The organism is Kitasatospora herbaricolor (assembly GCF_030813695.1).
Lineage (GTDB): Bacteria > Actinomycetota > Actinomycetes > Streptomycetales > Streptomycetaceae > Kitasatospora > Kitasatospora herbaricolor.
This window is the reverse complement of the sequence record NZ_JAUSVA010000002.1, coordinates 6,454,432-6,511,402: the sequence shown is the minus strand read 5'-3', so window position 1 is coordinate 6,511,402 and position 56,971 is coordinate 6,454,432. Positions and strand designations below refer to the sequence as shown.

The window sequence follows — 56,971 nt, the reverse complement described above, 5'->3', positions numbered from 1 at the left end:
GCGGGGTTGGCGGCCTTGGTCTGCGCCGGGTCCAGCAGGCGGTAGCCGCGGGCGGCGGCGTCCGGCAGGGTCGTGGCGTGCTCGGCGACGGCCAGTTCGGCCTCGGTCCGGATCGCGGTGAGCGAGCCGTTGGCCCGGAAGCCCAGGGCGGGCACCTGCTCGCCGATCCGCTCCCACAGTTGGCGGGCGCGCAGTGCGGTGGCGAGTTCCTCGCCGCCGGCGCGTCCGCTGACCCAGACCAGCCCGAAGTTGCGGACGGACGCGCCGCGCGCCTCGGCCTCGCGCTCCAGGTGGACGACCTCGTGGCCGCGCTCGACGGCCTGCCAGGCGTGCATGCTGCCCAGGACGCCTGCTCCTACAACGATGATTCTCATGCGGCCAGGCTGTCGCCTGGAGGTGGCCGCGAGGGGTCCGGATCGCGGCGCGCAGGTGAATGGCCCAGAAAGTTGTACAGACAACACGACCTTGATCACCGGATTCACCGGAGCTGGACGGCTCCCCCGGACGGCTCCCCCGGACGGGCCGGCCCGGGATCGGCGGACCCGCTCACCCGCACCCGCTCACCCGCACCCGCCCGGGCTCAGCGCAGGACCGTCGCCCGCAGGTAGTTGCGCCGCCCGAAGTGCGGCTCGTCCACCGCCGTCAGCTCCTCCACCTGGAGCCGGTAGAGCGCCGCGGCCCCCGCCCCGGTGAGGAACTGCTCGCGGACGTCCGGATCCTGGGCGAACGAGGGGTAACGGCCCTGGTACGCGGCGAGGGCCGCCTCCGCCTGCCGTCCCCACGCCTCGCAGGCGCTGCCGGTCAGCTGGACGCCGCGCAGCTGCTCGCCGAAGACCGGCGGCGGCAGGAAGACGGTGGCGGCGGCTCTGGCCTCCTCCGCGAGATGCAGGCTGTGCCGGGTGGAGCGCTCGCTGACGAAGTAGAGGACGAGGTCCTCGTCGTAGGCGAAGAAGGCCAGGTTGGCGTGCGGCCCGCGCTCGGGGCCGGCGGTGGCCAGGGTGAGCACCATGCTCTCGGCCAGGATGCCTTCGACGCCCTTGCGGAACTCCTCGGCGGGCCACTCGCCCTGCGTGATGTCGAGCCGGTACGGCATGGCGCATCCCTCCGCTGGAACGACAGAGCCGGGCGTGGACCCCGCTGTTCGGGGGCCCTCGCCCGGCTCACATGCTCTCCCCGCCGGCCCGGCCGCACAAGAGTGGCGGACGACCGTCGGGATCAGTCCGCCGGCATCCGCGCCGGGGTCTCGCGGGGCGCACCCGAACCGCTCGGACCGGCACCCAGCAGCGCGCCGAGCGGCCCCGCGCGCCCCCGGTCCACCAGCGGGGCGGCGCGGCCGGCGGCCAGCGCGAGCGGCACCCCCACGGCGGTGCCGACCAGCGCGCCGACCAGCACGTCGTGCGGGTAGTGCACGCCGACCCAGACCCGGGAGAGGCCCATCAGGGCGGCCGCGATCCAGCCGGTCCAGGCCAGGGCGGTCAGCCCGAGCCCGCGGAAGGCGAACCAGAGCGCCGCGGCGGCCGCGAAGGCGATCACCGTGTGATTGCTGGGGAAGGACCAGTCGCCGGCGCCCGGGCAGGTCTCCAGCGAAACGGTGCCGGCGATCTGGGCGCAGGGGCGGACCTCCTCCACCAGGCTCTTGAAAACGGAGTTGACGAGGTACGCCACGATCACGACGAACGGCGAGGCCAGTACCCGGGCCAGCACCACGGAGTCGGCGCCGCGGGCCCGCCACCAGGCGTACAGCATGAGCAGCGCGAACAGGCCGAGCCCGACCGCCGACCAGACCTTGACCAGCTCGTCCAGCCAGTGCGGGGCCCGGTCGGCCCAGCCGACGACCCGGCTGTAGAGGCCGCCGTCGATGCCGCTGCCGTCGTAGGCGAGCAGCGCGCGCGGCCCGGCCGGGAGCCCCGGGGGCGGGGTGGCGGTCACTCGCCACCCCCGCCACGGCGCCCCTTACGGGCGCGGAACAGTTCGAGAACAATGGGAATCACGGAGACAACTACTACCAGACCGATGATGGGTAGCAGATAACGGTCGATATCCGGCACGGAGGATCCGAGGGCGTAGCCGGCCATCGTCACCCCGACGGCCCACACCGTGCCGCCCACCACCTGCCAGAGGGTGAAGGTGCGCAGCGGCACGTCGAGGACGCCGCAGAGCGGGTTGAGCACGGTGCGCACGACCGGGATGAAACGGGCCAGCACGATCGCCTTGCCGTAGCCGTAGCGGGCGAGCAGTTCCTCGGCGCGCAGGACGCCGTGATGGAGGCTCCTGCTGCTCGACCGGCGCAGCAGGGCGTGCCCGCCCTGGCGGCCGATCAGGTAGCCGACCTGGGCCCCCACGAGTGCGCCGAGCACGGCGGCCGGGAGCACCTGGTAGAGCTGGAGCCGGGGGCCGTCGGTGGCGCCGGGGACGCAGAGCAGGCCGGCGGTGAAGAGCAGCGAGTCGCCGGGCAGGAAGAAGCCGACCAGCAGGCCGGTCTCGGCGAACAGGATGACGGCGATGCCCAGGGCGCCGAAGGCGGCCAGCAGGGAGGAGGCGTCCAGCAGGTTCACCGCGAGCGCTTCGTGCCCGCCGTGCCCCGGGCCGGGGAGGGCCGGGGCGGCGAGGCCCCGGGCGTGCTCCTGCAGGGCCTGCGCCTGGGCGGCGGACCAGGTGTACACCGACGACCGGAACACGGCGGGCGGACCTCCCGTACGTTGGGGGCGGCCCTGCGGGTCGCGCTCGGACCGTCTACAGTGACGTAGACGGTCTACGAGACTGTAGACGACAGCTGGAGGAAACGTCGACATGAGTGAAGCGCCGTCGGCCCGTCGTTCCTCCGGGGAGCTGGAGGCCCAGGTGCTGGTCGCCCTCTGGGCCGCGGAGCACCCGCTGACCCCGCAGGACGTCCAGGCCGCCCTCGGCACCGGGCTCGCCCGGACCACCGTCGCCACGATCCTCGCCCGGCTGCACGAGAAGGGCACGGTCGAGCGGACCAGGGCGGGCCGGGCGTACGCCTACGTCCCGACCGTCCAGGACCCGGCCGGCCTGGCCGCCCGCCGGATGCGCACCGAGCTGGAGCGCGGGTCCGACCGCTCCACCGTACTGGCGCGCTTCGTCTCCGACCTCTCGGACGAGGACGAGCGGATGCTGCGCGACCTCCTCGGGGACCGCGCCGGCGGCCCGTCCGGCTCCCCGGGATCCCCCGGCGCACCGGGCTCCCGCGTCCCGGTCGAAACGCCGGACGGCCCGGACGGCTCCGCCGGAGCCCCCGGCACGACCGGCGGGAGCGGGGCGAACAGGGCGACCGGCACGGACCGCTCCGCGGCGGAAGACGTGCCGCGATGACCGTCGCCGTCTGGGTGCCGCTGCTGCTCCCCTTCCTCGCGGCGCCGGCCGCCCGGCTGCTCGCCCGGGCGCTGCCGCCGCCGGCCGCCGCCCGGATCCTGACCGGCACCGCGGCCCTGCTCGCCGCGGCCACCCTCTGCTCGCTCGGCCTGCTGGCCGCCACCGGCCTGCTCCGGCTGCCGCCGGTCGCCGCCCTCGGCCACCTCTCCCCGCGCTGGATCGCCGCCGGAGCCCCCGGCGGCGCGCCGGTCGCGGGCCTCGCCGGCCTGGCCCTCGCCACCGCGGCGGCCCTCGCCCTGCGGATCGCCCGGCGCCACCGCCGGGACCTGGCCCGCGCCCGCGCCGCCCTCGGCGACCCGGCCCGCCCCGCGAGGAGCCTGTCCCCCGGCGCCCTCGCCGCCCTCCTCGGCACCTCCGTGGCCGGCCCCGCCGCGCGGCTCAGGGCCCGGTCCCGGCCCGCCGCCCCCGCCGAGCACCCGCTCGCCGTCCTCGCGGACGACCGCGCCGACGCCTTCGCGCTGCCCGGGCGCCCGGGGCGGGTGGTGGTCACCGGCGGGATGCTGCGCGCCCTGTCCGCCCCCGAACGCGCCGCGCTGCTCGCCCACGAGCGCGCCCACCTGACCGGGCGCCACCACCTCTTCCTGGCCGCCGCCGAGTACGCGGCCGTGGTCCACCCCGCCCTGCGGACGCTGCGCGCGCCCATCGGCTACCAGCTGGAACGCTGGGCCGACGAGGCCGCCGCCGCAGCCGTCGGCGACCGGACGGTGACCGCCCGCGCGGTCGGCCGCGCGGCCCTGGCCGCCGGGCACGCCCCCCGGCCGGACCGGCCCGGCCTCGCCCCGGCCGCCCACGCCGGCCCGGTGCCCCGCCGGGTGGCCGCGCTGCTGGACCCTCACCCGCGGCCCCGGACCGGACGCCGCGCGGCCGCGTTCGTGCTCGCCACCTGCCTGTCCGTCACCCTCACCGCGGCGCTGGACGCCACCACCGACCTGCACCGGGCGGTCGAGGCCGCCCGGAGCGCCGGCGCGGCCGGGCGCTGACGGCCGCTCACCGTGCCGGGCCGGACCCCCGAGGCCTGCTGGACAGGGTCCGGGCGGCCGCCCAGAATGACCGCAAGAGGTGAAGGTCTGCGCGAACGTGCAGGTCATACCGGTCGGTAGGTCACATTTGCGCACGGGACCCCCGCCGACCGTGCTCCCGCCGTACGCTTTCGGCAACGCGTCAACGACGAGGTAGCGACGGTTCGCGGCTAGGGGGAGCGGTGCGGCAGACCCGGCGGCACACTCGACGACCGGCCGGCGCGGCCCCGGCCCCCGCCCCCGGCGGGCCCGAACTCGCCGCCGTCCACGACGCCGCCACCGGCGGTGGCGAACTCCCCGCCGACGGCCGCCCCGAGACCGGCCCCCGGCCCGAGATCGGCGACTCCTGGGCCCGGCTGCGCCGGCTCGGCCTCGACCCCGACCGGGGCGCCGCCACCGTCCATCTCGGCCCCGCCGAGGTGGAGCACCGGCGTCGTGCCAGCGGGCTGGACGAGGTGATCGGCATCCTGCGGGACTCGCTGCTGGACTCCACCGGGGACTGCCCGCTGATCCTCGCCATCGCCGACGCCGAGGGCCACGTCCTGTGGCACGAGGGCGAGCGGCAGCTGCGCCGCAGCGCCGACCGGATCGGCTTCCTGATCGGCGCCCGCTGGGTCGAGGAGAACGTCGGCACCAACGGCATCGGTACCGCTTTGCGCGCCGGCCGGCCGATGCAGGTGCACTCCGCCGAGCACTACCTGCGCAGCCACCACGCCTGGACCTGCTTCGCGGCCCCGGTGCACGAGCCCCGGACCGGCCGGCTGGCCGGCGTGATCAACATCAGCGCCCCGGCCCAGCACGCCCGGCCGTACCTGCTGCAGCTGACCATGACCGCCGCCCGGCTGGCCGAGGCCGAGCTGCGGGCCCGCCGGCTGGAGGCCCTGCACCAGCTGCGGACGGTGGCCACCCCGCTGCTCGCCAAGGTGAACGGCCCGGCGCTGGTGGTGGACGACGACGGCTGGACGGCGGCCGCGGCCGGCCTGCCCCCGACCGACCGGCTGCGGCTGCCGGCCGAGGGGTGGGGTTCGGCCGCCGTGCACTGGCTTCCCTCGCTCGGGGAGTGCGCCGTCGAACCGCTCGCCGACGGCTGGTTGGTCCGGCCCGTGCACTCGCTGGGCCGCACCGCCCTGGACGAGCGGTCCGGGGCCACCGAGCAGACCGAGGGCGCCAGGCTGCGGCTGGACCTGCGCCGCCCGGACCGCCCCGAGCTGTCGGTGGAGGGCGCGGCGGGCACCTGGTCGCACGGCCTCAGCCCGCGCCACGCGGAGTTGCTGCTGCTGCTCGCCACCCACCGGGACGGCCGCAGCGCGGCCCAGCTGGCCGAGGCCCTGTTCGGCGATCCGGCCCGTACGGTGACCGTCCGGGCCGAGCTCTCCCGGCTGCGGCGCTACCTGGGCGGCCTGCTGGTCCACCGGCCGTACCGCTTCGCACCCACCGTGACCGTCGGCGTGATCGGCCCGGACGATCCGTACGACCTGCTGCCCGGCTCCACGGCGCCCGCCGTCCGCCGGCTGCGCGCCCGGCTCGCCGCCGGGACGGTACGGCTGCCGGCCCCGCCGGACGCGGTGCGCACCCCGGCCGCCGGGCGGCCGCCGGACGTAACGGTTCACCCGGACGGCGGGCACGCGCCCGTGCTCACACGCCCCCGAGTTTCCTGAATCCGAGTTTCCTGAATCCGAGTTTCCTGAACCCGGACTGCCTGAATCCGGACTGCCTGAACCCGCGCCTCCTGAACCCGGGCAGGCCGTGCGGCCCGGTCAGCCGACCCTGGGCGCCCGGGTGCCGACGGCACGCCGGCCGGCCCGGCGGCGGTCAGTCGGTGGGGAAGCCCCCGGCGAGCAGCGCGGCCAGCTGGGCGTCGGTCGGCCCGCAGGAGGCCTCGGCCGCCTCCGACACCTGCGCGTACGTCCGGTCCAGCCAGTCCTGGACCTTGGACTTGGCGACCTCCAGCAGCGCGCTGCCGTGCGGCGACTCCAGCGCCACGTGCAGCGTCGCCCCGTGGCAGGGGCAGTACGCGGGCCAGAGCTTGACGTCGCCCTGCCCGCTCAGGGTGGTGAGACCGTCCCGCAGCAGCTCCCGCGAGAAGACCCAGTCCGCCTCGTCGGGCCGGCCGAGGTGGAAGGTCAGCAGCACCTCGTACGGGCGCTGCGGGTCGAACCGGAACCGGGTGCTGACTTCTCCGACAGCTTCGTCGCCGAGCGCGATGCGCATGGTCAGCACCTCCTCCACCGCCGCCGGAGCGGCGGTGGAGCCTTCCTCATCGCCGCCCGTGGGGGTAGCGGCGAGAGAGGCATCGGAGGGTGCGGGCAGAGGGTCGCGCGGCATGACTATCTCTCCGGTACGGCTTGGAATTGCACCAGCGTGCGCCATCCGGCCGGGGACGGCAAGGGTTGCAAGGAGGTTGCAACAATCGCGCCGGGCACCGGGCAGATCGTCCGACGGTCCGTCAACTGTTCTGCGTGCGAGGACGGTCCGTCCGACGGCCGGCTTCGCGCGCGGTCCGGCGACGATCCCCTCCGCCGCTGGTACTCTCGTGCCTCCGGCCCGCGCGGGCACGGCCGCGAGCCCGTTGCTTCCTCACGGGTCCGGCCCCGGGGCCCGTCGCGGATCGCGGCGGGCGGCACACGGAGGGAAGGGAGTCCGGTGGCTCTCCGTAAGGACCCCGAGGCGGCACCTCGCCCGGACGAGCGGCCTGCGCCGCAGGGCCGGCACAGCCGTCCCAAGCCCTTCGGCGGCCGCCTGCGCCTGCCCACCCTGCGTTTCTCCGGCGCCGCGATGGCGATGTCCACCGTGGTCGGGCTCAGCATCGCCACCACCTGGCTGCTGAACGAGCAGCAGGCCGTGGGGCGGCGGGCCGGCTTCGCCACGGTCGGGGCCACCCCGCCGCCGGCTCCCGGTACCGACGGCGACTCCCGGGCCCACTCCGACGCCGGGCACTCCCCGGCCGCCGGCGCCGAACCCTCCGTCCGGGCGATCGGGCCCGGCACGGGCACGCCCGGCTCGCGAAACGCCGAACGGACCACCCCGCCGCCGCTCGCCGGCCAGGCGCCCACGCCGGCGCCCACCGCCACGGCCGCGCCCTCCGCCACGGCGGCCGCCCCCTCCGCGCCCGCACCGGTACCACCGCCGAGCGCCGGCCCCACCCCGGAGGGCCTGCGGCCGCCGGGCGGCCTGACGGAAGCGGAGTGCCTGCTGCAGTCGACCGCGAGCCCCGGCCCGGTCGGCCCGCAGTTCGGGCCCCCCGGCATCGGGGCGCGCCCGTTCGGGCCGCCGCTGGTCCAGTCCCCGCCCGCGGTACCGCCGGCCATGACGCAGTCCGCCGTGACGGGGCCGGCCGCCCCGCTGTCCGTGCCCGGGCAGTCCGTGTCGCAGCAGTCCGTGCCGCAGCAGTTCGTGCCCCGGCCCGGGGCTGCCGTGCCGGCACCCGCACGCCCCGCGGGGCCGGGTACGCCCTCGGCGACCGCACCCGCCCAGGGCGCGGCCCGGCCGCACGCGGCGCACCCGTACGCGCCCGGCCAGAACCCGGCCGACCCCTTCCCCGCCGACCGCTTCCCGGTCGGCCCGCACGCCGCCGGCCAGTACTCGACCGCGCAGCACGCGACCGGCCAGAACCCGACCGCTCAGGACCCGACCGCTCAGAACCCCGCCGACGCCCAGGCTCCCGACCTCGCGCTCACCGGCGCGGCCAGCGTCCGCTCGCTCGGCCAGGACGGCACCCGCCACCTGCTCGGCCTCACCGTGACCGAGCCGCTGACCGCGCTCCAGGCCGAGTTCCGGCTCAGCCCGGCCGAGGTCGTGCACGGCACCACGGCGTGGACCAACCTGGCGGGTGCCGTGATGACCACCTCCCAGGAGCACGGCGCCCGGGTCTACCGCTTCGCCTCCCCCGTCGGGGTGGACGTCCCGCCCGGGCAGTACACCTTCGGGGTGCGGGGCGTGCTGCCCGCCGCCGGACCTGGCAGGGCGAAGGCCGAGACCTGGACGGCCTCCGCCTTCGGCATCCTGGACCCGCGCGCGGTGGCCGCCATCGGCGCCTTCGAGGCCGTGCCCGCCGGTCCGGTCGCTCCGGGTGCGCCCTCGGCGCCCGCCGCCCGCCCGTCCCTCGTCCCCGGGCGCTGACTCCGCCTCAACCACCGTTCCGAGGCGGCCGGGCGGCAGTCCCGGGCTCCGTCCCGCCACGTCGCCGGCCCGCCCTGAGCGGTACCGGCGACGGCGTGCCGTCCGGTCCGACGATCCGACAGAACCCGGCCCGTCGGCCGGTCACTTTGCCACACGCGTTCGTTACTGTGGATCCCGTCGGCGCGTCGGCCGCGCCGGCCTCCCAAACGCATCCCAGGAGGATCCCGTGACCACGGTCCTGACCCAAGGCGGCAACGCGCCGCTGACCGCCGCGCGGGTGACCGTCGAGGTGACCGCACCCAAGGCGCTGGACGTCTCGGGTCTGCTGCTGACCGACGCCGGGAAGGTCCGCTCGGACGCGGACTTCGTCTTCTTCAACGCCCCGAACGGCCCGGGTGTCTCGCACAGACCGGCGAGCGGCGGCGCGGCGGACGCGATCACCATCGACACCCGTGCCGTCCCGGCCGGCATCACCAAGATCGTGGTGACGGCCAGCCCCGACGAGGCGGGCACGACCTTCGCCGGCATCGAGCCGACCGCGACCGTGCGGGACGCCGACACCGGCGCCGTGCTGGTCACCTTCACCCCGCCGCGGCTCGACCGCGAGACCGCGCTGGTCGTGGTCGAGGTCTACCAGCGCGGCGGCGCCTGGAAGGTCCGCGCCGTCGGCCAGGGCTACGCCAACGGCCTGGCGGGCATCGCCACCGACTTCGGCGTCTCGGTCGAGGAGGAGCCGGCCCCGGCGGCCCGGGCCGCGCAGACCCCGCCGCCGCCCGCGCAGGCGCCGGCCACGCAGGCCCCGCCGATGCCGAACACGCCCCCAGCCGCGCCCCCGGCGCCGGCCACCGCGCCCTCCTTCACCAAGGTCACGCTGGACAAGGGCCGGGTGAACCTGGTCAAGGGCGGGTCGGTCTCGCTGGAGAAGAACGGCAAGCCGTTCCTGTCCTCGGTCCGGATGGGCCTGGGCTGGGAGCCCGCCCGGGGCGGGCGCAACGTCGACCTGGACGCCTCCTGCATCGCCTTCGACGCCCAGCGGAACAAGATCGAGACCGCCTGGTTCATGAAGCTGTCGATCTTCAACGGCGCGATCGCGCACTCCGGCGACAACCTCACCGGCGAGGGGACCGGCGACGACGAGTCGATCACCGTCCACCTGGACGGGCTGCCGCCCGAGGCGGTCGGCCTGGTCTTCGTGGTCAACTCCTTCTCCGGCCAGAAGTTCACCGACGTGAAGAACGCCTACTGCCGGCTGCTGGACGCCGGCAGCGGCCAGGAGCTGGTGCGGTTCGACCTGACCAGCTCGGAGCCGCACACGGGCGTGGTGATGTGCAAGCTGGTCCGCCAGTTCTCCGGCGAGTGGGTGATGACGGCGATCGGCGAGTACGTGGACGCCAAGACCGCCCGCGCCATGGTCAAGCCCGCCTCCGCGATGCTCTGAACCACCAGGTGCCCGGTGCCCCGCCCGGCGCGGCGGGGCACCGGGCACCGTCGCGTCCGGGCCGCCCTCCACGGGCACTTGACCGGGCGGTTCGAGGTTGGGCCGTCCGGCCGACTAGAATCACCCCTTGAGCCTGCGGACCAGAGGCCCGGCTCAGCAGGTGCGGAGAGGCGTCCACCCGGCCTGATGCCGTCCCCGCACCCGAGGAAAAGTCACGTGAGCAACGAGCAGTCCGTCCCGGTCGTCCAGATCGTCAACGAGGCCGGGCGCCGGCGCACCTTCGCCGTCATCAGCCACCCCGACGCCGGCAAGTCCACCACCACCGAGGCCCTCGCCCTGCACGCGCGGGCGATCACCTCGGCCGGTGCGGTGCACGGCCAGGGCGCCCGCAAGGGCGTGACCAGCGACTGGATGGAGCTGGAGCGCGAGCGCGGCATCTCGGTCACCTCGGCCGCCCTGCAGTTCGGCTACCGCGGCCACGTGATGAACCTGGTCGACACCCCCGGCCACGCCGACTTCTCCGAGGACACCTACCGGGTGCTGGCGGCCGTCGACTGCGCGATCATGCTGGTCGACGCGGCCAAGGGCCTGGAGGAGCAGACCCGCAAGCTGTTCGCGGTCTGCCGCCACCGCGGCGTCCCGGTGATCACCTTCATCAACAAGTGGGACCGCCGAGGCCGCGAGGCGCTCACCCTGCTGGAGGACATCGAGACCCACCTGGGCATCACCCCGGTGCCGGTGGTCTGGCCGGTCGGCGGCGCCGGGGACCTGCGCGGGCTGGTCCAGGCCTCGGACACCGAGCAGATGCTCCGCTACACCAAGGTGCCCGGCGGCACCCACGCCGCCCTGGAGGAGGTGCTGACCGCCGAGCAGGCCACCGAGCGCGAGGGCGAGGCCTGGGAGACCGCGCTGGAGGAGCTGGAGCTGGCTCTCTCCTCCGGCCCCGGGTACGACCAGGAGGCCTTCGAGGCCGGCAAGATCAGCCCGGTCTTCTTCGGCTCGGCGCTGAGCAACATCGGCGTGAAGCTGCTGCTGGACGCCGTCGTCGACCTCGCCCCCTCCCCCGCCGCCCGGCCGCTGGCCAAGGGCGGCAGCCGCGAGGTCACCGAGGAGTTCTCGGGCCTGGTGTTCAAGATCCAGGCCAACATGGACCCGGCGCACCGCGACCGGATGGCCTTCGTCCGGGTCTGCTCCGGCGTCTTCGAGCGCGGCATGAACGTCACCCGCGCGGCCAGCGGCCGCTCCTTCGCCACCAAGTACGCGCAGACCGTCTTCGGCGCCGAGCGCACCGTGGTCGACACCGCCTACCCGGGCGACGTGGTGGGCCTGATCAACGCCAGCGCCCTGCGGGTCGGCGACACCCTGTACACCGGCAAGAAGGCGGAGTTCCCGGCCCTGCCCGCCTTCGCCCCGGAGTACTTCGCGGTGGCCCGGCCGAAGGACATCAGCCGCTCCAAGCAGTTCCGCAAGGGTGTCTCCCAGCTGGACGAGGAGGGCGTGGTCCAGGTGCTGGTCTCGGACCGCCGCGGTGACCAGGCCCCGGTGATGGCGGCCGTCGGCCCGATGCAGTTCGACGTGGTGCTGCACCGGATGGAGCACGAGTTCTCCTCCCCGATCACCCTCGACCGGCTCTCCTACAAGCTGGCCCGGGTCACCGACCCCGAGGGCGCCGCGGAGCTGGCCAAGGCCCGGCTGACCGACGCCGAGGTGCTCGTCCGCCGCTCGGACAACGCCCTGCTGGCCCTGTTCGCCGACAAGTGGCACCTGAGCGCCTTCCAGCGCGCCAAGCCCGACATCCTGCTCCAGCCGCTGATCGCCACCGCCGACTAGGCTCCGCGCCCGGCACGCCGCGCACGCCCTGACCGCCCCCGTCCGGCCCCGGACGGGGGCGGTCGCGTGCGGTGACCCGGAGCGCCCCGGCGGCCGCTCCGCGAGCTGCCGCCGTCCGGCCCGGACCGACGGCTTCACTGCGCCGCGACCGCGGCCAGCCGCTCCCGCCAGCCGCTCCCGCCAGCCGACCCGCCCGCCCCGGCCGACGCGGCCGCGGCCCGCTGCCGACAGGGCGCGCAGCGGCGTTCCGCGCCGAGCGGGCGGAAGGCCCGCTCACAGTCGGCGGCTTCGAGCAGGGGCAGCGGCCGTACGGCGGTCGGCATCTTGACGGCGAGGCGGCAACGGGCCAGGGCGGCAGGGCACTCGACCTGTACCGGCAGGCCGGCGGACCGGGCGATCAGGTCAGCGAACGCCGGGGACGTAGGACCGCACCCAGGCCGCCCAGTCGGACTGGAACTGCTTCAGCGGCAGCCCGGTGGCCGTGGTGATCTGCTGCTCGTACGCCTTCGGGTCGGCGTAGTGGGCCGCCACGAAGGCGAACGCCTTGTCCTCGCCGTACTTCTGGGCCAGGTACTGGACGGCGAGGGCGCTCAGCGAGTAGTTCGCGGACCGGTCCTTCGCCACGTCCGCGTAGAAGCCCAGGCTCTCCGGGAGCGTGCCACCGAAGCGGTACCCCTGGAGGGTGGCCTTCGCGTCCGCCTTGAGGAGGTCCTCCTTGCCGCGGAAGGCCAGGTATTCGGCGAAGCCCTCGACGACCCACATCCGGGTGTCCTGGAGGCCCTGGACCAGGACGGTCTCGGTGCTGAGCAGTTCGACGGTGGCGTGGCCCATCTCGTGCCGGCCGATCTCGGCGACGCCGTTCTTCCAGTCGGGGCCGGTGAAGCGGCTCAGCGAGGTGTCCATGACGATCCGGGAGCCGCCGGACTCCTTGTCCTTGGAGGTCGAGAGCGGATCGTGCACCGGGATCGGCATGTTGACGCCGGCCTCCAGGCTGTCGTTCTCCCGCCCGTCGCCCCGGTACAGCCGGTTGTAGACCTCGCGCTGCTTCTCCAGCACGATGAAGTAGCCCCGCGCGGTCTCCCGGCCGGCGGCGGGCCGCGGGCCGGACTTCTTCCACGCGTCCAGGTCGTCCTTGGCCGCCTGCGCCAGGATGTCGGCGTCGCGCTGGAGTTCGGCGGTCTGGCTCTTGTCCGAGACCACCACCAGGTGCTCGCGGGTCTCGACCGCCAGGTCCTCGTAGACGTCCCACGGGCCGGGGTAGAAGTTGTTGTCGGAGGTCTTTCCCGTCAGGCCCTTCGTGCCGCCGACCTCGGTGACCACCGGCGCGCCGACGCCCGGCTCGACCCGCCAGTTGTACGTCTCGCCGACCGGCTTGCTGTCGACGCCCTTGATCTGGTGCACGAAGGTGACCCACATGTCACCGTTCAGCGGAGCGGCGAACTGCGGCTCCCAACGGGCCTGCTCCCAAGGGATCTTGACGAGGTTGCGGAAGACCTTGCGCTGCTTCGCCTTCAAGTCGTCACTCTTGAACGGCTTGACGAACGCCTCTTCGTCCTTCGCCGCCAGTGCCGAGGTCATCCCCGCGGCGAGCTTCTCGTACGGGTTGTTCTCCCCGCTGAGGTCCACCGGGCCCGGGCGGGTGGAGATGTGGTAGACCACGAACCCCGCCCCGAGCGCGATCAGCCCGAGGACCGTCCCCAGCACGATCAGGACCGCCTTCGGCCCACGCCTGCGCGGCCGTTCCGGCGGCGGCTGGCCGTACGGCTGCGGCGGCTGCGGTACGCCGTACGGCTGCGGTGGCTGGCCGAACGGCGGCTGCGGGGCGCCCGGTCGGCCGTACGGCTGCTGCTGCGGCTGCGGCTGCGGATAGCCGTAGGACTGCTGGGGCGGACCGTACGGCGGCGACTGGGCCTGGCCCGGCTGAGGCGGATACGACATGGGACTCCCCCGTGAGAAAACGAACACGCATTCTTAGCACGGGGTCAACAACGAACCACCAACGGAAAACCGGCAGGCTGCGGGCGGCGTCGGCAGCCGTCCTCCGACTCCTCCGATCGAGTGCGTCGGATCGCCCACGGCCGGTCGGCCGCACTGCCCGGCGTGGCGTGACTCGCACCCGGAGGAGGGGCATCACGAGTGCTACGGCCAATCGGCGCTGCTACGCCCGCGCCGGGATCCCCCTGTCCCTGCTGGTCGACCGCGACACGTCGCAGGTCGGCGTCTTCGGAAAACCGCAACGGGACGAGTGCACCGAAGTGCATCTCGTCCCGTTCGGGCCATCGCCGGCCCTGCCCGCCCCGTTCGGGTTCGAGCTGGACCGTTCCTCTGAGCCGCCACTCAGGCCGGGGGGTCAGCCCCGGGTGGCCATCGCACGCAGGAAGAAGGTCAGGTTGGCCGGGCGCTCGGCCAGCCGGCGCATGAAGTAGCCGTACCACTCCTGGCCGTACGGGAGGTAGACCCGCATGGTGTTGCCCTCGGCGGCCAGCCGCAGCTGCTCCTCCGGGCGGATGCCGTAGAGCATCTGGTACTCGAAGCTGTCGCGCTTGCGGCCGTTCCACTCGGCCAGCTGGCCGGCGATCTTGATCATGTTGGGGTCGTGCGAGGCCACCATCGGGTAGCCCTGGCCGGCCATCAGGACCTTCAGTGCGCGGACGTACGCGAGGTCGACCTCGCGCTTGCCCTGGAAGGCGACCGACTCGGGCTCCTTGTAGGCGCCCTTGCAGAGCCGCACCCGCGAACCCTCGGCCGCGAACTCCCGGCAGTCCTCCTCGGTGCGCCGCAGGTAGGCCTGCAGGACGACGCCGAGCCACGGGTAGTCGGCGCGCAGCTCGCGGGCGATCGACAGGGTGGAGTCCGTGGTGGTGTGGTCCTCCATGTCCAGGGTGACCGTGGTGCCGGCGTCGGCGGCCGCCGCGCAGATCCGGCGGGCGTTCTCCAGCGCGATCTTCTCGCCGTCGACCGGCAGGAACTGGCCGACCGCCGAGAGCTTGACCGAGACCTCGGCGCCGGCCGCCAGGCCGGTGTCCTTGAGGGCGGTCAGCAGGTGCTCGTACGCCTCGGCGGTGCCGGCGGCCTGGGCCGCGTCCTTGGTGTCCTCGCCGAGGTGGTCCAGGGTGACCGTGCGGCCGGTGGCCACCAGGTCGTCGCAGGCGGTGACCGCGTCGTCGAGCAGCTCGCCGGCGACGAAGCGCTCGACGATCGCGTGGGTCGGGGGGAACTTCTCGACGACGGTGCGCACCTGCGGGGAGCGGGAGGCGGCGAGGAGGGCGGAACGGAGCATCGGTACTCCTGGAACTGGTTCTTCAGCGGTGTCGGGGGGCCGGGACGGCGGCCAGGGGGGTTGGGCCGCCGCCCCGGGTGAGGGGCGGCACGGGGGAGAGGCGCCCCTCGTCTTGGGGGGGTGTCAGCCCATGTGCGGGTAGCGGTAGTCCGTCGGCGGGACGAAGGTCTCCTTGACCGAGCGGGTCGAGGTCCACCGCGTGAGGTTCTGCTTGGCGCCGGCCTTGTCGTTGGTGCCGGAGGCCCGGCCGCCGCCGAAGGGCTGCTGGCCGACCACGGCGCCGGTCGGCTTGTCGTTGATGTAGAAGTTGCCGGCCGCGAACCGCAGCTTGTGCATGGCGTCCTGGGCGGCCGCGCGGTCCTGGGCGATGATCGCGCCGGTCAGGCCGTACGGGGAGGCGGACTCCATCTGGGCGAGCATCTCGTCGTACTTCTCGTCCTCGTAGACGTGCACGGCGAGGATCGGGCCGAAGTACTCGTCGCGGAAGTACTCGGCGGCCGGGTCCGAGCAGACCAGCACGGTCGGACGGACGAACCAGCCCACCGAGTCGTCGTACGTACCGCCGGCCAGCACCTCGACCGAGGGGTCGGCCTGGGCGCGGTCGATGGCGGCCTTGTTCTTGGCGAACGCGCGCTCGTCGATCACGGCGCTCATGAAGTTCGACAGGTCGGTGACGTCGCCCATGGTCAGACCCTCGACCTCGGCGCGGAACTCGTCCTTCAGGCCGGCCCAGAGGGAGGCCGGGACGTACGCGCGGGAGAGCGCGGAACACTTCTGGCCCTGGAACTCGAAGGCGCCGCGGGTCATCGCGGTGCGCAGCACGTCCGGGTGCGCAGACGGGTGGGCGACCAGGAAGTCCTTGCCGCCGGTCTCGCCGACGATCCGCGGGTAGGTGCGGTAGCCGGCGATGTTGTTGCCGACCTCGCGCCACAGGTGCTGGAAGGTCGCGGTGGAGCCGGTGAAGTGGATGCCGGCCAGCGCGGGGTGCTTGAGGGCGACCTCGGAGACGGCCAGGCCGTCGCCGGTGACCATGTTGATGACGCCCTTGGGCAGGCCCGCCTCCTCCAGCAGCTGCATCAGCAGGTGCGCGGAGAACTGCTGGGTCGGGGACGGCTTCCAGAGCACCACGTTGCCCATCAGCGCCGGCGCGGTCGGCAGGTTGCCGGCGATGGCGGTGAAGTTGAACGGGGTGATCGCGTAGACGAAGCCCTCCAGCGGGCGGTGGTCGCTGCGGTTCCACACGCCGTCCGAGGAGACCGGCTGCTCGGCCAGGATCTGCCGGGCGAAGTGCACGTTGAACCGCAGGAAGTCGACCAGCTCGCAGGGGGTGTCGATCTCGGCCTGCTGGGCGGTCTTCGACTGGCCGAGCATGGTGGCGGCGGCCAGCGTCTCGCGCCAGGGGCCGGCCAGCAGGTCCGCGGCCTTGAGGAAGATCGCGGCGCGGGAGTCGAAGGAGAGCGCCTGCCAGGCCGGGGCCGCGGCGAGTGCGGTGTCGACGGCGTCCTGCGCGTCCTCGCGGGTCGCGTTGCGCAGGGTGCCGAGCCGTGCCGCGTGGTTGTGCGGCTGGACGACGTGGATCTCGGCGCCGCCACCCATCCGGCGCTCACCGTTGATCGTCATGGTCAGCTGGACCGGCTCCTGGCCGCCCAGCTCCTTCAGCTTGGCCTCCAGGCGGGCCCGTTCCGGGCTGCCGGGGGCGTAGCTGTGGACCGGCTCGTTCACCGGCGCGGGGACCTGGGTCACAGCATCCATGGCGCGCGCTCTCCTTCGGGTCATGGGGGACGCCGGTGCGGGTCGCGCATCGGCCTGGTCCGAAAGGTATGCCGCCGCGGGACCCGACTTGATTGGCCTGGCGGCCCAAGTCATCCGTACGGCGTTGTCCGATCGGACGAAGGACGCCCGGCCCCGGCACCCGTCACCCGATCGCCCGTCACCCGGCGGTGGTCGCACCCGCCGGAGTGACGGGCGCGTCCCAGTCGACGGAGTAGCGGTGCACCGGGCCGAACATCTTCTCCGGTGTGAGGAAGGTGCGCAGCGCGACCGGCGCCAGCAGCCTCGTCATCGTCCGGGCGACCGGCCCGGCCGCCTTCTCGTTGTTGGTCCTCTCGGCCTGGGCGATGATCTTCTCCACCCGGTCCCGGCGCAGCGCCTCGTAGGCGGCGAAGGCGTCCGGCAGTGCGGGCAGGTCGCGCAGGCAGCGGGCGAGCTGGACGGCGCTCTCCACCGCGAGCGAGGCGCCCTGGCCGGAGCTGGGGGACGGCGCGTGCACCGAGTCCCCGACCAGCACCATCCGGCTCCGGTACCAGCGCGGCACCTTCGGCAGGATGTGCATCGAGCCGACGTTGACCACCGTGTCGGGGCGGGCCCGGCGCAGCACGTCCTCGGCAGGCACGTCACCGGCGTGCTGCTCGCGCAGCCGCTCCAGCCACTCGGCGGCCGGCACCTCGCGGGCCTGGGCCGGGGTCATCAGCTCCTTGTGCGGGAGGTTGCTGAACCAGGCGCTGCCGCCCTCGGGCACCGTCCACCAGCCGAAGAAGGCCCGGCGGCCGTTGGCGAAGTGCATCACGTCGTGCTCGGGCCGCCCGGCCGGGACGTGGTCGCTGAAACCGCCGAAGCCGACCAGCCCGACGTTGCGCGGACCGGGCGCGGCGGGGTCGATCAGGGTGCGCACGGTGGAGCGGACGCCGTCCGCGCCGACGAGCAGGTCAGCGGTGGCGGTGGAACCGTCGGCGAACCGGGCGGTGATGCCGTCCGGCGTCTCGTCGGCGCCCACCAGCCGCTGCCCGTACCTGACGGGGATGCCCTCCTGGCGCAGCCGCTCCTGCAGCAGGGCGTACAGCTCGGTGCGCCACAGCAGCCGGCTGGGCGCCAGGCCCGGCACCCCGGCGAACTCGGCCAGCCGCCGGCCGCGCGGGTCGTCGATGCTCATCCGCCCGATCGGCTGGCCGACGGCCTGCACCTGCTCGTCCAGGCCGATGATCCGCAGCGCGGCCAGGCCGTTCGGCGCCAGCATGAAAGCGCCGCCGACGCCGTCGGCCGTGGTCCCGTACGCCTCGTGGACGGTCGCCTCGATTCCCGCCCGGCGCAGCGCCAGGGCTGCCACCGGTCCGGCGATCCCGCCGCCGACGACGATTGCCTTCCGTACTCCGGTCATGTTCGACTCCCGAAGAATTGCTGCCAGGTCCGGAGGTACTCCGGCTCCTTGAGTGACACGATCAGGCCTGCGACGAAACGCTGTTCGGCTTCCTGGACACCGCGGCGGTACTCGTCCTCGATCAGGAAGATCCACGGAACGCCCTGCTCGGTGGCGGTCGCCACCCGGGCCCGGATCTCCTCGACCTGCGCGGTCAGCGCGTCCAGGCGCCGGGCGAGCAGGTCCACCGCCTCGGCCGGCGGGAGCACCGCGAGCAACGACAGGGCCACCCCGAAGAGCGGGTACTCGTGCTGCGGCTCGGCGACCAGTTCGCGCATCCAGTCGTCGAGCTCGCGCCGGCCGTCCTCCGTGAGGGCGAAGACGGTGCGCTCGGGGCGCTGGGTGTCCCGTACGGTCTCCTGCTCGGCGACGAAACCGGCCTTCCGCAGCTGCTCCACGACCATGTAGAGGGAGCTGCGGGTGTACTTGATGTCGCGGTCCTTGCCGTGCTCCTTGAGCCGGCGGCCCATCTCGTACGGGTGCATCGGCTCGGCCACCAACTCTGCAAGTACCGCCAGAGCCAGCGGGTTGCCCACCTTGCGCCGCTTCGCCATCCGGCCTTCTCCTTAGTCAGTATTGACTATCCGAGATCGAATAGTCAGAGTCAACTATTTTGCCGCACCAGGCTGCGAATCTGCCCGACGGACTAAAATCGCGCCTACGGCATTGTCCGATCCGACAAGGCCCCTCCCCCGCACCGCCCGACCGGACCCTCAGGAGACCCAGGTGACCGAACCGGCCCCCGGCACCGGGATCACCCTGCGGCAGCTGCTGATGTCGCTGGGCGAACCGCTGGTCGAACTGCAGGCCGCCCCCGCCGGGCTGGACGTCCCCGTCCGGGACGTCGCGATCCTCGACCCCGAGGACCAGGCGACCGCCGCCGCCGGCGAGCTCGTGCTGGCCATCGGCGCCCGCGGCCGCGCCGCCCTGCCCGCCCTGCGCGCCGCCGGCCGCGCCCGGGCCGCCGCCGTCGCCGTGAAACTGGACGCCCCCGGCCAGGCCGACGCCCTGCGGGAAGCCGCCACCGAGGCGGGCGTCGCCCTGCTCTCCGTCCGCCGGGAGACCCGCTGGGAGCACCTGGACTCGCTCGCCCGGGTGATCATCTCGGGCCCGGACGCCCCCGACCCCGAAGGGCCGGGCGCCGGCGACCTCTTCTCCCTCGCCCAGACCGTCGCCGTGCTGACCGGCGGGATCGTCTCCATCGAGGACACCTCCAGCCGCGTCCTCGCCTACTCCCGCTCCTCCGACTCCGACGAGGTGGACGACCTGCGGCGGCTGTCCATCCTCGGCCGCCAGGGCCCCGAGCCCTACCTCGCCAAGCTCCGCGAGTGGGGCGTCTTCCAGCAGCTGCGCGCCTCCGAGGGGGTCATCCCGGTCGACCCGCACCCCGACCTCGGGATCCGCCGCCGGCTGGCCATCGGCATCCGGGCCGGCGCCCAGCCGCTGGGCACCATCTGGGTCCAGGAGGGCGCCCAGCCGCTCGCCCCGCTGGCCGAACAGGCCCTGGTCGGGGCGGCCCGGGTCGCCGCGGCGCAGCTGGTGCGCCGGCGCCGGGAGGTCTCCGCCGACGTCCGGCTGACCCAGACCCTGCTCACCGGCCTGCTGGAGGGCTCCACCGGCCCGCAGTCCCTCGCCACCCACCTCGGCCTGGACCTGCGCCGGCCGGCCACCGTCCTGGCGTACGCCGCCGGCTCGCCCTCCGAGGGCGCCGACCTGGAGCTGACCCGCGCCGAGGTGACCGGCCTTATCTCGGTGCACACCGCCGCCCGGCATCGCGGGGCGCTGCTCGCCCCGGTCGAGTCCCGGGTCTACGTCCTGCTCCCCGAGCTGCCCGCCGGCCTGCCGATGTCCACCGTCCGCGGCTGGGCCCAGGAGGTGGTGGAGGCGGCCCGGGACCACCTCGGGGTGCCGCTGCGGGCCGCCATCGGCAGCACCGTGGACGGCCTGGCCGCCGTCCCCGAGTCACGCGCGCAGGCCGACCGGATCCTGGACGCGATGCGCCGCGGCGGCGTCGACCTGGAGGTCGCGGCACTGATCGACGTGCAGGCGCAGGTCCTGGTCAGCGAGGTGCTGGCGCTGCTGCAGGAGCGCACCGGCCTGCGCGACCCCCGGCTGACCGCGCTCACCGACTACGACCGCCGGCACGGCACCCGGCTCGCCGAGTCCGTCCTGGCCTGGCTGGACGCGCTGGGCGAGGTCCGGGTGGCGGCCCAGGCGCTGCACATCCACCCCAACACCCTGCGCTACCGGGTGCGCCGGGCCGAGCAGCTGACCGGCATCGACCTGGCCCAGCCCCAGCAGCGGCTGCTGGCGATGCTCCAGCTGCGGCTCCCCGCCGAGGACTGAGCCCGCCGGGGAACGCCGGCGGCCCGCCGGGTCCCCCCGACGGGCCGCCGTGCTCACCGCTGCGGTCAGGCGCCGTAGCCCTGGCCGCGGTGGTGCTCGTTCAGCCGGTGCCAGGGGCCGGTGATGGCGAGCTGGATGCCCGGCACCTGGATGTTGGCGAAGAGCGTCCTGCCGTCGTCCGAGAAGGTCACCCCGGTGAACTCGCTGAACTCCGGCTTCTCCGCGGTGCCGATGTTCAGGTCGTTGCGGGCGATCGGGTAGGTCAGGCCGTCCTCGGTCGCGCCGAACAGGTGGCTGACGCCCTCGCCGTCCTCGGCGATCACGATGCCGCCGTACGGCGAGACGGTGATGTTGTCCGGGCCGTCGTAGTTGTCGTGGTCGCCGAACACGTCGGTGTTCACGCCGAGCAGCACCTTGAGGGTGATGGTGCGGCGGACCGGGTTGTAGAACCACACCTGGCCGTCGTGCTGCAGCGGGCTCTCCGAGCGGGCGAAGCTGGAGACGAAGTGGAAGCCGCCGTCACCCCACCACATGCCCTCCAGCTTGCGGGCGCGGGTCACCTCGCCGTCCTTGAACTGCTTGCGGACGGAGACGGTCCTGGCGTCGCGGTCCTCGACCTTGACCCAGTCCACGCCGTACGTGGTGCCGACCTTGGTGGCGCGCGACAGGTCGTCGATGAACTTGCCCTGCGAGTCGAAGACCTTGAAGGCCTCCAGCACGCCGGCGTCGGCGGCGAGCGAGCGCAGCTTGTAACGGCCGTGCTTGAAGCCGGCCGGCGGGGTCCAGCGGAACAGCAGTCCGTTCGGGTTGGACGCGTCCTCGGTCAGGTACACGTGGCCGCGCTTCGGGTCCACCACGACGGCCTCGTGCGCGTAGCGGCCGAAGGCCTTCACCGGCTGCGGGTCACGGTTGTACTCGTCGTCGAAGGGGTCGACCTCGAAGATGTAACCGTGGTCCTTGGTGAAGCCGTTCTTGCCGGCCTTGTCCTCGGTCTCCTCGCCGCTCAGCCAGGTGCCCCACGGGGTGACGCCACCCGCGCAGTTGGTGGCGGTGCCGGCGATGCCGACCCACTCCTCGACGGTGCCGTTGGCCTTGGCGTGCACCACGGTGCAGCCGCCGGCCGCGCCCGGGTCGTAGACGTGACCCTCGGTCAGCGGCACCGGGTTCGGCCAGTTGGCGCGGGCGCCGCCCAGCTCGTGGTTGACGACGAGCAGGTTGCCGCCGTGCTCGTCCTCGAAGGCGGAGGTGCCGTCGTGGTTGCTCGGGGTGAACTCGCCGGTCTTCAGCTTGGTGACACCGGCGCGGGTGATCACCTTGTACTTGAAGCCCTTGGGCAGGGCCAGCAGGTTCTCCGGGTCGGCGAGCAGCGGGCCGTAGCCGACCGCGGCACGCTCGGCGTCGGCGGTCTCGGCGGCCTGCGCCTCCCCACCGACCGGAGCGGCGATCGCCCCCGGGGCGGTGGCCAGCGCCTCGGCGCTGCCCGCGATCAGCACACCGGCGCCGACGAGGGTGGAACGGTTGACGAAGTCCCGACGGGACAGCGACATGGCAGTCACTCCTGAGGGTTGGCCGTCCGCCCGGCGGAATCCCCGGTGCGCGGCGAGCTGGCGTCGAGAAGGAACGTCGACGCCGAGCAGACTGTGCTCCGCGGGTGAACCTCAGGTGAATCCGACACCGCGCCGGGGTGGTCATTTGCCGACCGTATCCGAACGCATGACTCGCACTTTGCCAAATCCCCACCCGGCGTCCCTGCCCGGGCGCCCGCACCGCCGGCGCCGGGGGCCGTCGCGGACGCCCCGCCGGCCGGGCGCCGCCTCAGCGGACGCTGCGCTCCAGCCGCCACTGCTCCCAGGCGGACAGCCAGATCTGCTCGGCCAGCCGGCGGGCGGCGCCACCGGGCCCGTCCTCGGCGGTCCGGTCCGGCCCGCCGTTCCACAGCTGTTCCCAGGCACGTTGCGCGGGCAGGCTCGGCACCTCGCTGGCGAACACGGTGTACCGGACGACCTCCTCCACGGCGTCCCGGCCGTCCGGCGTGCCGACCGCCCAGTCGGTGTTCCGGGCCAGCCTGGTGAGGTGGTTGACCATCGCGGCCACCGCCTCGGCGGCCTCCTCCCGGGTCTCCGAGGCCAGCCTCATCTGCTGGCGCACGGCGGCCTCCCAGCGGACGGCGCCGATCTCGCCGCGCAGGCGGCGGGGCAGCCTCGGGGTGCGCCGGGCGCGCACCTGCGCGTCGATCGCCATCGACTCCGCGATGTTGTGCTCGATCAGCTCCCGGTGTGCCTCCAGGCCCACGGCGGGGGCGAGTTCACGCTCCTCCACCGGGACGTCCAGACCGCGCCGGGCCGCCAGCCGGCGCATCAACTCGGTGCGGCCGAGGATGTAGCGCTCGAAGTCCTCGATCCTGGCCAGCTCCACGGCGCCAGGCGGCACCCCCCGGCCGCAGACCGTGACGGTCAGTCCGTCCACCCGCAGCCGGCCGGCCCAGACCGCCCCGGCCTCCAGCAGCGGACCGGGCTCCAGCCCGGCTCCCGGGACGGCCTCCGGACGCCGGTCCTCGTGGATCTGCAGGGCGCGCGGCTCGCCCTCCACGGTGATCCACTCCCGCAGCGCCCGGACCACGCCGGGGCCGTCGCCCTCGTCGATGCCGAGCTGCTCGTAGAGGCGGTCCCGCTCGTCCTCGACCACGTCCTCCAGCTCCGGCAGCGGATCGCCGTGCTCGGCGCCCGGCCGGTAGGTGCGCACGCTGAGGTAGGGGCCGTCGGCCGAGGTCCAGTCGCCGGAGCGGACCTCCACCCAGCTGAGTTCGCCGTCGCAGCTCTCGAAGGCGGCGAGGGCCTCGCTGTGCAGCGGCGCGCCCTCGGCCGCCCGCGCCCGGCCGAGCCGCTCCGCGGTGGCCGGACAGGCGAACCGTCCCACCCCGTACACCGGGAAGTCCGCCTCCGCGATCGTCCGGCGGGAGAAGGCCTCCTGGCCGGCGTAGCGGTCGTCCGGGTCCTGGGGCCTGCTCCCGCTCTCTCGCATCATGTTCCGCCGCACCCCCGTGTCCTCGCCGTACCCGCCTGTGGCCGCCCGGCGGCCCGGCCACCCGGCCGGCGCCCGCGCGACGCCCGCCCAACTTTACGACGGGCCGACCTGCCGGGTCATCAGCCGCCCCCGGGCGACCGGCCCGGCGCCCGGCGGCGACGCACCGGCCGCGTTCCGGACGCCCTGTCAGTCACCGTGCCTACGCTGGCGGCATGACAGCATCCAACGAGTTCCCGGCCCGCATCAGCATCGTCACCCTCGGGGTCTCCGACCTCGAACGCAGCGCGGGTTTCTACGAGCGGCTCGGCTGGCGCCGCGCGGCCGTGTCCAGCCCCGAGATCGTCTGGTTCCGCACCGCCGACTCCGTCCTCGGCCTGTTCCCGTACGAGGAGCTGGCCGCCGACGCGGGCGTCCCCGCCACCGGCGAGCCGTCCTTCCGGGGAGTGACCCTCGCGGTGAACCTGGAATCACCCGAACGGGTGGACGCGGCGCTGAAGGTCGCGGTGGAGGCCGGCGCCACGGTGGTCAAGCCGCCGGCCGCCACCTCCTGGGGCGGCTACTCCGGCTACTTCGAGGACCTGGACGGCCACCTGTGGGAGCTGGCCCACAACCCGTTCTTCCCCTTCACCGGCGCCGGCCAGCTCGACCTCGCCTAGGCGCACGGCGGCGCGGCACCGCCCACGCCCGCGCAGCGACCGCACCCACGCACCGTCCACGCGCCTGCGCGGCAGCCGCCCCCCGCACGGCACCCGGCAGGGCCGGGCCGGCCCGGAGCCGAACGCGGGGCCGGAGCCTGGAGCTTCGGAGGGCGCCTAGTTCTTCGACCGGGCCTTGAACGCGGCCTTCCGGGCCTCCTTGGCGACCTGCCGGTCCAGGTGCAGCTCCCCGACCGCGTCCAGCACGTCCGCCGTGTTCGGATGGTCGACCCGCCACAGCTCGCCGAAGTAGCTGGCGGGGTTGTCCGTCACCGGCAGCCCGGTGACCAGGTCGCGCAGGGTGCCGGCGTCGCCGCCGCTGTCCAGCAGGTGCGCCGCGAAGGTGTCCACCACCGTCCAGAGCACCATCGGCCGCTCGGGCGCCGGTACGTCCGCCGCGCCCGCGGCCGCCAGCCAGGCCCGCGCCGCGCCGCCCAGCTCCGGGTCGTCCAGCACCTCCCGCACGGCGGGCTCGGCGGGGCTGCCCAGCTGGTCCAGCGCCAGCCGGCAGAGCAGCCGGCGCAGCGGGGCGTAGGTGTCGGTGCCGCGCGCCGCCGCCAGCAGGTCGCGCGCCGCCGGCAGCGGCTCACGCCCGTCCAGCCACTCGCGGATCTCCTCCTCGGGCAGCACGTTGGCGGACTCGGCCACCGCGGTCAGCAGTTCGGCCGCGTCGCCCTGGGCCAGCTCGCCGACCAGGGGGGCGTCGTAGCCGTCCTCCAGCAGCCACTGCCGGACGGCGTAGACCCCGAGCGGGGTCAGCCGGACGAGGCCGAACCGGGCCGACTCGGCCTCGTCCAGCGGCTCGTCACCGGCCGGCGCGGGCGTCTCGCCGTCCTCCTCGTCGAAGAGCTCCGGGTCGATCGGGCGGTAGACGAGCAGGCCCAGCTCGGCGAGGTCGCCGAGCATCGGGTCCAGCGCCACCATCACGTCGGTGATGTCGCCGAGCAGCTCCTCGCTCGGCTCCTCCCCCTCGGGCACGACCAGCAGCGCGGCCAGCACCCCGAGGGGCACGGTCTCGGTGCCGGGCTCGGCGAAGGCGGTGGTCTCGTAGAGCACCTGGAGGGCCTCGTCGAGCAGCTCGGCGGCGGCGTCGCGGGACTCCTCGACCTCGGCCAGCCGGGCCTCGTCCTCCTCCGACCCCTCCTCGGCCTCGTCCTCCTCCTCGCCCTCGGCGGGCAGCGAGTCGGCCTCGGCGGCCAGCTCACGGACGATGCCGGCGGCGGTCAGCCACAGCTCCAGGACGGTCTCCGGGTCACCCTGCTCGGCGGGCTCCAGGTCCGGCCCGGGGATCGCCACGTGCTCGCCGGACGCGGTGGTGCCGATCTCCACGAGGTCCAGGTCACAGGCCAGCGACCAGGCCCGCATCGCCTCGACGACCTCCTCCTCGGCCACCTCGCCCTCGGCCGCGGCCAGGCCGAGCAGCCGGGCGGCGGGTTCGCGGTCCGGCTCGGTCAGGTCGCCGAACTCGTCCACGGCCCGGTGCGGGGCCGTCCAGCGGGAGAGCTTCAACGCGTACCCGAGCATCGGGACGGCCAGCGCCTCGGCCGTCAGCTCCTGCTCCGAGGGCAGCCGGACGGGCGGCACGAGGACGGCGGCGTCGTCGAGGTCCTCGTCGTCCAGACCGTGCGCCGCGAAGGCGCCGTAGAGGTCCTCCAGGGCGAAGTCGGCCGGCAGCAGGCCCTCGGCAGGGTGCTCGCCGGGCCCGGTCGCCGACGGGTTGTCAGGATTCTTGCGACGTCGTCCGGCCATGGTGTGCGCGTTCTCCCTACAGAGACCTGTCAGCCAACCGGTCCAGCCTCAGCTGTGGGTACCGGCCTATCGGCCCAGCGTATCGGTCGGGCACCGCCGATGCCCCGCCTCCAGGGGCGCGCGCCGCGGCGCACGCCGACCGCGTATCCTTCGACAGGCGCCGCGCACACCCCGCGCGCGCCCCCGGGCAACGAAGCCCACCCCACCCCGAGCCCGTACGGGCCGCGGGGCCCACGCACACCCGCTCCGCCAGGGAGCCCCGCACCGAGGCCACCACCAGAGCGCCGCAGGACGGGCGCATCGGCACACCCCGCCGACCCATGGTGGCGCCCGGCCACAGGAGACCCCTGCCATGGCGGACCTCTCCCCCGCCGGCTCCGGCCTGCCCTCCGCGCCCTTCCCCGGGCGCCACGGCAGCGGACGCCTGCTCTCGGAGGCCTTGCTCCCGCTGGAGCTCGCACCACGCACGCAGCTCCAGCTCGCCGCAGTCAGCCGCTGGAACGCGGTACGCGGCATCCGCGTCGGCCTCTGTGCCGCCGCTCTCCTGCTCCTCCTGATCGGCGCCAATCTGGCCACCCCGATCTACCCGTACCTGCAGTCCCGGCTCGGCCTGACCGCGCTGGACACCACGGTCCTGTTCACCGTGTACGTCTTCGCGCTCGTCCCGGTGCTCGCCGCGGTGGGCCACTGGTCCGACCTGCTCGGGCGGCGCGCGCTGATCCTGCCGGCCGTGGCACTGGCCGCCGGCGGGGACGCGATCTTCGCCACCGCCGGGAGCTTCTGGCAGCTGGCCGCCGGCCGGGCCGTCCAGGGCATCGCGGTCGGCATGTCCACCGGCGCCGCCGGCGCGGCCCTGGGCGACCTGCTGCCCGACCGCCCGACCCTGGCCGCCAAGCTCACCCTGGCCTGCTCCGCGGGCGGCGTGGCGCTCGGCCCGATCGTCGGCGCCACCCTGTCGGGCGGCGCGAACCCGCTGCTCACGCCCTTCCTGGTGCACGCGCTCGCCCTGCTCGCGCTGTGCGTCCCGCTGGCCCTGGTGCACCCCCGGATGCCCGGCCGCCGCCGCCCGCCGGCCTCACCGCCGCGCGTCACCACCCCCGCGCACCTGCGCCCGCGCCGCCTCGCCCTGCCCGCGAGCGGCCGCCGGGAGTTCCTGCTCGCGGCCGGCGCCGGATTCGTCTCCTACGCGGTCTTCGGCGTCTACCTCAGCCTCGCGCCCGCGTTCTCCGCGAAGCTGCTGCACAGCGGCTCGCACCTGACCGGAGCGGTGGTCGCGGCGCTGCTGCTCGGCTCCTCCGCCGCCGTCCAGCTGCTGGTGCCGCCCACCTCGGACCGGCTGGTGATCGCGCTCGGGATGACCGGCCTCGCGGCCGGCCTGGCCCTGGTGGTCGCCGCCCAGTACACCGGGACGCCGGCGCTGCTGTTCATCGGCAGCGTGCTCGGCGGCGCCTGCCAGGGGGTGGCCTTCCGCTCGCTGTTCACCAGCGCGGTGGCCGCGATGGACCCGGAGCGCAGGGGCGGCGAGCTGAGCACCCTGTGGGTGATCGTCTACCTGGGCAGCTCGCTGCCGATCGTGGCCGTCGGCGCGCTGACCCAGCGGTACGGCCTGCTGCCCGCGGTCAGCGGCTTCGGCGTGGTCGCGGCCCTGGCCTGCATGACCCTCGCGGTCGGCGTGCTGCGGCCCGGCCGGCGGTAGGGCGGCCCCTCCCGCGGATCCAGCCGAAACGCGACCCGGGCGCCCTCCCGGAATCCTCCCGGCGGCCGGGGTGTCCTCAGGACGCCCCGGCCGCCGCCTTCACGGCGCCCGGCCCCGCGGAGTCCGCACCGCACCGGCCGGCTGAACTCCCCCGCCCGCCGACAGAACCCCGAGGGCAGCCCGGGGAGTCTCAGGGGTGTGAATCGCGAGCAGAGGCAGGACCTGGACGCCGAGTTCAGTGCGTTCGTCGTGACGAAAGGACGCCAGCTCCTCCGTCTGGCCGAGTTGTTGACGGGTGACCCGCACCGGGCCGCCGACATCGTCCAGTCCGCGCTGGAGCGGGCCTACCCGCACTGGCGGCGGATCAACGCCGACGACCCCACGGCGTACGTCCGCCGGATCGTGGTCAACCAGCACCGCGACTGGTGGCGGCGGCTGCGCAACCGGGAGCTGCCCGCCGACCTGAGCTGGGTGGAGCCCGCCGACCCTACCGACATGACCGAGCGGCACGCGCAGCGCGCGCTCGTCCTCGGCGCCCTGGCGCAGCTGACCGCACGCGAGCGCACGGTCGTCGTGCTGCGCTACTACGGCGACCTGAGCGAGGCCCGGATCGCGGCCGAGCTGGGTATCGCCGTCGGCACCGTGAAGAGCACCCTGCACCGGGCGCTGGCCAAGCTGCGCGCGCTTCCGGAACTCGTCGGCCGCCTCCCCGAGGAGAACGCCGCCCCCTGCACCAAGAGCGAGGTGAGCGTATGAGCTTCGACAGGCGGCTCGGTGAGCTGCTGGACTACGAGGACGCCGGCCGACCCGGGATCGACCCGGCGCTGGTGATCCGCCGGGCCCGGCGCAGGCGCAACCGGCGGACGGTGGCGGCCGCCGCCGCCACGCTGGTGATCGCCGTGAGCGCGGCCGTCACCGCCGACCTGACCGGGCCCGGTGACCGGCGGCCGGCCGCAACGGCCGTGGCGCCGACGGCCACGGACGCCGCGACCGGCACAACGTCGTCCTCCCCCGCACCCTCACCCTCTGCCGCGAAGGCCGTCGAGCTCTCGCCGGTACAGGCCGTCGCCCCAGGGGAACGCTTCACCATCTACAGCGATCTGGAGATGTGGGTCACCACCACGGAGAAGTGCATCTCCGAACAGGCCCCGGGCTTCGCGCCGAGCATCGACTGCCGGGACTCGGACAGCGACAACCTGCAAGGTCCCCCCGCCGCCCGTCGGGACAAGAGAGCGGCGCTCTACAGCCAGTCACGCTGGCACATGGGGGAGCCGACGCTGTGCACCGGGATCTACCTCGGCCGGACGCCGCCGGCACGCATCGTGGCGATCGACCACGGGGTGCAGACCCTGGCCACGATCGTGACCACCCCAGGTATGGACGGTTGGGCCGCCTACTACGTCGTGCTGCCGAACAGCGTGCCCGAACCGCCTCCGGCGACCCCGTTGCCCCTGGCGTCGCGCACGGGTCTGGAATTCGCGGCCTACGACGCGGACGGCCGGCTCCTCGTGACGACGTCCCTCGCCGCGCGCTGAGCCGCTCACGGCCGGCCCACGGCGTCCGGGAACGACACTGCCGCGCGGACCCGAAGGTCCGCGCGGCAGTGTCGTTCCCGGGCAGGCCGGGTGCCGGTGCTCAGACGTTGAAGCCGAGCGCCCGCAGCTGCTCGCGGCCGTCGTCGGTGATCTTGTCCGGGCCCCACGGCGGCATCCAGACCCAGTTGATCCGCAGGTCCTGGACGAGGCCGTCGGTGGCGGTCTTCGCCTGGTCCTCGATGACGTCGGTCAGCGGGCAGGCCGCCGAGGTGAGCGTCATGTCGATGGTGGCCACGTCGGACTCGTCGATGTGGATGCCGTAGATCAGGCCCAGGTTGACCACGTCGATGCCCAGCTCGGGGTCGACGACGTCCATCAGCGCCTCGGTGAGGTCCTCGACGGAGACGGTGCCCGCCGTGGTGCCGACGATGACCGTCGGACCCTCGGTGGCGACGGTCTCCGCGGGGGCGCCGGCAGCCGGGGAGGCCGCCTCCGGGGCCGTGGTGCTGGTCTCGGTGTCACTCATACGTGTGTCCTCCTCTGCTGCTTCAGTCGTTGACGGCGGGGTGCTGCGCGAGCGCCTGGGCGGTGGCGTCCTTCCAGGCCATCCAGCTCAGCAACGCGCACTTCACCCGCGCCGGGTACTTGGAGACGCCGGCGAACGCGACCGCGTCCTCCAGCACCTCCTCGTCGCCCTCGCCCTGGCCCTTGCTCTGCATCAGCTCCAGGAAGGCCTCCTGGATCAGCTGGCCCTCGCCGACGGTCTTGCCGACCACCAGGTCGTTCAGCACCGAGGCGCTGGCCTGGCTGATCGAGCAGCCCTGGGACTCGTAGCTGATGTCCGCGACCGTCGAGCCGTCCAGCCGTACCCGCAGGGTGATCTCGTCACCGCAGGTCGGGTTGACGTGGTGCACCTCGGCGTCGCCGTCCCGCAGCCCCTTGCCGTGGGGGTTGCGATAGTGGTCCAGGATGATCTCCTGGTACATGGAGTCGAGCTTCATGCCCGCCGCTCCCTTCCGATGCCTCAGCCGAAGAAGTTCCGGACGTGGTGCAGGCCGTCGACGAGGGCGTCGACGTCGGCCGGCGTCGAGTACAGGTAGAACGACGCCCGGGTGGTCGCCGGAATTCCGTACCGCAGGCAGACCGGCCGCGCGCAGTGGTGGCCGACGCGCACGGCGATGCCCTGCTCGTCCAGCACCTGGCCCACGTCGTGCGGGTGGATGTCGCCCAGCACGAAGGAGATCGCGGCGCCGCGGTCGACCGCCGACCGGGGGCCGATGATCCGCAGGTCCGGGATCTCCAGCAGCCGCTCGACGGCGTACTCGGTGATCGCGTGCTCGTGCGCGGCGATCCGCTCCATGCCGATGGCCGACAGGTAGTCGATGGCCGCGCCCAGCCCGACCGCCTGGGCGATCGGCGGGGTGCCCGCCTCGAACTTGTGCGGCGCCGGGGCGTAGGTGGACGAGCCCATCGTGACGGTCTCGATCATCTCGCCGCCGCCGAGGAACGGCGGGAGGTCCTCCAGCAGCTCCTGGCGGCCCCAGAGCACGCCGATGCCGGTCGGGGCCAGCATCTTGTGGCCGGTGAAGGCGACGAAGTCGGCCTCCAGCGCCTGGACGTCCAGCACCATGTGCGGGGCGGCCTGCGAGGCGTCGATCAGCACCAGGGCGCCGACCGCCTGGGCGCGGCGGACGATCGCCTCGACCGGGTTGACGGTGCCCATCAGGTTGGAGACCAGCGTGAACGAGACGATCTTCGTCTTCTCGTTGATCAGCTCGTCGAGGTTCGACAGGTCGAGCCGGCCCTCGTCGGTCAGCCCGAACCACTTCAGCTTCGCGCCGGTGCGCTGCGAGAGCAGCTGCCACGGAACGATGTTGGAGTGGTGCTCCATCTCGGTGATGACGATCTCGGCGTCGGCGTCGACCTTGTACGGCTCGTCCGCCCAGCCCAGCATGTTGGCGACCAGGTTGAGCGACTCCGAGGCGTTCTTGGTGAAGATCACCTCGTCCCGGCTCGGCGCGTTGATGAACGCCGCGACCTTGTCACGCGCGCCCTCGTACAGTGCCGTGGCCTCCTCGGCCAGGACGTGGACACCGCGGTGCACGTTGGCGTTGTGCCGCTCGTAGTACGCGTTGAGCGCGTCCAGCACCTGACGGGGCTTCTGCGAGGTCGCCGCGTTGTCGAGGTAGACCAGCGGCTTGCCGTCGTGCAGCACCCGCTGCAGGATCGGGAAGTCCTTGCGGAGCGAGTCGCCGAACTCCTGCGCCTCGGCCAGCGGACCGGTCAGCGCACGCGCCGAGCCAGAATCGATTGTCACTCGGAAGCGCCACCCTTCACGTAGGACTCGTAGCCCTCGTTCTCCAGCTTGTCGGCCAGCTCCGCGCCGCCGGACTCGACGATGCGGCCGGCCGAGAAGACGTGGACGTAGTCGGGCTTGATGTACTTCAGGATGCGGGTGTAGTGCGTGACCAGCAGGGTGCCGACCTCGCCGCTGGAGGCGACCCGGTTGATGCCCTCGGAGACCTGGCGCAGCGCGTCGACGTCCAGGCCGGAGTCGGTCTCGTCGAGGATCGCGATCTTCGGCTTGAGCAGCTCCAGCTGGAGGATCTCGTGGCGCTTCTTCTCGCCGCCGGAGAAGCCCTCGTTGACGTTGCGCTCGGCGAAGGCCGGGTCCATGTGCAGGGCGGCCATCGCCTCCTTGACCTCCTTCACCCACAGCCGCAGCTTGGGGGCCTCGCCGCGGACGGCGGTGGCGGCGGTGCGCAGGAAGTTGGAGACCGAGACGCCGGGGACCTCGACCGGGTACTGCATGGCCAGGAAGACGCCGGCGCGGGCGCGCTCGTCGACGGTCATGTCCAGCACGTTCTCACCGTCGAGCAGCACCGAGCCGCTGGTCACCGTGTACTTCGGGTGACCGGCCAGCGAGTACGCGAGGGTCGACTTGCCGGAGCCGTTCGGACCCATGATCGCGTGGGTCTCGCCCTGCTTCACGGTGAGGTCGACGCCGCGGAGGATCTCGCGCGGGCCGTTCTCGGCCTCGACGGAGACGTGCAGGTCACGGATTTCAAGCGTTGCCATGGGGACTCAGGACTCCTGGTTGACGGAGACGAGCACATCGTCCCCTTCGATCTTTACGGGGTAGACAGGGACCGGCTTGGTGGCGGGCAGGCCCGAGGGCTTGCCGGAGCGCAGGTCGAAGCTGGAGCCGTGCAGCCAGCACTCGATCATGCAGTCCTCGACCTCGCCCTCCGAGAGCGACACGTTGGCGTGCGAGCAGATGTCGTTGATCGCGAACACCTCGCCCTCGGTACGGACGATCGCGACCGGGACACCGTTGAGGTCCACACGCTTGGGCTCGTCCTCGGCCAGGTCGCTGAGCGAACAGGCGCGGAGAAAGCTCATCAGACGTTCGCTTCCAGCTCGGCCTCGATCTTCTCCAGCAGGTGGTCCTGGATCTCGGCGACGCCGATCTGCTGGACCAGCTCCGCGAAGAAGCCGCGGACCACCAGGCGACGGGCCTCCTCGGCCGGGATGCCGCGCGCCTGCAGGTAGAAGAGCTGCTCGTCGTCGAAGCGGCCGGTCGCCGAGGCGTGGCCGGCGCCGACGATCTCGCCGGTCTCGATCTCCAGGTTCGGGATCGAGTCGACCCGGGCGCCGTCGGTGAGCACCAGGTTGCGGTTGTGCTCGTAGGTGTCGGTGCCCTCGGCGGCGGCGCGGATCAGCACGTCGCCGACCCAGACCGCGTGCGCGTCCTTGCCCTGCAGGGCGCCCTTGTAGACCACGTTGGAGCGGCAGTGCGGGGTGTCGTGGTCGATGACCAGACGGTGCTCCAGGTGCTGGCCGGCGTCCGCGAAGTACAGGCCGAACAGGTCGGCCTCGCCGCCGGGGGCGGCGTAGGTGACCCGCGGGTGGATCCGGACGACGTCGCCGCCGAAGGTGACCACGACGGACTTCAGCGAGGCGTCCCGGCCGACCAGCGCGGTCTGCTGGGCGGTGTGCACCGCGTCGCGGTCCCAGTCCTGGACCGAGACGAAGGTCAGCTTCGCACCGTCGCCGACCAGCAGCTCCACGTTGGCGGCCCGGGTCCCGGTACCGGTGTGGTTGATCACCACGACGGCCTCGGCGAACGGCTTGACGTCGATCACCACGTGGGCGAAACGGGTGCCGCCCTCACCGTGCACGTCGATCTTCACCGGCTCGGTGAGCACCGTCTCCTTGGGGACGGTGACGACCAGCGCCTGCTCGAAGGAGCTGTACGCCTGCGCGGCGACCCGGTCGACCGGCTTGCCGGCCTTGCCCAGACGCGCGTCGTCGCGGCCGACCTGCTCGGCGGTGACGCCGTCCGGCAGGCCCAGCTCCACCTTGTCCACGCCCGTGGCGTTGGCGGCGGCGGTGCCGTCGTGCAGCCCGGCCAGGCGGTGCAGCGGGGTGAACCGCCAGTCCTCCTCGCGGCCGGTGGGCACCGGGAAGTCGTTCACGTCGTACGAGGGCTTGACCGTGACGCGGGCGTCGATCGGCTGCTGGACGCTCGCGCGGCCGGTGCCCGGGCCGGCCAGCTTCTCGCCGGCGCCGGACGTGCCGACCTCGATGGACCCGGCGGTCGTGGAGCCGGTGCTGTTGTTGACGTCAGCCATGGCTGTCGTGTTGCTCTCTTCCTGAAAGTTCTCGACTGGACTTCGCGCGGCTGACGTCAGCCGACGGAGCCCTCCATCTGCAGCTCGATCAGCCGGTTCAGCTCCAGCGCGTACTCCATCGGGAGCTCACGGGCGATCGGCTCGACGAAGCCACGGACGATCATCGCCATCGCCTCGAACTCGGTCATGCCCCGGCTCATCAGGTAGAAGAGCTGGTCCTCGCTGACCTTGGAGACGGTGGCCTCGTGGCCCATCGACACGTCGTCCTCGCGGACGTCCACGTACGGGTAGGTGTCCGACCGGGAGATGGTGTCCACCAGCAGCGCGTCGCAGAGCACGTTGGACTTGGCGCCCTTGGAGCCCTCGCCGATCTCGATCAGGCCGCGGTACGAGGTGCGGCCGCCGCCGCGGGCCACCGACTTGGAGACGATGTTCGAGGAGGTGTTCGGCGCCATGTGGACCATCTTGGCGCCGGCGTCCTGGTGCTGGCCCTCGCCGGCGAAGGCGATCGACAGCGTCTCGCCCTTGGCGTGCTCGCCCATCAGGTAGACGGCCGGGTACTTCATGGTGACCTTGGAACCGATGTTGCCGTCGATCCACTCCATGGTCGCGCCCTCGTACGCCACGGCGCGCTTGGTGACCAGGTTGTAGACGTTGTTCGACCAGTTCTGGATCGTCGTGTAGCGGCAGCGGCCGCCCTTCTTGACGATGATCTCCACCACGGCGCTGTGCAGCGAGTCCGAGGAGTAGATCGGCGCGGTGCAGCCCTCGACGTAGTGGACGTAGGCGTCCTCGTCGACGATGATCAGCGTCCGCTCGAACTGGCCCATGTTCTCGGTGTTGATCCGGAAGTAGGCCTGCAGCGGGATCTCCACGTGGACGCCCTTGGGGACGTAGATGAAGGACCCGCCGGACCACACGGCCGTGTTCAGCGCGGCGAACTTGTTGTCGCCGGCCGGGATGACCGTGCCGAAGTACTCCTCGAAGATCTCCGGGTGCTCCTTGAGCGCGGTGTCCGTGTCCATGAAGATCACACCCTGAGCCTCGAGCTCTTCGTTGATCTGGTGGTAGACCACCTCGGACTCGTACTGCGCGGCGACACCGGCGACCAGGCGCTGCTTCTCCGCCTCCGGGATGCCCAGCTTGTCGTAGGTCGCCTTGATGTCGGCGGGCAGGTCCTCCCAGGACTCCGCCTGCTTCTCGGTCGACCGCACGAAGTACTTGATGTTGTCGAAGTCGATGCCGGTGAGGTCGGAGCCCCAGGTCGGCATGGGCTTCTTGCCGAAGAGCTTCAGGCCCTTGAGACGCAGGTTCAGCATCCACTCGGACTCGGACTTCTTCGAGGAGATGTCGCGCACGACCTCTTCGCTGAGGCCGCGCTTGGCCGCGGCGCCGGCCGCGTCCGGGTCCGACCAGCCGTACTCGTAGGTGCCCAGGCCTTCGAGCTCCGGGTGCGAAACGATGTCAGTCATGCGAGGTTCCTCCGCGCGGACGCAGGTTCCGGATCAGTGAGTGGCGTACCGGCAGTCGGCACTGCACCGGGCGTCCGCGGCTTCGCGGACGACGATGCGGCACCGGATGCCGGCACATAGGTGGTGCAGACCCCGTCGCCGTGGGCGATCGTGGCCAGCCGTTGCACATGGGTGCCCAGGAGCTGGGAGAAGAACTCGGTCTCCGCCTCGCAGAGCTGCGGGAACTGCTCGGCGATGTGCGCGACCGGGCAGTGGTGCTGGCAGAGCTGAGCGCCCGCCGGGCTGTTCGACGCCGCCGCGGACGGCACCCGCCGCACGGTGGCAGCGTACCCGTCGGCGCTCAGGGCCTGCGCGAGCGCCTCGGTCCGCTGGTCGGCCGAGGCCTGCTCCAGCGCTCCGAGGTATCTCTCGCCCTGCTTGCCGAAACGGGCCCGGGCGAAGGCGGCGACCGCCTCCTCGCCCGCCTTGCCGCCGCCCACCGCGTCGGAGATCCAGCGCAGTGCGTCGGCGGCGAGCTGGTCGTACGCCTGGTAGAAGGCGTCCCGGCCGGACTCGGTGAGACCGAACACCTTGGCCGGACGGCCCCGGCCCCGGCTGCCGTAGACCCGCTGCTCGCGGGACTCGACCAGACCGGCGGCGGCCAGGCCGTCCAGGTGCCGGCGGACGGCGGCGGCCGTGAGGCCGAGCCGGCTCGCCAGGTCGGCGGCGGAGGAGGGGCCGTGGTCCAGGATCGAACGGGCGACCCGGTCACGGGTGGCCCGGTGGCCCTCCAGCAGCACCTCGGCCGCCGTTTCGGGCACGGCACAGCCGGGGGCCGACTCGGCCTCCTGCTGCTGGTTCCGTTCCCGCATGTTTTTCACAACACCAGTGTTGCGTAATTACTTCCGTCAGGACAACCCGTGATCCACGCCTCATGGGTGGCTTCAATCACGCAGGTAAGGCTTACCTGACCTGCGAAAACGATCACCGAGGCCCTGTGCGGACGTCGTGTGAAGGCCTCCTAGACTCGCCGGTATGCACGCAGACCCCGACCGCCCGCAGCCCGCAGTCGAGATCGCCGGGCTGGTCAAGCGCTACGGCGACAAGACCGCGGTGGACGGCCTCGACCTCGTCGTCGAACGCGGCGGGATCACCGCGGTGCTCGGCCCCAACGGCGCCGGCAAGACCACCACCGTGGAAACCTGCGAGGGCTACCACCGCCCCGACGCCGGCAGCGTCCGCGTCCTCGGCCTCGACCCGGTCACCCAGGGCGCCCTGCTCCGCCCCCGGATCGGCGTGATGCTCCAGTCCGGCGGCGTGTACGCCGGCGCCCGCGCCGTCGAGATGCTCCGGCACACCGCCAAACTGCACGCCGACCCGCTGGACGTCCCCGAACTGGTCGAACGCCTCGGCCTCGGCTCCTGCGGCCGCACCACCTACCGCCGGCTCTCCGGCGGCCAGCAGCAGCGCCTCGCCCTCGCCATGGCCGTGGTCGGCCGCCCCGAACTCGTCTTCCTCGACGAGCCGACCGCCGGCCTCGACCCGCAGGCCCGCCGCGCCACCTGGGACCTCGTCCGCGACCTGCGCCGGGACGGCGTCACCGTGGTCGTCACCACCCACCACATGGACGAGGCCGAACAGCTCGCCGACCAGGTCGCCGTCGTCGACCACGGCAAGGTCATCGCCACCGGCACCCCCGACGAACTCTGCCGCGGCGGCGCCGAGGACAGCCTGCGCTTCGACGGCCCCGCCGGCCTCGACCTCGGCTCCCTGCTCAAGGTGCTCCCCGACGGCGCCGCCGTCGCCGAACCCACCCCCGGCAACTACCGCGTCGAAGCACCCGTCGACCCCCGGCTGCTCGCCACCGTCACCACCTGGTGCGCGGCCTCCGGCATCCTGCCGGAACGGCTGACGGTGCAGCGCCGCAGCCTCGAAGACGTCTTCCTCGACCTGACCGGACGGGACCTCCGCTCGTGACCGACCAGACCACCCGGCCGGTCCCGACCGACCGCGCCCCCCGGACCGACCACACCCCCCGGCCCGGCGCCGCCCCGGTCTCCCGGATGCTGCTCGCCCAGACCGCCTTCGAGACGAGGATGCTGCTGCGCAACGGCGAGCAGCTGCTGCTGACGGTGATCATCCCCAGCGTCCTGCTGGTGCTCTTCAGCGCCGTCGACATCGTCGCCGTCGACGGCCCCGGCAAGCGCGTGGACTTCCTCGCCCCCGGCCTGCTGGCCCTCGCCGTGATGTCCACCGCCTTCACCGGCCAGGCCATCGCCACCGGCTTCGAACGCCGCTACGGCGTCCTCAAGCGCCTCGGCGCCAGCCCGCTCCCCCGCTGGGCCCTGCTCACCGCGAAGACCGGCTGCGTGCTGGTCACCGAGGCCCTCCAGGTCGCCCTGCTCAGCGCCATCGCGCTGGCCCTCGGCTGGTCCCCGCACGGGCTCGCCACGCCGCAGGGGGCGCTCGCGGTCGCCGCCCTGCTCGTCCTCGGCACCGCCGCCTTCTCCGGCCTCGGCCTGCTGATGGCCGGCACCCTGCGCGCCGAAGCCACCCTGGCCGCCGCCAACCTGGTCTTCGTCCTGCTGCTGCTGGCCGGCGGCGTGATCGTCCCGCTCTCCAAGTTCCCCGCCGGCGTCCGGCACGTGCTGGAGCTCCTCCCGATCAACGCCCTCTCGGACGGCCTGCGGTCGGTACTCCAGCAGGGCGCCGGCGTGCCCTGGGGCGACCTGGGGATCCTGGGCGTGTGGTCCGTCCTGGGGCTGGCGGCGGCGGCGCGGTTCTTCCGCTGGGAGTAGGCGCACGCGGGCAGGACCCGGCGTCAGGCCGCACACGGGCCCGGGAGGTCGAGCACCGGCGGCCCGGACCCGTGGTCGGCCCGCCGGGCCGCGGCGAACACCGTCGGGGGCGGTGACGGGGCAGGGTCTGCCTCGGCCCGCTGCGTTCGGTCACGATGCACCCGCGCCCCGGGCCGGTTCCGGGGGTTTCGGAGGCCGGCCCGGGGCGCGGGCGTGGTCGGGGCGGGCCGGGTCAGTGGCGGTTGCCCCGGCGGCGGGAGAGCAGCAGCAGGGCGCCGCCGACCAGGACGACGGCGCCGCCGGCTGCGGCGACGATCGGGGTGGCGCCGCTGCCACCGGTCTGGGCCAGGGCCGGGGTGGTGCTCGCGGCCTTCACCGTGGCGGGGGCGCTGGTGGCCGGGGCGCTGGTGGCCGGGGCCGCGGAGGTGGTGGTGGGGGCGACGGTGGCCGGGGCCGAGGTGCTGGGCGTCGCGGTGGCGGTGCGGGTGGGGGTCGGCGAGGTGCTGGGGGTCGGCGAGGTGGTGGGGGTGGTGGGGGTCGGGGACGGGGTGGCGCAGACCGCGATGGTCTTGGTCTGCGTCACGTTCCACTGGGGGTTCTTGGGCTGTTCCGTGGTGGTGACGACCAGGGTGGCCGAGACCGGGGCGCTGTGCGCCTTGACGGTGAAGCTCTGGTGGTAGCCGCTGCCGAACTGCTGCTGGTCCACCACCTTCTCGCCGTCGATGGTCAGGCTCACCAGGTTCTTGACGTTCTTGCTGCCGCTGTAGTCGGCCAGGTCGACGGTGACCTTGTCGCAGGTCACGGACCAGGCCGGGGTGTGCGCCGAGGCACCGGTGGCCAGAACGCCGGACAGCAGGACGGCGGTGCCGGCGGCGCCGGCGAGCGCCGCGCCGCGAATGCGCACGTGTCGCGCCATTTCGCTCTTCCCTCCGAAGGGGCTTGGGCGGCAGGGGTGTTGAGCACGCCGGGAGCTGCGCCGGGGAAGTACGCCGAGAAGCGTTCCGGGGATGGTCCGGGCCTGCCTGCCGCGATGTGCGGGGGACTCTACCGCCCCCGCGGCCGCCTGCCACCCCCGCCGAACGTCCGGATCAGGAATGGTCGTTGGGCCCTCCGGTGCTTCGGCGCCACGGCAGGCCGCCGACCTCCCGGGACGGCTCGGACCGGGGCGCCGCAGGTCGGCGGCGCCGTCGCGGGCGCGACGGACAGCACGGTGCCCCCGGAGACCAGGAGTGGTCTCCGGGGGCACCGGTCCGTTCAGGCCCACGGAGTCTCGGACCTTCGGGCCTTCGGGCGCGGCGCCGTCAGGACCGGCCGGCCGCCCTGCGACGGCTGGCGACGAGGATGCCGCCGCCGGCGGCGAGGACGACCAGGCCGCCGAGCGCGATCGGCAGGGCGCCGCCCGCGCCGGTGAGGGCGAGGCCGCCGCCGGTGCTCGGGGTGGCCGAGGGGCTGGCGCTCGCCCTCGGGACGGCGCCCGGGGTGGCCGGGGCGCTGCCGGTGGCGCTGGGCGAGGGGGCGGGCGTGCCGCCGGTGCCCGGGGTGGCGGCGGGCGAGGTCCCGACGGGGGTGCCCGGGGTGCCGGGGGTGGCCGGCGCCGAGGGGCTGCCGGTGGGGACGCCCGGGGTGGTCGGGACGACGACCGGGGGCACCTCCGCCGGCAGGCAGCCGGTGAAGGGGTAGTGGTGGGTCTCGGCGCCGCCCTTGCCGGTGAGCGACCTGGCGATCACCGAGCCGTTGACCGGGCCGCCGCTGCCCAGGTCGAAGGCGGCGTTCGGGGCGAGCACGCTGCCGGACCACGCGGCGGCGCTGTTCTTGACGACCTTGGTGGCGGTCGGGAAGTTCCAGAGCAGTTTGGCGCGTACCGCGCCGCCCGCGGCGGACTGCAGCTTGTCGTCGAGGACGTAGCCCTTCTTGGCGGCGTCCCAGAGGAAGAACCCGGTGGTGCCGGCCGCCGCCATGTCGTAGCCGTCGCCGGTGACGTTGACGATGGTCGAGGCGCCGGCCGGGACGTTCAGGTACACCTCCTTCGCGGCCTGGAGGGTCGAGGCGGGGACGGTGAAGGTGTTGAGCTGGGCGTCGGTGCCGGTGAGGGTCAGCCGGGCCCCGGAGCTCTCGGCCTTGGCGCCGGCGGTGGCGGGCGCGGCCGCGAGGGCGGTGGAGGCGGCGCGCAGCTTGCCGAACTCGGCCGCGAAGTCGATCGGGGACGCGCCCTTGACGACCTTGCCGTGGTGGGCGTCGGCGACTCCGGTGAGGGTGCCGCCGTAGATGCCGTTGCCCTTCATCACCTGGGTGTTGGTGCCGGTCAGGTTGCCGGCGACGACCAGGGCGTTTCCGCCGGGGAGGGCGGCCACCTGCTCGGCGGTCAGCTCCTGGCCGACGGTGAAGCCGCCGGTGAAGTCGGCGTTGCCGCCGATCGCGACGGCGCCCTCGGCGTCCGGGGTGTGGGTGTCGTCGCCCTCGACGAACTCGCCGTAGAGGTTGGCGACGCCGAGGCTCTGGCACTGCCGGCCGGCCTCGGTCGCGTGGGAGGCCGGCGCGAGGAGGGCGCCCAGGGCCAGGGAGCCGCCGAGGGCGAGGGCGGCGGGTACGGATATGCGCATGTGCAGGATCTCCGCGGTAGGTGCGGGGTGGGAGAGGTCCACAGGTATGGACCAATCGCACTCTTGCGGCCGAGCTGGCGAATGGTCAAGACCTTTGCCTCGCAGTGGTAGAGACCTGTGACCGTAATACCGACAAAACGCCCATTCGTGATCACGTTCGCGAAGCGCCGCGCGCCACCACCCGCCCCCGGCGGCCCCGCCCGAAGATCGCCAACCGTCCAATCTAGGATGAATCCGTGCGTACCCCTTCCTCCCTCCTCGCCGAACGCTGGCAGCCCTCCGCCGTCGTGGTACGGCGGGCCGCGCTCGCCGCGCTGGTGATGAGCATCGTGATCGTGGTCACCGGCGGCGCCGTCCGGCTCAGCGCCTCCGGCCTCGGCTGCACCACCTGGCCGCGCTGCACGGGCGAGAGCCTGACCCCGACGCCCGAGATGGGCCTGCACGGGGTCATCGAGTTCACCAACCGGATGCTGACCTACGTGCTGTGCGCGGCGGTCGGCTGGGCCATCCTGGCGGCGCGCTGCGCCGCCCCCTGGCGCCGCGGCCTCACCCGGCTCGGCTGGGCCCAGTTCTGGCTGGTGATGAGCAACGCCGTGATCGGCGGCATCACCGTGCTGACCGGCCTCAACCCGTACACGGTGGCCGTGCACCTGATCTCCGCGATGGCGCTGGTCTGGGTCGCGCTGCTGATGTGGGAGCGCTCGAAGGAGGGGGACGGCCCGCCCCGGGGCCTGGTCGCCCGGCCGATCGTCCAGCTCTCCCACGTCCTGGTGACGGTGATCGGGCTGCTGGTCGCGGCCGGCACCCTGGTGACCGGCGCGGGCCACCACCCGGGGACGCCGAAGGACAACCGGATGGTGCCGCGGATCCCGCTCGACTACGACCGGCTCGCCCAGGTCCACGCCGACCTGGCGTTCGTCTCCGTCGGCCTGGCGGTCGCGGTGCTCTTCGTGTTCGCCGCCGTGAAGGCGCCGCCGGCCGCCCGGGCCCGCGCGCGCGAGCTGCTCGTGGTGCTGCTCGCGCAGGGCGTGCTGGGCTTCGTCCAGTACTTCACCGACGTGCCGGAGGTGCTGGTCGGGGTGCACATGCTGGGCGCCACGCTCACCTGGATCGCCGTGCTGCGCGTCCCGCTCGCCCTGCGGGTGCGGACGCAGGCGCCCGCCGCCGGCCCGGCGCCGGTGCCGGCCCCCACGGCCGCCGCCACCGTCTGAACCGGCGTACGAACCGCCGAACGGAACGCCGAACGGCGAAGGCCCGGTCCGACCGCTGAACAGCGGTCGGACCGGGCCTTCCTCGTACGGCGGGAGCGCGGCGGGGTCAGCCGCCGAGCTGGATGCCCGCCATCCGCTTCCACTCGTAGGCGCCGGTCTTCACCCGCAGGCCCAGCTCGCCCTCGAAGGTGTCGTGCACCGTGAGGCCCGCGAGCTCGGCGGCCCGCAGGCCCACGGCGTAGGTCGGGGCGACCTGGTCGCCCCAGGTGCCGTCGGCTCCGACCACGACGATCCGGGTGGCGGTGCGGCCGACGTACTCGACGACGCCCTCGGCGCTGCCGCCGTGCTGGGCGGCGAAGCTGGTGAGGTGCTTGGCGATGCGCTTGGCGCGGCGCTCGGCGCGGGCGTCCGTCGCGGCGGGGGTGGCGGTCTCTGCGCTGCTCATGCCCGCATGCTACCGAGCGGTAGTGGAGCTGGCGACGGCAGCGCCGTGTGCGGCGGGCCACATCGGGGCGTCACCCGTGCACCGTGAGGTCGAGGCACCAGTCGTTGCAGCGCATGAAGGTGCCCTTCGGGTACTCGAACCCGCATTCGTCGAGCAGGGTGAAGCCGGCCCGGCGGCAGATCGCGTTGGAGGCGGGGTTGCCGACCGAGGGGAAGGCGTGCAGTTCCCGGTGCCGATCCTCGGCCCGCACCGCGCCGATCACGGCCCGTGCGGCGGCCACCGCGACTCCCCGGCCCTGGAACCCGGGCAGGACGCTCCAGCCGGTCTCGTAGACCTTCTCGCCGCGCCAGACGGTCTCCCAGAAGCCGATGCTCCCGGCCGCCGGACCGTCAGGATCCGCCCCGAGCCGGACGGTGAACATCCGCCCGCGGCCGGTGCCCGGCAGCTCCACGTAGCGCCGGTGCCGGTCGAGCAGCTGCTGCTCGGTCTCCGGGCCGCCCAGGTGCTCGGTCATCTCCGGCGAGTTGATCAGGCGCAGCAGTCCGAGGTCCCCCTCGGTCCAGGGCTCCAGCGTCACGTCCTGCATCCGGGCCTCCCCCGTGGGCCGGCGCGTCGGAGCGCCGGGGCGATCACCCAGCATGGCACGGACGCCGCCGCCCCGGCCGGGGCGGCGGCGGGAAGCACGTCGCCCCGCCGTCCGGGCGGACGGCGGGGCGGTGGCGCGGTATCCCGGGGGGCCGGAGCGGCCCGACTAGCGCAGGAAGGGGTCGACCGCGATGACCACGAAGAGCAGGGTCAGGTAGGTGATCGACCAGTGGAACAGCCGCATCTCCTTGAGCTTGGCGCCCACCACGCCGGCCTTGGCCCGGGCGTACAGGCCGTGCGCCTCCTTCAGCCAGGCGGCGCCGAGCACCACCGCGGCAACGGGGTAGAGCAGGCTGGTGTCGGCCAGCGGCCAGAGCGCCAGCGAGACGGCCACCATCACCCAGGAGTAGGCGACGATCTGCTTGGCCACGGCCAGGTTGCCCTTGATCACCGGCAGCATCGGCACGCCGGCCTTGGCGTAGTCGTCCTTGACCTTCATCGACAGCGGCCAGTAGTGCGGCGGCGTCCAGAAGAAGATCACCAGGAAGAGCACCAGCGCGGACCAGGAGACCGAGTTGTCGACGGCCGCCCAGCCGACGAACACCGGCATGCAGCCGGCGATGCCGCCCCAGACGATGTTCTGGGCCGTCCGCCGCTTCAGCCCGAGCGTGTAGACGAACACGTAGAACAGGAGAGCGGTCAGGGCGAGCGCGGAGGACAGCCAGTTGACCAGCAGTCCCAGCCAGAGCGTCGAGCCGACCGCCAGCGCGATGCCGAAGAGCAGCGCCTCCCGCGGCGAGACCATGCCGGTCACCAGCGGACGGCGCTCGGTGCGCGACATCACCGCGTCGATGTCCCGGTCGATGTACATGTTCAGGGCGTTGGCGCCGCCGGCCGAGAGGTAGCCGCCGACGACCACCGCGAGCACCAGCAGCGGGTCCGGCACACCGCGCTGCGCCAGGAACATCACCGGCACGGTGGTGATCAGCAGCAGCTCGATGATCCGGGGCTTGGTCAGGGCGACGAACGCGCCGACACGGGCCCCGAACGGCCGGTGCGCATGCGTCGCACCGGTGACCCCGGCGGGGCGGGATTCGACGGCGGTCACTAACACCCCAACTGAAGAAAAATCCTCGCAGGCGTCCACCGGACCAAAGGTGCCGAATTCGTCCGCTCTGCGCGTACCACGCCACCTTAGACGCTCCATATCTCCCGACCGGCCTCGGGGTCCCCCGGCGGGGCGGAACGCACACAGCTGGGTGAACGGGCGGGGGGACGCCGCCGGCGGGGCGGTGGTGCTCGCCCGTCCTGCCGTCCGGGGAGGCAGCCGACCGGAAAAGGGACGAGTGTGGACAAAGCCCATGGCCTCGCGTCCGGGAACAGCGACCCGCGGTACCGGGTTGACCCAGCACGGAGGGTGAGCCCCGGCCCTAACGGTAGGCTCGCACAGAGAAGCGGGATCTACCCTCCGTGACCGGCACCACCCAAACGTCTGGTCCACAGCGACGTGGCCGACCCGGTCCCCTTCACGGGGTCACTCTTCAATACGGAAGGAGCCCTGAGACTAGGGTGAGCACCACGCCGACGAACGCATTCGAGTGGACCGAGCTGGACGAGCGTACGGTCGACACGGCACGTGTCCTGGCCATGGACGCAGTACAGAAGGTCGGCAACGGACACCCGGGGACGGCCATGTCGCTGGCCCCCGCGGCGTACCTGATCTTCCAGCGCTTCCTGCGCCACGACCCGACGGACCCCTCCTGGGTGGGGCGCGACCGCTTCGTCCTCTCCCCCGGGCACACCAGCCTGACGCTCTACACCCAGCTCTACCTGTCGGGCTACGGCCTGGAGCTGGACGACCTCAAGGCCTTCCGGGTCGCGGGCAGCCGCACCCCGGGCCACCCCGAGCACGGCCACACCGCCGGCGTGGAGACCACCACCGGCCCGCTCGGCCAGGGCATCGCCAACGCGGTCGGCATGGCGATGGCCGCGCGCTACGAGCGCGGGCTCTTCGACCCGGAGGCCGCCGCCGGCACCTCGCCGTTCGACCACACCATCTGGGCCGTCGTCTCCGACGGCGACCTGGAGGAGGGCATCTCGGCCGAGGCGTCCTCGCTGGCCGGCCACCAGAAGCTGGGCAACCTGGTCGCGCTGTACGACGACAACCACATCTCGATCGAGGGCGACACCGAGACGGCCTTCTCCGAGGACGTCCTGGCGCGCTACGCGGCGTACGGCTGGCACGTCCAGCGGGTCACCCCGAAGGAGAACGGCGACGTCGACGTGGCGGCGCTGGCCGCCGCGCTGGAGGCCGCCAAGGCCGAGACCTCGCGCCCGTCGATGATCGCCATGCGGACGATCATCGCCTGGCCGGCCCCGGACGCGCAGAACACCGCGAAGGCGCACGGCTCCGCGCTCGGCGCCGCCGAGATCGCCGCCACCAAGAAGGTGCTCGGCTTCAACCCCGACGAGACCTTCGAGGTGACCGACGAGGTCATCACCCACGCCCGCGAGGTGGTCACCCGCGGCAAGGCCTACCGGGCCGAGTGGGAGAAGGGCTTCGCCGCCTGGCGGGCCGGCGACCCGCAGCGCGCCGCCGAGTTCGACCGCATCCAGGCGGGCGAGCTGCCCGAGGGCTGGAAGAAGCAGATCCCGGTCTTCCCCGCGGGCAAGGACGTCGCCACCCGCAAGGCGAGCGGCGAGACCCTCAAGGCGATCGGCGGGGTCGTCCCGGAGCTGTGGGGCGGCTCGGCCGACCTCGCGGAGTCCAACCTGACCACCATCGACGAGGACAGCTCCTTCCTCCCCGAGGGCAACCCGCTGAAGAGCGCCTCGCCGTACGGCCGGACGATCCACTTCGGCATCCGCGAGCACGCCATGGGCTCGACCATGAACGGCATCGCGCTGCACGGCAGGACCCGCGTGTACGGCGGCACCTTCCTGGTCTTCGCCGACTACATGCGCCCGGCCGTGCGCCTGGCCGCGCTGATGAAGCTGCCGGTCACCTACGTCTGGACGCACGACTCGATCGGCCTCGGCGAGGACGGCCCGACCCACCAGCCGGTGGAGCACCTGGCCTCGCTGCGCGCCATCCCGGGCCTGTCGATCGTCCGCCCGGCCGACGCCAACGAGACGGCAGTCGCCTGGCGCACCGTCATCGAGCGGCAGACCAGCCACCCCGGCCCGGTCGGCCTGGCGCTCACCCGCCAGAACGTCCCGACGTACGACCGCGAGGTCTTCGGCTCCGCCGAGGGCACCGCGAAGGGCGGCTACATCCTGGCCGAGGCCTCCAGCGGCGTGCCGCAGGTGATCCTGCTCGGCACCGGCTCCGAGGTCCAGCTCGCCGTCAAGGCGCGCGAGGTCCTGGAGGCCGAGGGCATCCACACCCGGGTGGTCTCGCTGCCGTCCTTCGAGTGGTTCCAGGAGCAGGACCAGGCCTACCGCGACAGCGTGCTGCCGCCGGACGTCAAGGCCCGGGTCTCGATCGAGGCGGGCATCGCGCAGGGCTGGCGCGAGCTGGTCGGCGACCACGGCCGCATCGTCAGTCTGGAGCACTTCGGTGCCTCGGCCGACTACCAGGTGCTGTTCCAGGAGTTCGGCCTGACCAGCGAGAGCGTGGTGGCCGAGGCCCACAACGCGCTGCGTTCGCTGGAAGCCGTCAACCGCTAGCACAGCAGGCGGGCGCCCGCGGGCGCCTGTCCGGCACAGGACGCCGCGTACCCGGCCGCACACCGGGTACGCGGCCGGTCCGACGAACACAAAGACGCAGAAGACCAAGAAGAGGACTGAGCACCATGACTGACGCATTGAAGCGCCTCAGCGACGAAGGCGTGGCGATCTGGCTGGACGACCTCAGCCGCAAGCGGCTGAACACCGGCAACCTGGCCGAGCTGGTGCAGAACAAGCACGTCGTGGGCGTCACCACCAACCCGACCATCTTCCAGAAGGCCATCGGCGGGGGCGACACCTCCTACGACGCCCAGCTGCACGACCTCGCCGTCCGCAAGGTCACCACGGACGAGGCCGTCCGCATGATCACCACCTCGGACGTCCGCGACGCGGCCGACGTGCTGCGCCCGGTCTACGACGCCAGCAACGGCCGCGACGGCCGGGTCTCCATCGAGGTCGACCCGCGCCTGGCCCACGAGACCGCGGCGACCGTCGCCGAGGCCAAGCAGCTGTGGTGGCTGGTCGACCGCCCCAACGTGCTGATCAAGATCCCCGCCACCAAGGCCGGCCTGCCCGCCATCACCGAGGTCATCGGCAAGGGCATCAGCGTCAACGTCACGCTGATCTTCTCGCTGGAGCGCTACCGCGCCGTGGTGGACGCCTACCTGAGCGGCCTGGAGCAGGCCAAGTCCAAGGGCCTGGACCTCTCCGCCATCGAGTCGGTCGCCTCGTTCTTCGTGTCGCGCGTCGACACCGAGATCGACAAGCGCCTCGACAAGGTCGGCGGCGACGCCAAGAACCTGCGCTCCAAGGCCGCGCTGGCCAACGCCCGCCTCGCCTACCAGGCGTACGAGGAGGTCTTCGGCTCCGTCGACGGCTCCACCGCGCCGAGCGCCCGCTGGAAGGCCCTGGAGGCCGCCGGCGCCAACCCGCAGCGCCCGCTGTGGGCCTCGACCGGCGTGAAGGACCCGGCCCTGCCGGACACCCTGTACGTCACCGAGCTGGTCGCCCCCGGCACGGTCAACACCATGCCCGAGGCCACCCTGGAGGCCACCGGCGACCACGGGCAGGTCACCGCCGGCACCATCACCGACAACTACGCCGACGCCAAGTCCGTGATGGACGCCATCGCCGCCGCCGGGGTCGACTACGACGACGTCGTGCAGGTGCTGGAGGACGAGGGCGTCGAGAAGTTCGAGCAGTCCTGGAACGAACTGCTCGACACCGTCACCGCCTCGCTGGCCTCCTTCGCAGCCGAGAAGTGATCCCCGCTCACACCAGCGCACTGAAAGCGGAGCCAATCAAGTGAGCACTGATTACCCCGAGTTGACACAGGACGCCGAGGCGGGCGACCCCCCCACCGGCACCCGTCAACCCGCTCCGTGACCCCACCGACCGGCGGCTCCCGCGCATCGCGGGGCCGTCCGGCCTGGTCATCTTCGGGGTCACCGGCGACCTGTCCCGCAAGAAGCTCATGCCCGCCATCTACGACCTCGCCAACCGGGGGCTGCTGCCGCCGGGCTTCTCGCTGGTCGGGTTCGCCCGCCGCGAGTGGGAGGACGAGGACTTCGCCAAGGAGGTGCACGACGCGGTCAAGGAGCACGCGCGTACGCCGTTCCGCGAGGAGGTGTGGCAGCAGCTCGCCAAGGGCATGCGCTTCGTCCAGGGCGACTTCGACGACGACGACGCCTTCGACAAGCTGCGCGAGACCATCGAGGACCTCGACAAGGCGCAGGGGACGGGCGGCAACTTCGCGTTCTACCTCTCCGTCCCGCCGAAGTTCTTCCCGCTGGTCGTCCAGCAGCTGAAGAAGCACGGCCTGGCCGACCCGCCGCAGAACTCCTGGCGCCGCGCCGTCATCGAGAAGCCCTTCGGCCACGACCTGGAGAGCGCCCAGGAGCTGAACCGGATCGTCCACGAGGTCTTCCCCCGGGACGAGGTCTTCCGGATCGACCACTACCTGGGCAAGGAGACCGTCCAGAACATCCTGGCGCTCCGCTTCGCCAACACCATGTTCGAGCCGATCTGGAACCGGTCGTACGTCGACCACGTGCAGATCACCATGGCCGAGGACATCGGCATCGGCGGGCGCGCCGGGTACTACGACGGCATCGGCTCGGCCCGCGACGTCATCCAGAACCACCTGCTCCAGCTGATGGCGCTCACCGCCATCGAGGAGCCGGCGTCGTTCCACCCGAAGGCCCTGGTCGCCGAGAAGCTGAAGGTGCTCAGCGCCGTCAAGCTGCCCGAGGACCTCGGCAAGCACACCGTGCGCGGGCAGTACGCGGCCGGCTGGCAGGGTGGCGAGGAGGTCGTCGGGTACCTCGACGAGGACGGCATCAACCCCACCTCCAAGACCGACACCTACGCGGCCATCAAGCTGGAGATCAACAACCGCCGCTGGGCGGGCGTCCCGTTCTACCTGCGCACGGGCAAGCGCCTGGGCCGCCGGGTGACCGAGATCGCGGTGGTCTTCCAGCGGGCGCCGTACCTGCCGTTCGACTCCTACGCCACCGAGGAGCTGGGGCAGAACGCCCTGGTCATCCGGGTGCAGCCGGACGAGGGCGTCACGGTGCGGTTCGGCTCCAAGGTGCCGGGCACCTCCTTCGAGGTGCGGGACGTGACGATGGACTTCGCCTACGGCGAGTCCTTCACCGAGTCCAGCCCGGAGGCGTACGAGCGGCTCATCCTGGACGTGCTGCTGGGCGACGCCAACCTCTTCCCCCGGCACCAGGAGGTCGAGCTCTCCTGGGAGATCCTCGACCCGATCGAGAAGTACTGGGACACCCACGGCAAGCCGGCGCAGTACCCGGCGGGCGGCTGGGGCCCGGTTGAGGCGGACGAGATGCTCGCACGAGACGGCAGGAGCTGGCGCCGGCCATGAAGATCGACCTGACGGACACCACGTCCAGCAAGATCAACGCAGCCCTGATGGACGCCCGGCGGGCCGGCGGCGCCGGCGCGGCCGGGATGGTGCTCACGCTGGTGATCGTGACCGACGAGGGCAGCGCGTACGACGCCCTCAAGGCCGCCAACGACGCCTCCCGCGAGCACCCCTCGCGCACCCTCGCGGTGATCAAGCGCGCCGGGCGATCGCCCCGGGCCCGCGCCGAGACCCGCCTGGACGCCGAGATCCTGGTCGGCTCCGACGCCGGCTCCGGCGAGACGGTCGTCCTGCGGATGCACGGCGAGCTCGCCGCGCACGCGCAGTCGGTCGTCCTGCCGCTGCTGCTGCCGGACGCCCCGGTGGTGGTCTGGTGGCCGGAGAACTCCCCCGCGCACCCCGCGCAGGACCCGCTGGGCTCCATCGCCCAGCGCCGGATCACCGACGCGGTCACCGCCGAGTCGCCGGTCGGCCAGCTCGCCCAGCGGGCCCAGAGCTACACCCCCGGCGACACCGACCTCGCCTGGACCAGGATCACCGGCTGGCGCTCCATGCTGGCCGCCGCCCTGGACCAGCGCCCGGCGAAGGTCACCGCCGCCGTGGTCGAGGGCGAGTCGTACAACCCCAGCGTCGAGCTGCTCGGCCTCTGGCTGACCACCCGGCTGCACGTCCCGGTGGAGCGGGTCGTCACCGGCGGCCCCGGCATCACCTCGGTGACCCTGCGCACCAAGGACGGCGACATCATCCTCGACCGTCCCGACGGCCTGATGGGCACGCTGTCCATGCCGGGCGCGCCGGACCGCCAGGTGGCGCTCAAGCGGCGGGAGACCTCGGAGCTGATCGCCGAGGAGCTGCGCCGGCTCGACCCGGACGACATCTACGCGACGTCGGTCCGGACACCCGTCGAGCGGCTGCGCGAGCCGGCCAACGCCGAGACGGCGGCGGCCGACAAGGCCGCCAAGGCCGCCAAGACGGTCGAGGCGGCCACCGCCGCCCCGGCCCGGGTGACCGTCAAGGTGCCGGCCGAGGCCCCCGCGAAGGCACCGGCGAAGGCCGTGGCCAAGGCGCCCGCGAAGGCCGCGGCCAAGAAGACCGCGACCGGGGTGGCGAAGAAGGCTCCGGCCAAGCGCGCCACCAAGCGGAGCGGCGCGTGAGCGCCGCCGTCCCGCAGCTGGTGGTCCACCGGGACAAGGAGCTGATGGCCCAGGCCGCGGCGGCCCGGCTGATCACCCGGATCGTCGACGCGCAGTCCGCCCGCGGCACCGCCTCGGTGGTGCTGACGGGCGGGCGCAACGGCAACGCGCTGCTCGCCGCGATCGCCGCCTCCCCCGCACGGGACGCGGTGGACTGGAAGCACCTGGACCTCTGGTGGGGCGACGAGCGCTTCCTCCCCGCCGCGGACGGGGAGCGCAACGCCGTCCAGGCCAGGGCCGAGCTGCTGGCCCGGGTCCCGGTCGATCCGGCGCGGGTGCACGAGATGCCGGCCTCGGACGGGGCCGACGGCTCCGACGTGGAGGCGGCCGCCGACCGCTACGCGAAGGAGCTGGCCGCGGCCGCCGAGCCGGGCGACCGGCTGGGCGTACCGGCCTTCGACGTGCTGCTGCTCGGGGTCGGCCCTGACACCCACGTGGCGTCCCTCTTCCCCGAGCACCCGGGCGTCCGGGAGACCGAGCGGACCGTGATCGGCGTCCGGGGGGCTCCCAAGCCCCCGCCGAACAGGATCTCGCTCACCCTCCCGGCGATCCGGGCGGCCCGCGAGGTCTGGCTGCTCGCGGCCGGCGAGGACAAGGCCGACGCGGTCGCGCTGGCCCTCTCCGGCCCGGGCGAACTGCAGGCCCCCGCCTCCGGCGCGTACGGACGCAGCCGCACGCTCTGGCTGCTCGACCGGTCCGCCGCGTCGAACATCCCGGCGGAGCTGTACCCGCCGGCGTCGGCCTAGGACGGACCGAAGGGGGCGGGCGCCACGGCGCCCGCCCCCTTCGTCATGCCCGGCGAGCCTCCCCTGCGGACCGGGGACACCCCGCCGGCCGCCGGCGACCGGTGCCGGGCCGCCGGCACGGCAGCGCGGCCGCCGGGCGGCCCGGCAGGGGCGGCGCGGCGCTCATGCGGCCGCCGCCGTCCGGGCGGGGCGGGCCCCGTCGGTCATCAGCGCGGCTGCCCCGGGGGACCGGGACGATAAACCCCGTCCGTGGAGCGATGACGGCCGGGGCCGGGGCGGGAACGGAAAACGTGCGGGGGCCGGGCCCGTGGCCCGGCCCCCGCACGCGGGTGACGTCAGCTCAGATCTCGCCGCGCAGCTTGGCGAGCGCCTCGGCGAGGATCGCCTCGCCGTCGGCGTCGGTCCGCCGCTCACGGACGTACGCGAGGTGGGTCTTGTACGGCTCGTTGCGCGACGGGGCCGGCGGGTTGTGCTCGTCCTGGCCGGCCGGGAAGCCGCAGCGCGGGCAGTCCCAGGTGTCCGGGATGACGGCCTCGGCGGCGAAGCTGGGGCGCGTCTCGTGCTTGTTGGCGCACCAGAAGGAGATCCGGTTGCGGGGCGCGGACTCGCCGCGCTCCGCCTCGCCCATCGGGCCGGCGCCGACTCTGCTGCCACGGATGGCGTTGCCACTTGCCACGGTCTGACTCCCTGCGTGCTGATGCGATGCGATCTCAGCCGACACCCTGGGACAGGGAGACCCTGACCCCTCGCGGGGTGCGGATCGCGGCCAGTATCCACTGCCGGCCGGCTGCGGCCTGCGGGCGGTGGCGAAGTTGTCCCAGTGTAAGCAGCCGATAAGGATCTGTCCGCACCGCCTCCGGGAATGCGCCCTCGACGGGCACTCCCTCAGGATAGGCGGGCGGACGACGCCCCGTCAGATATGCGGCAAAAAGGCTGTTCGCGCAGGAAACATCAGCTCTTGTACTTGAGCACCAGGCCGAGAACCATGATGCAGGCGAACCAGCCGACCCCGACGATGATCGTGATGCGGTCGAGGTTGCGCTCGGCCACGGCCGAGCCGCCGCCCGCGGACATCGCGCCGCCGCCGAACATGTCGGACAGGCCGCCACCCTTGCCCTTGTGCAGCAGTACCAGCAGCACCATCAGCAGGCTGAAGATGATCAGGGCGATGGAGAACCCGAGAACCAACACAGCGGACCAACTCTCTCGTTCATCGGCAAGGGGCCGGGCCACCCTGAGCGGCCCGGCCCCAAAGCCTACGTTGCTGCAGCGGCGTTAGCCTACTGCCTGCTCACGGTAACGCACGATCCTGACGAACTCGTCGGCGTCCAGGGAGGCACCACCGATCAGGGCGCCGTCCACGTCGGGCTTGGCCATCAGGCCGGCCGCGCTGGAGGCCTTCACCGAACCGCCGTAGAGCACCCGGACCTTCGAGGCCAGCTCGCCGTCGTACAGCTCGGCCAGCCGGACGCGGATCGCCGCGCAGACCTCCTGGGCGTCCTCGGGGGTCGCCACCTCGCCGGTGCCGATCGCCCACACCGGCTCGTAGGCCACGACGATGCTCTCGGCGTCCGAGGCCGGCACGCCGTCCAGGGCGCCGTCCAGCTGGGCCAGCGTGTGGGCGACGTGGGTGCCCGCCTTCCGGACCTCCAGCGGCTCGCCGACGCACAGGATCGGCGTGATGCCGCTGCGGTAGGCCGCCTTCACCTTGGCGTTGACGATCTCCTCGTTCTCGCCGTGGTACTGGCGGCGCTCCGAGTGGCCGATGGCCGCGTAGGTGCACTTCAGCTTGGCGAGCATCGGGCCGGAGACCTCGCCGGTGTAGGCACCGGAGTCGTGGGCCGAGATGTCCTGCGAGCCGTACTTGATCTTCAGCTTGTCGCCGTCGACCAGGGTCTGGACCGAGCGCAGGTCGGTGAACGGCGTGAGCACCGCGACCTCGACCGCCTCGTAGTCCTTGTCGGCCAGCGCGAAGGCCAGCTTCTGGGTGTGCTGGATGGCCTCAAGGTGGTTGAGGTTCATCTTCCAGTTGCCCGCCATCAGCGGGAGACGCTCGGTCATTGATCAGCCTTCCAGGGCGGCGAGACCGGGGAGGGTCTTGCCCTCCAAGTATTCGAGGCTCGCGCCCCCGCCGGTCGAGATGTGCCCGAACTTCGTCTCGTCGAAGCCCAGGATGCGGACGGCGGCGGCGGAGTCCCCGCCACCGACCACGGTGAACGCGTCACTGTCGAGCAGCGCCTGCGCGACGGACTTGGTGCCCTCGGCGAACTCGGGGTGCTCGAAGACGCCGACCGGGCCGTTCCAGAACACGGTCTTCGCGTCGGCCAGCTTGGCCGCGAACAGCTCGCGCGACTTCGGGCCGATGTCCAGGCCCTCCTTGTCGGCGGGGATCTCGTCCGCGTCGACGACCGCGAAGTCGGCGACCGGGGCCAGCGTCTTCAGGTCGGGGAAGCTGCCCGAGACCGCGACGTCCACCGGCAGGACGAACTCCACGCCGTTGGCCTTGCCCCGCTCCAGGTACTCCAGGACGGTGGGGATCTGGTCCTTCTGCAGCAGCGAGATGCCCACCTCGTGGCCCAGGGCCGCGAGGAAGGTGTACGCCATGCCGCCGCCGATCAGGATGCGGTCGGCCTTGCCCAGCAGGTTGTCGATCACGCCGACCTTGTCGGAGACCTTGGAGCCGCCGAGCACGACCACGTACGGGCGCTCGACCTCCTCGGTGAGGCGCTTGAGCACGCCCACCTCGGTGGCGATCAGGTCGCCGACGGCGTGCGGCAGGCGGGCCGGCAGGTCGTAGACCGAGGCGTGCTTGCGGTGCACGGCGCCGAAGCCGTCGCCGACGTAGAGGTCGGCGAGACCGGCCAGGGCGTCCGCGAAGGCGCCGCGCTCGGCGTCGTCCTTGGCGGTCTCACCCGCGTTGAACCGCAGGTTCTCGAGCAGCGTGACCTCGCCGTCGGCCAGTGCGGCGACGGTGGCCTTCGCGCTCTCGCCCACGGTGTCGGTCGCGAACGAGACCGGCGCGGCAAGGATCTCGCCGAGGCGCACGGCCACCGGAGCGAGGGAGAACTGCGGGTCGGGCTCGCCCTTGGGACGGCCCAGGTGGGACGCGACGATCACCTTCGCGCCGGCCTGCAGCAGCTTGGTGATGGTCGGCGCGACGGCACGGATCCGGCCGTCGTCGGTGATGCTCCCGTTCGAGAGCGGGACGTTGAGGTCGGCGCGGACGAACACGCGCTTGCCGGCGACGTCGAGGTCTTCGATGGTCTTCACGGTCTTCGGGTCTCCTGGGGCGAGATGGAGCGAGGCGACGGCACGACTCCGGGCCGCCGGTCCGAGAAGCGAGGGTGCCGGGGTGAAGCGGGCGCAGGGACACGCCAAGAACAAGGCCCGGACGGCCACGCACGGCCGTCCGGGCCCTGTTCTCACATCACGTCAGCTCCCGCTGCGTCAGAGCTGGCCGCCGACGAGGGTGGTCAGGTTGACGAGGCGGTTGGAGTAGCCCCACTCGTTGTCGTACCAGCCGAAGATCTTGACCTGGTTGCCCTGGGCCATGGTCATCAGCGAGTCGAAGATCGTGGAGAACGGCGAGTTCACGATGTCGGAGGAGACGATCGGGTCCTCGGTGTACTGCAGGATGCCCTTGAGGGAGCCCTCGGACGCCTTCTGGAAGGCGGCGTTGACCTCCTCGACGGTGACCTCGCGCTCCAGGGTGACGACCAGGTCGGTGATCGAGCCGGTCGGGACCGGGACGCGCAGCGAGGTGCCGTCCAGCTTGCCCTTGAGCTCCGGCAGGACCAGCGCGGTGGCCTTGGCGGCACCGGTCGAGGTCGGGATGATGTTGATGGAGGCGGCGCGGGCGCGACGCAGGTCCTTGTGCGGGAAGTCCAGCGTGACCTGGTCGTTGGTGAACGCGTGCACCGTGGTCATCAGACCCTTGACGATGCCGAAGTTCTCCTGGAGAACCTTGGCCATCGGCGCCACGCAGTTCGTGGTGCAGGAGGCGTTGGAGATGACGGTGTGGTTCGCCGCGTCGTACTTGTCGTCGTTGACACCCATGACGATGGTGACGTCTTCGTCGGTGGCGGGCGCCGAGATGATGACCTTCTTGGCACCGGCGGTGACGTGCTTCTTCGCAGCGTCGGCCTTGGTGAAGATGCCGGTCGACTCGATCACGATGTCCACGCCCAGCTCGCCCCAGGGCAGGTTGGCCGGGTCACGCTCGGCGATGACCTTGAAGGTCTTGCCGTCGACGGTGATGCTGTCGGCCGTGTGGCTGACCTCGGCCTGGAGGGTGCCCAGGATCGAGTCGTACTTCAGCAGGTGCGCCAGGGTCTTGGTGTCGGTCAGGTCGTTGACACCGACGATCTCGATGTCCGCGGCCTGGGCCCGAACCGCGCGGAAGAAGTTGCGGCCAATGCGGCCGAATCCGTTGATGCCTACCCGGATCGTCACGAACCGATCTCCTTGTTAGGTACGCCGGAACTATGCCGACGGGGTGGAAATGGGATGTCCCCGACCACCCATGACCCTACCTCTCCGAGACCGGCGAGGGCACATCGCCCTGGGCCGACACCCTTGGCGTGGCGCGTCAAGGGCGTCCGAGCAGGGCATGTGTCACAGGCCTGCGCGGAGCCGGTCGCCGGACACCGAAAGGCACTTGGGGCGGAGCGGCCGAACAGTTCGGACGCGAAACGGCTGGTGTCCACGATGTGGGACACCAGCCGTTCAGCAACTGAGACCGGATCGCCGGGTCAGCTGAGCGCCATCTCGTCGGTCAGATTGGCCTCGGTGCTCGGCAGCCCGAGCTCGGAGGCCCGCTTGTCGGCCATCGCCAGCAGCCGGCGGATCCGCCCGGCAACCGCGTCCTTGGTCAGCGGCGGGTCGGCGAGCGCACCCAGCTCCTCCAGCGAGGCCTGCTTGTGCTGCATCCGCAGCTGGCCGGCGGCCGCCAGGTGCTCGGGCACCTCGTCGCCCAGGATCTCCAGCGCGCGCTGCACCCGGGCGCCGGCCGCGACCGCCGCCCGCGCCGAGCGGCGCAGGTTGGCGTCGTCGAAGTTGGCCAGCCGGTTGGCGGTCGCCCGCACCTCGCGGCGCATCCGGCGCTCCTCCCAGGCCAGCACCGACTCGTGCGCGCCCAGCCGGGTCAGCAGCGCGCCGATCGCGTCGCCGTCCCGGATCACCACCCGGTCCACCCCGCGCACCTCGCGGGCCTTGGCCGGGATGCCGAGCCGCCGGGCCGCACCCACCAGGGCCAGCGCCGCCTCGGAACCCGGGCAGGTGATCTCGAGCGAGGAGGACCTCCCCGGCTCGGTCAGCGAGCCGTGCGCCAGGAAGGCCCCGCGCCAGGCCGCCTCCGCGTCGCAGGTCGCGCCGGAGACCACCGCCGGGGGCAGGCCCCGGATCGGGCGTCCCCTGCCGTCCACCAGCCCGGTCTGCCGCGC

Annotated in this window: 51 protein-coding genes (2 of these 51 running past the window's edge); 19 read left to right on the top strand and 32 right to left on the bottom strand. The window is 73.0% G+C overall.

Annotation, left to right across the window (positions count from 1 at the left end):
* From J2S46_RS28615 to J2S46_RS28600, 4 genes are all read right to left on the bottom strand, one after another.
* On the bottom strand, positions 1–374 hold the 5' portion of the coding sequence (locus tag J2S46_RS28615) for a TIGR03364 family FAD-dependent oxidoreductase (protein ID WP_191289884.1). It extends 748 nt beyond the left edge of the window; only the first 374 of its 1,122 coding nucleotides appear in the window; it begins with the start codon at positions 372–374; its stop codon lies beyond the left edge, outside the window.
* A gap of 206 nt (positions 375–580) precedes the next feature.
* Entirely contained in the window at positions 581–1,093 is a 513-nt protein-coding gene (locus J2S46_RS28610; protein ID WP_191289885.1) for a pyridoxamine 5'-phosphate oxidase family protein, read from the bottom strand.
* Positions 1,094–1,215: 122 nt separating this feature from the next.
* Positions 1,216–1,929 (bottom strand): phosphatase PAP2 family protein, encoded by a 714-nt coding sequence (locus J2S46_RS28605; RefSeq protein ID WP_191289886.1) that lies wholly within the window; start codon positions 1,927–1,929, stop codon positions 1,216–1,218.
* A complete protein-coding gene (locus J2S46_RS28600) occupies positions 1,926–2,555 on the bottom strand; it encodes a DedA family protein (RefSeq protein WP_229912697.1) in 630 nt (209 codons plus the stop codon). Before J2S46_RS28600 ends, J2S46_RS28605 begins: the two co-directional genes overlap by 4 nt.
* A 235-nt stretch (positions 2,556–2,790) precedes the next feature.
* On the opposite strand from J2S46_RS28600, the gene J2S46_RS28595 reads away from it, so the two are divergent.
* From J2S46_RS28595 to J2S46_RS28585, 3 genes are all read left to right on the top strand, one after another.
* Positions 2,791–3,330, top strand: a complete 540-nt coding sequence (locus J2S46_RS28595; RefSeq protein ID WP_191289888.1) for a BlaI/MecI/CopY family transcriptional regulator — start codon at positions 2,791–2,793, stop codon at positions 3,328–3,330.
* Positions 3,327–4,370, top strand: coding sequence for a M56 family metallopeptidase (locus J2S46_RS28590; RefSeq protein ID WP_191289889.1), 1,044 nt, complete (start codon positions 3,327–3,329; stop codon positions 4,368–4,370). The genes J2S46_RS28595 and J2S46_RS28590 overlap by 4 nt, the downstream gene beginning before the upstream one ends.
* 221 nt (positions 4,371–4,591) lie before the next feature.
* Complete coding sequence (locus tag J2S46_RS28585; protein WP_191289890.1) at positions 4,592–6,067, top strand: helix-turn-helix domain-containing protein; 1,476 nt, start codon at positions 4,592–4,594, stop codon at positions 6,065–6,067.
* A 154-nt stretch (positions 6,068–6,221) separates the two neighbouring features.
* Here the strand turns inward: J2S46_RS28585 and J2S46_RS28580 are convergent, their stop codons facing one another.
* The gene (locus tag J2S46_RS28580; RefSeq protein ID WP_191289891.1) at positions 6,222–6,734 is read right to left on the bottom strand and encodes an SsgA family sporulation/cell division regulator; all 513 of its coding nucleotides are present in this window, start codon (positions 6,732–6,734) and stop codon (positions 6,222–6,224) included.
* A 318-nt stretch (positions 6,735–7,052) separates the two neighbouring features.
* On the opposite strand from J2S46_RS28580, the gene J2S46_RS28575 reads away from it, so the two are divergent.
* The 3 genes from J2S46_RS28575 (at position 7,053) to J2S46_RS28565 (ending at position 11,796) form a co-directional block, all read left to right on the top strand.
* Positions 7,053–8,528 (top strand): hypothetical protein, encoded by a 1,476-nt coding sequence (locus tag J2S46_RS28575; RefSeq protein ID WP_191289892.1) that lies wholly within the window; start codon positions 7,053–7,055, stop codon positions 8,526–8,528.
* A gap of 238 nt (positions 8,529–8,766) precedes the next feature.
* Positions 8,767–9,966, top strand: a complete 1,200-nt coding sequence (locus J2S46_RS28570) for a TerD family protein (protein WP_191289972.1) — start codon at positions 8,767–8,769, stop codon at positions 9,964–9,966.
* 216 nt (positions 9,967–10,182) lie between these two features.
* The gene (locus tag J2S46_RS28565; protein ID WP_229912683.1) at positions 10,183–11,796 is read left to right on the top strand and encodes a peptide chain release factor 3; all 1,614 of its coding nucleotides are present in this window, start codon (positions 10,183–10,185) and stop codon (positions 11,794–11,796) included.
* Positions 11,797–12,198: 402 nt separating this feature from the next.
* On the opposite strand, the gene J2S46_RS28560 is transcribed toward J2S46_RS28565, so the two are convergent.
* The 5 genes from J2S46_RS28560 to J2S46_RS28540 all read right to left on the bottom strand — a co-directional run bounded on the left by J2S46_RS28560 (position 12,199) and on the right by J2S46_RS28540 (position 18,823).
* On the bottom strand, positions 12,199–13,734 hold the full coding sequence (locus J2S46_RS28560; RefSeq protein WP_191289894.1) for a gluzincin family metallopeptidase: 1,536 nt from the start codon (positions 13,732–13,734) through the stop codon (positions 12,199–12,201).
* A gap of 412 nt (positions 13,735–14,146) precedes the next feature.
* On the bottom strand, positions 14,147–15,076 hold the full coding sequence (locus tag J2S46_RS28555; RefSeq protein ID WP_073928859.1) for a proline dehydrogenase family protein: 930 nt from the start codon (positions 15,074–15,076) through the stop codon (positions 14,147–14,149).
* 123 nt (positions 15,077–15,199) lie between these two features.
* Positions 15,200–16,828, bottom strand: coding sequence for an L-glutamate gamma-semialdehyde dehydrogenase (pruA, locus tag J2S46_RS28550; RefSeq protein ID WP_190215345.1), 1,629 nt, complete (start codon positions 16,826–16,828; stop codon positions 15,200–15,202).
* A gap of 178 nt (positions 16,829–17,006) precedes the next feature.
* Positions 17,007–18,230 (bottom strand): FAD-dependent oxidoreductase, encoded by a 1,224-nt coding sequence (locus tag J2S46_RS28545; protein WP_191289895.1) that lies wholly within the window; start codon positions 18,228–18,230, stop codon positions 17,007–17,009.
* On the bottom strand, positions 18,227–18,823 hold the full coding sequence (locus J2S46_RS28540; RefSeq protein ID WP_191289896.1) for a PadR family transcriptional regulator: 597 nt from the start codon (positions 18,821–18,823) through the stop codon (positions 18,227–18,229). The genes J2S46_RS28545 and J2S46_RS28540 overlap by 4 nt, the downstream gene beginning before the upstream one ends.
* Positions 18,824–18,995: 172 nt before the next feature.
* On the opposite strand from J2S46_RS28540, the gene J2S46_RS28535 reads away from it, so the two are divergent.
* The gene (locus J2S46_RS28535; protein WP_229912684.1) at positions 18,996–20,615 is read left to right on the top strand and encodes a PucR family transcriptional regulator; all 1,620 of its coding nucleotides are present in this window, start codon (positions 18,996–18,998) and stop codon (positions 20,613–20,615) included.
* A 65-nt stretch (positions 20,616–20,680) separates the two neighbouring features.
* On the opposite strand, the gene J2S46_RS28530 is transcribed toward J2S46_RS28535, so the two are convergent.
* A complete protein-coding gene (locus J2S46_RS28530) occupies positions 20,681–22,162 on the bottom strand; it encodes an alkaline phosphatase PhoX (protein WP_191289897.1) in 1,482 nt (493 codons plus the stop codon).
* Between the two features lie 268 nt (positions 22,163–22,430).
* A complete protein-coding gene (locus J2S46_RS28525) occupies positions 22,431–23,639 on the bottom strand; it encodes a hypothetical protein (RefSeq protein WP_191289898.1) in 1,209 nt (402 codons plus the stop codon).
* Between the two features lie 212 nt (positions 23,640–23,851).
* On the opposite strand from J2S46_RS28525, the gene J2S46_RS28520 reads away from it, so the two are divergent.
* A complete protein-coding gene (locus J2S46_RS28520) occupies positions 23,852–24,295 on the top strand; it encodes a VOC family protein (protein ID WP_191289899.1) in 444 nt (147 codons plus the stop codon).
* Between the two features lie 156 nt (positions 24,296–24,451).
* Here J2S46_RS28520 and J2S46_RS28515 read toward each other — a convergent pair whose 3' ends face one another.
* Positions 24,452–26,083, bottom strand: a complete 1,632-nt coding sequence (locus J2S46_RS28515) for a hypothetical protein (RefSeq protein WP_191289900.1) — start codon at positions 26,081–26,083, stop codon at positions 24,452–24,454.
* A 352-nt stretch (positions 26,084–26,435) separates the two neighbouring features.
* Between J2S46_RS28515 and J2S46_RS28510 the strand changes: the two genes are divergently transcribed.
* The 3 genes from J2S46_RS28510 to J2S46_RS28500 all read left to right on the top strand — a co-directional run bounded on the left by J2S46_RS28510 (position 26,436) and on the right by J2S46_RS28500 (position 29,314).
* Positions 26,436–27,779, top strand: a complete 1,344-nt coding sequence (locus J2S46_RS28510; protein WP_191289901.1) for an MFS transporter — start codon at positions 26,436–26,438, stop codon at positions 27,777–27,779.
* Positions 27,780–27,977: 198 nt separating this feature from the next.
* Positions 27,978–28,535 carry a SigE family RNA polymerase sigma factor gene (locus tag J2S46_RS28505; protein WP_191289902.1) on the top strand — a complete coding sequence of 186 codons (558 nt, stop codon included), beginning with the start codon at positions 27,978–27,980 and terminating at the stop codon, positions 28,533–28,535.
* Entirely contained in the window at positions 28,532–29,314 is a 783-nt protein-coding gene (locus J2S46_RS28500; RefSeq protein ID WP_191289903.1) for a hypothetical protein, read from the top strand. Before J2S46_RS28505 ends, J2S46_RS28500 begins: the two co-directional genes overlap by 4 nt.
* A 100-nt stretch (positions 29,315–29,414) precedes the next feature.
* Here J2S46_RS28500 and J2S46_RS28495 read toward each other — a convergent pair whose 3' ends face one another.
* The 8 genes from J2S46_RS28495 to J2S46_RS28460 all read right to left on the bottom strand — a co-directional run bounded on the left by J2S46_RS28495 (position 29,415) and on the right by J2S46_RS28460 (position 36,271).
* The gene (locus tag J2S46_RS28495; RefSeq protein WP_030290234.1) at positions 29,415–29,744 is read right to left on the bottom strand and encodes a metal-sulfur cluster assembly factor; all 330 of its coding nucleotides are present in this window, start codon (positions 29,742–29,744) and stop codon (positions 29,415–29,417) included.
* Positions 29,745–29,862: 118 nt separating this feature from the next.
* On the bottom strand, positions 29,863–30,315 hold the full coding sequence (gene sufU, locus J2S46_RS28490) for a Fe-S cluster assembly sulfur transfer protein SufU (protein ID WP_073928864.1): 453 nt from the start codon (positions 30,313–30,315) through the stop codon (positions 29,863–29,865).
* 23 nt (positions 30,316–30,338) lie between these two features.
* Entirely contained in the window at positions 30,339–31,601 is a 1,263-nt protein-coding gene (locus tag J2S46_RS28485; RefSeq protein ID WP_073929029.1) for a cysteine desulfurase, read from the bottom strand.
* Between the two features lie 26 nt (positions 31,602–31,627).
* Positions 31,628–32,392 (bottom strand): Fe-S cluster assembly ATPase SufC, encoded by a 765-nt coding sequence (gene sufC / locus J2S46_RS28480; RefSeq protein WP_073928865.1) that lies wholly within the window; start codon positions 32,390–32,392, stop codon positions 31,628–31,630.
* Positions 32,393–32,398: 6 nt separating this feature from the next.
* Positions 32,399–32,716 carry a bifunctional 3-phenylpropionate/cinnamic acid dioxygenase ferredoxin subunit gene (locus tag J2S46_RS28475; RefSeq protein WP_073928866.1) on the bottom strand — a complete coding sequence of 106 codons (318 nt, stop codon included), beginning with the start codon at positions 32,714–32,716 and terminating at the stop codon, positions 32,399–32,401.
* Positions 32,716–33,948: a Fe-S cluster assembly protein SufD gene (gene sufD, locus J2S46_RS28470; protein ID WP_191289904.1), complete on the bottom strand. Its 1,233-nt coding sequence runs from the start codon at positions 33,946–33,948 to the stop codon at positions 32,716–32,718. The genes J2S46_RS28475 and sufD overlap by 1 nt, the downstream gene beginning before the upstream one ends.
* A 56-nt stretch (positions 33,949–34,004) precedes the next feature.
* The gene (sufB, locus tag J2S46_RS28465) at positions 34,005–35,420 is read right to left on the bottom strand and encodes a Fe-S cluster assembly protein SufB (RefSeq protein ID WP_191289905.1); all 1,416 of its coding nucleotides are present in this window, start codon (positions 35,418–35,420) and stop codon (positions 34,005–34,007) included.
* On the bottom strand, positions 35,417–36,271 hold the full coding sequence (locus tag J2S46_RS28460) for a helix-turn-helix transcriptional regulator (protein ID WP_191289906.1): 855 nt from the start codon (positions 36,269–36,271) through the stop codon (positions 35,417–35,419). The genes sufB and J2S46_RS28460 overlap by 4 nt, the downstream gene beginning before the upstream one ends.
* 163 nt (positions 36,272–36,434) lie before the next feature.
* On the opposite strand from J2S46_RS28460, the gene J2S46_RS28455 reads away from it, so the two are divergent.
* Both J2S46_RS28455 and J2S46_RS28450 read left to right on the top strand, forming a co-directional pair.
* Positions 36,435–37,376: an ABC transporter ATP-binding protein gene (locus tag J2S46_RS28455; protein ID WP_191289907.1), complete on the top strand. Its 942-nt coding sequence runs from the start codon at positions 36,435–36,437 to the stop codon at positions 37,374–37,376.
* A gap of 86 nt (positions 37,377–37,462) precedes the next feature.
* On the top strand, positions 37,463–38,197 hold the full coding sequence (locus tag J2S46_RS28450) for an ABC transporter permease (RefSeq protein ID WP_191289974.1): 735 nt from the start codon (positions 37,463–37,465) through the stop codon (positions 38,195–38,197).
* A gap of 232 nt (positions 38,198–38,429) precedes the next feature.
* On the opposite strand, the gene J2S46_RS28445 is transcribed toward J2S46_RS28450, so the two are convergent.
* Both J2S46_RS28445 and J2S46_RS28440 read right to left on the bottom strand, forming a co-directional pair.
* The gene (locus J2S46_RS28445; protein ID WP_191289908.1) at positions 38,430–39,113 is read right to left on the bottom strand and encodes an LAETG motif-containing sortase-dependent surface protein; all 684 of its coding nucleotides are present in this window, start codon (positions 39,111–39,113) and stop codon (positions 38,430–38,432) included.
* Positions 39,114–39,498: 385 nt separating this feature from the next.
* Entirely contained in the window at positions 39,499–40,797 is a 1,299-nt protein-coding gene (locus J2S46_RS28440) for a choice-of-anchor A family protein (protein ID WP_191289909.1), read from the bottom strand.
* Between the two features lie 236 nt (positions 40,798–41,033).
* On the opposite strand from J2S46_RS28440, the gene J2S46_RS28435 reads away from it, so the two are divergent.
* Positions 41,034–42,008, top strand: coding sequence for a COX15/CtaA family protein (locus tag J2S46_RS28435; RefSeq protein WP_229912685.1), 975 nt, complete (start codon positions 41,034–41,036; stop codon positions 42,006–42,008).
* A 106-nt stretch (positions 42,009–42,114) separates the two neighbouring features.
* Here the strand turns inward: J2S46_RS28435 and J2S46_RS28430 are convergent, their stop codons facing one another.
* The 3 genes from J2S46_RS28430 to J2S46_RS28420 all read right to left on the bottom strand — a co-directional run bounded on the left by J2S46_RS28430 (position 42,115) and on the right by J2S46_RS28420 (position 44,146).
* A complete protein-coding gene (locus J2S46_RS28430) occupies positions 42,115–42,453 on the bottom strand; it encodes a hypothetical protein (RefSeq protein ID WP_191289910.1) in 339 nt (112 codons plus the stop codon).
* Positions 42,454–42,523: 70 nt separating this feature from the next.
* On the bottom strand, positions 42,524–43,039 hold the full coding sequence (locus tag J2S46_RS28425) for a GNAT family N-acetyltransferase (protein WP_191289911.1): 516 nt from the start codon (positions 43,037–43,039) through the stop codon (positions 42,524–42,526).
* A gap of 165 nt (positions 43,040–43,204) precedes the next feature.
* Entirely contained in the window at positions 43,205–44,146 is a 942-nt protein-coding gene (locus J2S46_RS28420) for a heme o synthase (protein ID WP_073928876.1), read from the bottom strand.
* Positions 44,147–44,607: 461 nt separating this feature from the next.
* Between J2S46_RS28420 and tkt the strand changes: the two genes are divergently transcribed.
* The 5 genes from tkt to pgl all read left to right on the top strand — a co-directional run bounded on the left by tkt (position 44,608) and on the right by pgl (position 51,530).
* Entirely contained in the window at positions 44,608–46,707 is a 2,100-nt protein-coding gene (tkt, locus tag J2S46_RS28415; protein WP_191289913.1) for a transketolase, read from the top strand.
* 125 nt (positions 46,708–46,832) lie between these two features.
* The gene (gene tal, locus J2S46_RS28410) at positions 46,833–47,972 is read left to right on the top strand and encodes a transaldolase (protein ID WP_191289914.1); all 1,140 of its coding nucleotides are present in this window, start codon (positions 46,833–46,835) and stop codon (positions 47,970–47,972) included.
* A gap of 146 nt (positions 47,973–48,118) precedes the next feature.
* Entirely contained in the window at positions 48,119–49,591 is a 1,473-nt protein-coding gene (gene zwf, locus J2S46_RS28405; RefSeq protein WP_307352832.1) for a glucose-6-phosphate dehydrogenase, read from the top strand.
* Entirely contained in the window at positions 49,588–50,745 is a 1,158-nt protein-coding gene (gene opcA / locus J2S46_RS28400; RefSeq protein ID WP_191289915.1) for a glucose-6-phosphate dehydrogenase assembly protein OpcA, read from the top strand. Before zwf ends, opcA begins: the two co-directional genes overlap by 4 nt.
* Positions 50,742–51,530, top strand: coding sequence for a 6-phosphogluconolactonase (gene pgl / locus J2S46_RS28395; protein ID WP_268255688.1), 789 nt, complete (start codon positions 50,742–50,744; stop codon positions 51,528–51,530). Before opcA ends, pgl begins: the two co-directional genes overlap by 4 nt.
* Before the next feature lie 340 nt (positions 51,531–51,870).
* Here the strand turns inward: pgl and J2S46_RS28390 are convergent, their stop codons facing one another.
* The 6 genes from J2S46_RS28390 to whiA form a co-directional block, all read right to left on the bottom strand.
* Positions 51,871–52,206 (bottom strand): RNA polymerase-binding protein RbpA, encoded by a 336-nt coding sequence (locus tag J2S46_RS28390; RefSeq protein ID WP_035841977.1) that lies wholly within the window; start codon positions 52,204–52,206, stop codon positions 51,871–51,873.
* 275 nt (positions 52,207–52,481) lie between these two features.
* Positions 52,482–52,718: a preprotein translocase subunit SecG gene (gene secG, locus J2S46_RS28385; protein WP_073929032.1), complete on the bottom strand. Its 237-nt coding sequence runs from the start codon at positions 52,716–52,718 to the stop codon at positions 52,482–52,484.
* 87 nt (positions 52,719–52,805) lie between these two features.
* Positions 52,806–53,591 carry a triose-phosphate isomerase gene (tpiA, locus tag J2S46_RS28380; RefSeq protein WP_229912686.1) on the bottom strand — a complete coding sequence of 262 codons (786 nt, stop codon included), beginning with the start codon at positions 53,589–53,591 and terminating at the stop codon, positions 52,806–52,808.
* 3 nt (positions 53,592–53,594) lie between these two features.
* Complete coding sequence (locus tag J2S46_RS28375) at positions 53,595–54,800, bottom strand: phosphoglycerate kinase (protein ID WP_229912687.1); 1,206 nt, start codon at positions 54,798–54,800, stop codon at positions 53,595–53,597.
* 177 nt (positions 54,801–54,977) lie between these two features.
* A complete protein-coding gene (gap, locus tag J2S46_RS28370; protein WP_190214819.1) occupies positions 54,978–55,982 on the bottom strand; it encodes a type I glyceraldehyde-3-phosphate dehydrogenase in 1,005 nt (334 codons plus the stop codon).
* Between the two features lie 299 nt (positions 55,983–56,281).
* Positions 56,282–56,971, bottom strand: partial view of a DNA-binding protein WhiA gene (gene whiA / locus J2S46_RS28365; protein ID WP_073928888.1) — the 3' portion only. The gene runs 291 nt beyond the window's last position; only the last 690 of its 981 coding nucleotides appear in the window; the start codon falls outside the window, past its right edge — the gene reads right to left on this strand; its stop codon occupies positions 56,282–56,284.

Coding starts and splice junctions, on each gene's coding strand:
- J2S46_RS28610 (WP_191289885.1), bottom strand. CDS start 1,093: ATGCCGTACCGGCTCGACATCACGCAGGGCGAGTGGCCCGCCGAGGAG.
- J2S46_RS28595 (WP_191289888.1), top strand. CDS start 2,791: ATGAGTGAAGCGCCGTCGGCCCGTCGTTCCTCCGGGGAGCTGGAGGCC.
- J2S46_RS28590 (WP_191289889.1), top strand. CDS start 3,327: ATGACCGTCGCCGTCTGGGTGCCGCTGCTGCTCCCCTTCCTCGCGGCG.
- J2S46_RS28580 (WP_191289891.1), bottom strand. CDS start 6,734: ATGCCGCGCGACCCTCTGCCCGCACCCTCCGATGCCTCTCTCGCCGCT.
- J2S46_RS28560 (WP_191289894.1), bottom strand. CDS start 13,734: ATGTCGTATCCGCCTCAGCCGGGCCAGGCCCAGTCGCCGCCGTACGGT.
- J2S46_RS28555 (WP_073928859.1), bottom strand. CDS start 15,076: ATGCTCCGTTCCGCCCTCCTCGCCGCCTCCCGCTCCCCGCAGGTGCGC.
- pruA (WP_190215345.1), bottom strand. CDS start 16,828: ATGGATGCTGTGACCCAGGTCCCCGCGCCGGTGAACGAGCCGGTCCAC.
- J2S46_RS28545 (WP_191289895.1), bottom strand. CDS start 18,230: ATGACCGGAGTACGGAAGGCAATCGTCGTCGGCGGCGGGATCGCCGGA.
- J2S46_RS28540 (WP_191289896.1), bottom strand. CDS start 18,823: ATGGCGAAGCGGCGCAAGGTGGGCAACCCGCTGGCTCTGGCGGTACTT.
- J2S46_RS28530 (WP_191289897.1), bottom strand. CDS start 22,162: ATGTCGCTGTCCCGTCGGGACTTCGTCAACCGTTCCACCCTCGTCGGC.
- J2S46_RS28525 (WP_191289898.1), bottom strand. CDS start 23,639: ATGATGCGAGAGAGCGGGAGCAGGCCCCAGGACCCGGACGACCGCTAC.
- J2S46_RS28520 (WP_191289899.1), top strand. CDS start 23,852: ATGACAGCATCCAACGAGTTCCCGGCCCGCATCAGCATCGTCACCCTC.
- J2S46_RS28515 (WP_191289900.1), bottom strand. CDS start 26,083: ATGGCCGGACGACGTCGCAAGAATCCTGACAACCCGTCGGCGACCGGG.
- J2S46_RS28510 (WP_191289901.1), top strand. CDS start 26,436: ATGGCGGACCTCTCCCCCGCCGGCTCCGGCCTGCCCTCCGCGCCCTTC.
- J2S46_RS28500 (WP_191289903.1), top strand. CDS start 28,532: ATGAGCTTCGACAGGCGGCTCGGTGAGCTGCTGGACTACGAGGACGCC.
- sufU (WP_073928864.1), bottom strand. CDS start 30,315: ATGAAGCTCGACTCCATGTACCAGGAGATCATCCTGGACCACTATCGC.
- sufC (WP_073928865.1), bottom strand. CDS start 32,392: ATGGCAACGCTTGAAATCCGTGACCTGCACGTCTCCGTCGAGGCCGAG.
- J2S46_RS28475 (WP_073928866.1), bottom strand. CDS start 32,716: ATGAGCTTTCTCCGCGCCTGTTCGCTCAGCGACCTGGCCGAGGACGAG.
- sufD (WP_191289904.1), bottom strand. CDS start 33,948: ATGGCTGACGTCAACAACAGCACCGGCTCCACGACCGCCGGGTCCATC.
- sufB (WP_191289905.1), bottom strand. CDS start 35,420: ATGACTGACATCGTTTCGCACCCGGAGCTCGAAGGCCTGGGCACCTAC.
- J2S46_RS28460 (WP_191289906.1), bottom strand. CDS start 36,271: ATGCGGGAACGGAACCAGCAGCAGGAGGCCGAGTCGGCCCCCGGCTGT.
- J2S46_RS28455 (WP_191289907.1), top strand. CDS start 36,435: ATGCACGCAGACCCCGACCGCCCGCAGCCCGCAGTCGAGATCGCCGGG.
- J2S46_RS28450 (WP_191289974.1), top strand. CDS start 37,463: ATGCTGCTCGCCCAGACCGCCTTCGAGACGAGGATGCTGCTGCGCAAC.
- J2S46_RS28445 (WP_191289908.1), bottom strand. CDS start 39,113: ATGGCGCGACACGTGCGCATTCGCGGCGCGGCGCTCGCCGGCGCCGCC.
- J2S46_RS28440 (WP_191289909.1), bottom strand. CDS start 40,797: ATGCGCATATCCGTACCCGCCGCCCTCGCCCTCGGCGGCTCCCTGGCC.
- J2S46_RS28430 (WP_191289910.1), bottom strand. CDS start 42,453: ATGAGCAGCGCAGAGACCGCCACCCCCGCCGCGACGGACGCCCGCGCC.
- J2S46_RS28425 (WP_191289911.1), bottom strand. CDS start 43,039: ATGCAGGACGTGACGCTGGAGCCCTGGACCGAGGGGGACCTCGGACTG.
- tal (WP_191289914.1), top strand. CDS start 46,833: ATGACTGACGCATTGAAGCGCCTCAGCGACGAAGGCGTGGCGATCTGG.
- opcA (WP_191289915.1), top strand. CDS start 49,588: ATGAAGATCGACCTGACGGACACCACGTCCAGCAAGATCAACGCAGCC.
- tpiA (WP_229912686.1), bottom strand. CDS start 53,591: ATGACCGAGCGTCTCCCGCTGATGGCGGGCAACTGGAAGATGAACCTC.